42 protein-coding genes and 2 pseudogenes (1 of these 44 only partly in view) are annotated in these 56,456 nt (G+C 42.5%); 15 read left to right on the top strand and 29 right to left on the bottom strand.

Annotation, left to right across the window (positions count from 1 at the left end):
* Positions 1 to 1,121 (top strand): S-layer homology domain-containing protein (locus tag NLX73_RS18935; RefSeq protein ID WP_254326999.1); only part of this gene is annotated, 1,121 nt, incomplete at its 5' end.
* 234 nt (positions 1,122 to 1,355) lie between these two features.
* A complete protein-coding gene (locus NLX73_RS18930) occupies positions 1,356 to 2,741 on the top strand; it encodes an exosporium glycoprotein BclB-related protein (RefSeq protein WP_254326998.1) in 1,386 nt (461 codons plus the stop codon).
* Positions 2,742 to 2,813: 72 nt separating this feature from the next.
* Here NLX73_RS18930 and nirD read toward each other — a convergent pair whose 3' ends face one another.
* Both nirD and nirB read right to left on the bottom strand, forming a co-directional pair.
* On the bottom strand, positions 2,814 to 3,143 hold the full coding sequence (gene nirD / locus NLX73_RS18925) for a nitrite reductase small subunit NirD (RefSeq protein WP_250267393.1): 330 nt from the start codon (positions 3,141 to 3,143) through the stop codon (positions 2,814 to 2,816).
* Between the two features lie 39 nt (positions 3,144 to 3,182).
* The gene (gene nirB, locus NLX73_RS18920) at positions 3,183 to 5,612 is read right to left on the bottom strand and encodes a nitrite reductase large subunit NirB (protein WP_254326997.1); all 2,430 of its coding nucleotides are present in this window, start codon (positions 5,610 to 5,612) and stop codon (positions 3,183 to 3,185) included.
* Between the two features lie 343 nt (positions 5,613 to 5,955).
* On the opposite strand from nirB, the gene NLX73_RS18915 reads away from it, so the two are divergent.
* From NLX73_RS18915 to NLX73_RS18905, 3 genes are read left to right on the top strand one after another with little or no spacing between them, the layout of a single operon-like run.
* Positions 5,956 to 7,644, top strand: a complete 1,689-nt coding sequence (locus tag NLX73_RS18915; protein ID WP_254326996.1) for a spore germination protein — start codon at positions 5,956 to 5,958, stop codon at positions 7,642 to 7,644.
* Between the two features lie 24 nt (positions 7,645 to 7,668).
* Positions 7,669 to 8,772, top strand: a complete 1,104-nt coding sequence (locus NLX73_RS18910; protein ID WP_254327007.1) for a GerAB/ArcD/ProY family transporter — start codon at positions 7,669 to 7,671, stop codon at positions 8,770 to 8,772.
* Positions 8,765 to 9,961, top strand: coding sequence for a Ger(x)C family spore germination protein (locus tag NLX73_RS18905; protein WP_254326995.1), 1,197 nt, complete (start codon positions 8,765 to 8,767; stop codon positions 9,959 to 9,961). Before NLX73_RS18910 ends, NLX73_RS18905 begins: the two co-directional genes overlap by 8 nt.
* A gap of 112 nt (positions 9,962 to 10,073) precedes the next feature.
* Here NLX73_RS18905 and NLX73_RS18900 read toward each other — a convergent pair whose 3' ends face one another.
* From NLX73_RS18900 to NLX73_RS18870, 7 genes are all read right to left on the bottom strand, one after another.
* Positions 10,074 to 12,116, bottom strand: coding sequence for a serine hydrolase domain-containing protein (locus NLX73_RS18900; RefSeq protein WP_254326994.1), 2,043 nt, complete (start codon positions 12,114 to 12,116; stop codon positions 10,074 to 10,076).
* Positions 12,117 to 12,239: 123 nt separating this feature from the next.
* The gene (locus NLX73_RS18895) at positions 12,240 to 13,541 is read right to left on the bottom strand and encodes an ATP-binding protein (RefSeq protein WP_254326993.1); all 1,302 of its coding nucleotides are present in this window, start codon (positions 13,539 to 13,541) and stop codon (positions 12,240 to 12,242) included.
* 1 nt (position 13,542) lies between these two features.
* The gene (locus NLX73_RS18890) at positions 13,543 to 14,283 is read right to left on the bottom strand and encodes a LytR/AlgR family response regulator transcription factor (RefSeq protein ID WP_254326992.1); all 741 of its coding nucleotides are present in this window, start codon (positions 14,281 to 14,283) and stop codon (positions 13,543 to 13,545) included.
* 209 nt (positions 14,284 to 14,492) lie between these two features.
* Entirely contained in the window at positions 14,493 to 15,242 is a 750-nt protein-coding gene (treR, locus tag NLX73_RS18885; protein ID WP_165178918.1) for a trehalose operon repressor, read from the bottom strand.
* 76 nt (positions 15,243 to 15,318) lie between these two features.
* Entirely contained in the window at positions 15,319 to 17,277 is a 1,959-nt protein-coding gene (gene treP / locus NLX73_RS18880; protein ID WP_254326991.1) for a PTS system trehalose-specific EIIBC component, read from the bottom strand.
* Between the two features lie 90 nt (positions 17,278 to 17,367).
* Entirely contained in the window at positions 17,368 to 19,107 is a 1,740-nt protein-coding gene (gene treC / locus NLX73_RS18875) for an alpha,alpha-phosphotrehalase (RefSeq protein WP_254326990.1), read from the bottom strand.
* Between the two features lie 272 nt (positions 19,108 to 19,379).
* The gene (locus NLX73_RS18870; protein WP_254326989.1) at positions 19,380 to 19,961 is read right to left on the bottom strand and encodes a LysE family transporter; all 582 of its coding nucleotides are present in this window, start codon (positions 19,959 to 19,961) and stop codon (positions 19,380 to 19,382) included.
* A 113-nt stretch (positions 19,962 to 20,074) separates the two neighbouring features.
* Here NLX73_RS18870 and NLX73_RS18865 point away from each other — a divergent pair, with 113 nt between their 5' ends.
* Positions 20,075 to 20,626, top strand: coding sequence for a helix-turn-helix domain-containing protein (locus NLX73_RS18865; protein WP_061831117.1), 552 nt, complete (start codon positions 20,075 to 20,077; stop codon positions 20,624 to 20,626).
* Between the two features lie 116 nt (positions 20,627 to 20,742).
* Here NLX73_RS18865 and NLX73_RS18860 read toward each other — a convergent pair whose 3' ends face one another.
* The 5 genes from NLX73_RS18860 to NLX73_RS18840 all read right to left on the bottom strand — a co-directional run bounded on the left by NLX73_RS18860 (position 20,743) and on the right by NLX73_RS18840 (position 26,695).
* The gene (locus NLX73_RS18860; RefSeq protein WP_302055480.1) at positions 20,743 to 21,312 is read right to left on the bottom strand and encodes a sugar O-acetyltransferase; all 570 of its coding nucleotides are present in this window, start codon (positions 21,310 to 21,312) and stop codon (positions 20,743 to 20,745) included.
* A 20-nt stretch (positions 21,313 to 21,332) separates the two neighbouring features.
* Positions 21,333 to 22,541: an MFS transporter gene (locus tag NLX73_RS18855; protein WP_254326988.1), complete on the bottom strand. Its 1,209-nt coding sequence runs from the start codon at positions 22,539 to 22,541 to the stop codon at positions 21,333 to 21,335.
* 238 nt (positions 22,542 to 22,779) lie between these two features.
* Positions 22,780 to 25,134 (bottom strand): glycoside hydrolase family 2 TIM barrel-domain containing protein, encoded by a 2,355-nt coding sequence (locus NLX73_RS18850; RefSeq protein ID WP_367997116.1) that lies wholly within the window; start codon positions 25,132 to 25,134, stop codon positions 22,780 to 22,782.
* Between the two features lie 79 nt (positions 25,135 to 25,213).
* On the bottom strand, positions 25,214 to 26,008 hold the full coding sequence (locus NLX73_RS18845; RefSeq protein WP_250267382.1) for a Nif3-like dinuclear metal center hexameric protein: 795 nt from the start codon (positions 26,006 to 26,008) through the stop codon (positions 25,214 to 25,216).
* 120 nt (positions 26,009 to 26,128) lie between these two features.
* Positions 26,129 to 26,695, bottom strand: a complete 567-nt coding sequence (locus NLX73_RS18840) for a 5' nucleotidase, NT5C type (RefSeq protein ID WP_250267381.1) — start codon at positions 26,693 to 26,695, stop codon at positions 26,129 to 26,131.
* 495 nt (positions 26,696 to 27,190) lie between these two features.
* On the opposite strand from NLX73_RS18840, the gene NLX73_RS18835 reads away from it, so the two are divergent.
* The gene (locus NLX73_RS18835) at positions 27,191 to 28,174 is read left to right on the top strand and encodes a glycoside hydrolase family 5 protein (protein WP_250267380.1); all 984 of its coding nucleotides are present in this window, start codon (positions 27,191 to 27,193) and stop codon (positions 28,172 to 28,174) included.
* 95 nt (positions 28,175 to 28,269) lie between these two features.
* Here the strand turns inward: NLX73_RS18835 and NLX73_RS18830 are convergent, their stop codons facing one another.
* Genes NLX73_RS18830 through NLX73_RS18820 form a run of 3 tightly spaced genes read right to left on the bottom strand, consistent with a single transcriptional unit; the run spans position 28,270 to position 35,284 of the window.
* Positions 28,270 to 30,627, bottom strand: coding sequence for a beta-galactosidase (locus tag NLX73_RS18830; protein ID WP_250267379.1), 2,358 nt, complete (start codon positions 30,625 to 30,627; stop codon positions 28,270 to 28,272).
* Positions 30,628 to 30,648: 21 nt separating this feature from the next.
* Entirely contained in the window at positions 30,649 to 31,935 is a 1,287-nt protein-coding gene (locus tag NLX73_RS18825) for a cellulase-like family protein (protein WP_254326986.1), read from the bottom strand.
* Complete coding sequence (locus tag NLX73_RS18820) at positions 31,928 to 35,284, bottom strand: DUF5107 domain-containing protein (RefSeq protein WP_254326985.1); 3,357 nt, start codon at positions 35,282 to 35,284, stop codon at positions 31,928 to 31,930. Before NLX73_RS18820 ends, NLX73_RS18825 begins: the two co-directional genes overlap by 8 nt.
* Positions 35,285 to 35,420: 136 nt before the next feature.
* On the opposite strand from NLX73_RS18820, the gene NLX73_RS18815 reads away from it, so the two are divergent.
* Together NLX73_RS18815 and NLX73_RS18810 are read left to right on the top strand one after the other, a co-directional pair.
* Entirely contained in the window at positions 35,421 to 36,302 is an 882-nt protein-coding gene (locus NLX73_RS18815) for an AraC family transcriptional regulator (protein ID WP_250267376.1), read from the top strand.
* A gap of 115 nt (positions 36,303 to 36,417) precedes the next feature.
* A complete protein-coding gene (locus NLX73_RS18810; protein ID WP_250267375.1) occupies positions 36,418 to 37,392 on the top strand; it encodes a bile acid:sodium symporter family protein in 975 nt (324 codons plus the stop codon).
* A gap of 263 nt (positions 37,393 to 37,655) precedes the next feature.
* Here the strand turns inward: NLX73_RS18810 and NLX73_RS18805 are convergent, their stop codons facing one another.
* Together NLX73_RS18805 and NLX73_RS18800 are read right to left on the bottom strand one after the other, a co-directional pair.
* Positions 37,656 to 38,081 carry a MarR family winged helix-turn-helix transcriptional regulator gene (locus tag NLX73_RS18805; RefSeq protein ID WP_025719952.1) on the bottom strand — a complete coding sequence of 142 codons (426 nt, stop codon included), beginning with the start codon at positions 38,079 to 38,081 and terminating at the stop codon, positions 37,656 to 37,658.
* 1,432 nt (positions 38,082 to 39,513) lie between these two features.
* Positions 39,514 to 40,425, bottom strand: coding sequence for a DMT family transporter (locus NLX73_RS18800; RefSeq protein WP_250267374.1), 912 nt, complete (start codon positions 40,423 to 40,425; stop codon positions 39,514 to 39,516).
* Positions 40,426 to 40,564: 139 nt separating this feature from the next.
* On the opposite strand from NLX73_RS18800, the gene NLX73_RS18795 reads away from it, so the two are divergent.
* A complete protein-coding gene (locus NLX73_RS18795) occupies positions 40,565 to 41,473 on the top strand; it encodes a LysR family transcriptional regulator (RefSeq protein ID WP_254326984.1) in 909 nt (302 codons plus the stop codon).
* Positions 41,474 to 41,547: 74 nt separating this feature from the next.
* Here NLX73_RS18795 and NLX73_RS18790 read toward each other — a convergent pair whose 3' ends face one another.
* Both NLX73_RS18790 and NLX73_RS18785 read right to left on the bottom strand, forming a co-directional pair.
* Complete coding sequence (locus NLX73_RS18790) at positions 41,548 to 42,945, bottom strand: glycoside hydrolase family 1 protein (RefSeq protein WP_254326983.1); 1,398 nt, start codon at positions 42,943 to 42,945, stop codon at positions 41,548 to 41,550.
* A 36-nt stretch (positions 42,946 to 42,981) separates the two neighbouring features.
* Positions 42,982 to 44,847, bottom strand: a complete 1,866-nt coding sequence (locus NLX73_RS18785; RefSeq protein WP_254326982.1) for a beta-glucoside-specific PTS transporter subunit IIABC — start codon at positions 44,845 to 44,847, stop codon at positions 42,982 to 42,984.
* A gap of 61 nt (positions 44,848 to 44,908) precedes the next feature.
* On the opposite strand from NLX73_RS18785, the pseudogene NLX73_RS18780 reads away from it, so the two are divergent.
* Positions 44,909 to 45,533: pseudogene (locus tag NLX73_RS18780) on the top strand (transposase); the annotation flags it as partial.
* On the opposite strand, the pseudogene NLX73_RS18775 reads toward NLX73_RS18780, so the two are convergent.
* From NLX73_RS18775 to NLX73_RS18765, 3 genes and pseudogenes are all read right to left on the bottom strand, one after another.
* Positions 45,534 to 45,656 (bottom strand): annotated as a pseudogene (locus tag NLX73_RS18775) (family 1 glycosylhydrolase); the annotation flags it as partial.
* 22 nt (positions 45,657 to 45,678) lie between these two features.
* Complete coding sequence (locus tag NLX73_RS18770) at positions 45,679 to 46,527, bottom strand: MBL fold metallo-hydrolase (RefSeq protein WP_250267372.1); 849 nt, start codon at positions 46,525 to 46,527, stop codon at positions 45,679 to 45,681.
* 66 nt (positions 46,528 to 46,593) lie between these two features.
* The gene (locus tag NLX73_RS18765; protein WP_254326981.1) at positions 46,594 to 48,471 is read right to left on the bottom strand and encodes a beta-glucoside-specific PTS transporter subunit IIABC; all 1,878 of its coding nucleotides are present in this window, start codon (positions 48,469 to 48,471) and stop codon (positions 46,594 to 46,596) included.
* A gap of 384 nt (positions 48,472 to 48,855) precedes the next feature.
* Between NLX73_RS18765 and NLX73_RS18760 the strand changes: the two genes are divergently transcribed.
* Positions 48,856 to 49,914 (top strand): alkene reductase, encoded by a 1,059-nt coding sequence (locus NLX73_RS18760; protein ID WP_250267369.1) that lies wholly within the window; start codon positions 48,856 to 48,858, stop codon positions 49,912 to 49,914.
* A gap of 149 nt (positions 49,915 to 50,063) precedes the next feature.
* Positions 50,064 to 50,558 (top strand): MarR family winged helix-turn-helix transcriptional regulator, encoded by a 495-nt coding sequence (locus NLX73_RS18755; RefSeq protein ID WP_250259512.1) that lies wholly within the window; start codon positions 50,064 to 50,066, stop codon positions 50,556 to 50,558.
* A 572-nt stretch (positions 50,559 to 51,130) separates the two neighbouring features.
* On the opposite strand, the gene NLX73_RS18750 is transcribed toward NLX73_RS18755, so the two are convergent.
* Genes NLX73_RS18750 through NLX73_RS18730 form a run of 5 tightly spaced genes read right to left on the bottom strand, consistent with a single transcriptional unit; the run spans position 51,131 to position 55,487 of the window.
* Entirely contained in the window at positions 51,131 to 52,450 is a 1,320-nt protein-coding gene (locus tag NLX73_RS18750) for an ABC transporter permease (protein ID WP_254326980.1), read from the bottom strand.
* Positions 52,443 to 53,345, bottom strand: a complete 903-nt coding sequence (locus NLX73_RS18745) for an ABC transporter ATP-binding protein (RefSeq protein WP_254326979.1) — start codon at positions 53,343 to 53,345, stop codon at positions 52,443 to 52,445. Before NLX73_RS18745 ends, NLX73_RS18750 begins: the two co-directional genes overlap by 8 nt.
* A gap of 2 nt (positions 53,346 to 53,347) precedes the next feature.
* A complete protein-coding gene (locus NLX73_RS18740; RefSeq protein ID WP_254327005.1) occupies positions 53,348 to 54,283 on the bottom strand; it encodes an ATP-binding cassette domain-containing protein in 936 nt (311 codons plus the stop codon).
* A 41-nt stretch (positions 54,284 to 54,324) separates the two neighbouring features.
* Positions 54,325 to 54,726, bottom strand: coding sequence for a GntR family transcriptional regulator (locus NLX73_RS18735; RefSeq protein WP_039270421.1), 402 nt, complete (start codon positions 54,724 to 54,726; stop codon positions 54,325 to 54,327).
* Positions 54,727 to 54,767: 41 nt separating this feature from the next.
* Positions 54,768 to 55,487: a hypothetical protein gene (locus NLX73_RS18730; protein ID WP_254326978.1), complete on the bottom strand. Its 720-nt coding sequence runs from the start codon at positions 55,485 to 55,487 to the stop codon at positions 54,768 to 54,770.
* Positions 55,488 to 55,722: 235 nt separating this feature from the next.
* Here NLX73_RS18730 and NLX73_RS18725 point away from each other — a divergent pair, with 235 nt between their 5' ends.
* Together NLX73_RS18725 and NLX73_RS18720 are read left to right on the top strand one after the other, a co-directional pair.
* A complete protein-coding gene (locus NLX73_RS18725) occupies positions 55,723 to 55,950 on the top strand; it encodes a DUF1858 domain-containing protein (RefSeq protein ID WP_061831090.1) in 228 nt (75 codons plus the stop codon).
* A gap of 14 nt (positions 55,951 to 55,964) precedes the next feature.
* Positions 55,965 to 56,456 carry the 5' portion of a DUF438 domain-containing protein gene (locus tag NLX73_RS18720; RefSeq protein WP_061831089.1) on the top strand. Its footprint extends 768 nt past the window's final position, so the window shows 492 of its 1,260 coding nt (coding positions 1–492); its start codon is at positions 55,965 to 55,967; its stop codon lies off the right edge, out of view.

Here is a 56,456-nt window from a genome sequence, read left to right as displayed (position 1 = left end):
AGCAAGCACTTCGCGAAGGCAAAGCATACGCAGACATTCGTTTGGAGCAGGAGAAGCAACTGAGTCGTGTTATCCTTGCTCATTCTTTACTGAATAAATGGGATAAGATTGGTGCATCGGTAATATCCCGATATGGAACACTGTTGATATCCAGTGACACCTTAACCAGCATGGCCTCAGGCCAGCAGGACGTTACATTGTCATTCCAGCAGGCAGATGTACAACGTGCACAGCAGATCCGTGATTGGGCCGAGCAACAATCCAGCCTGACGCTGATGGGTCCGGTTACAGACATCAAAGCCAATGTGACTGGGACCTCGTCGATCATTCTACCGCTGGATAACGAATCCTTAAGTGAGTTACACAATACAGAGCCCCAGTTCTCCATTCTTGTTATTCACGAGAATGGTGAGCGTGAGATTTTAAAAGGGACTGCTGTAATGGATTCAAAAGGGATGTTGTCGGGTGTGAGTCTGAATACGACCGGGTTAGGTACCTTTGCCGTCGCCACAGACGCAAAGACTCAAACCAATAATGCCAGTGTGCAAAATGACCCAAGCAATTCGTCAGATCCACAAGTGCTAGCTCAGGTATGGCCGGATGTACAAGGCCATTGGGCAGCGAAGTCCCTGCAATCTCTTGCAGACAAAGGCTGGATACAAGGCTATAAAGACGGAAACATACGCCCTGATCGCGCTGTAAGCCGTGCAGAATTTGTAGCCATACTGACCAGAGCATTGGGAACTGCTGGAGATGAGAGCCCTTCTACCTCATTTACAGATATGCAGGGACACTGGGCTGGATCAGCCGTGGATTTTGCTCACCGCCAGGGATGGATTCAAGGGCTAACCGCTCAAACTTTCGGACCTAATGAGAGTCTTACTCGTGAACAGGCGATGGTGATCCTGTCACACGCGATGCAGAATCAGACATCCATTTCCAGCACTGCCGCACTGCAATCCTACAAGGATGAGCAGCAGATTGCAGCATGGGCCTCCGCAGCATTCCAGAATGCAGTATCCTCCGGTTGGATCAGCGGTTATCCAGATGGAACACTCAAGCCAAAAGCGGCTATCAGCAGAGGTGAGATGGCTGAACTGCTGGTACGTATTCTTAAATAAGACTTTTTAAGCTTCATAGATCAGATGAGTATACGCAAATACAACGCGGCCTCCATGCTTTTTGGGGGCCGTATTTTTTATGTATATTTTATGTACAAGCCTTTAACAATCATTTTTGCTTGTTTATTCACCCTTTTTGCTTCAGTAAATATATTATGAATATCTGCGAAGCGGGGCGATAAACCACCTGTCACCTCTACAGTAGTAAGAATGATGAGGAGGAGATATTTGAGCATGAAACATAAAAAACCGTTCAGGTTCAGTGGTGCTTCAAAAAAAGACGAAGACTGTAAACCAACAAGAGTAAATAGAAGTATCGAAGCTCTTCTCAGACTGATTAATGAATTGACCGCGATCATCCCCATCGTATTCGCAAACCCCTCTGCGGCTAATGTATCTTCCTTGCAACAGATTTTAAGACGTTTGTTGTCTCTGGCGAAAAGCTTAAGACTTAGAGGCGGGGTTAAGGCAGACCTACTGGCAGCGCTGGAGCTTGCTATTGTTGCGTTAGAAGCTACACCCTTCTCTCCGATCGGCGTAGGTACTGCACTGCAACAATTGCTGGATGCCCTATTGTCCATCGTTTTACAAGAATCCCTCGATCCTGCTCTTAAAGACAGCTTAATCAGCGCGATCAGAATCGCTGGAACGACGGTTAGCAACGTATTAGGTGAAACATACTTGTCAGGGGAGCCAGGTGCACAAGGACCTCCTGGACCTGTGGGACCCGGCGGTACGCCTGGACCCGCAGGTGGACCTGGCCCACAAGGTCCTCCCGGACCTCCCGGACCTATCGGTGCGGCTGGACCAGTTGGCCCTGCCGGACCTGCGGGGCCTGCCGGACCAGTGGGAGCAGCTGGACCTATTGGCGCCGCCGGGCCTATCGGGGCCGCTGGACCGGAAGGCCCTGCCGGACCCGTCGGCGCTACGGGTGCTGCGGGACCTGCCGGGGGTGTGACAGGCGCCACGGGCGCTACGGGCGCGGATGGATTGATCGGGCCAGCTGGGGTCACAGGGCCGACCGGAGCTGATGGGCTGCCGGGTGCGGCTGGTGCTACCGGAGCCACGGGCACGGCTGGTGTTACTGGAGCGACCGGTTCGGGAGCCATCATTCCGTTTGCTTCGGGCGGACCTGCTATCCTGACAACCGTTCTTGGCGGGGTGGTAGGAACCACCAGTTTGATCGGCTTTGGAAGCTCAGCAACAGGGATTAGCCTTGTAGGCGGGGCCATTGACCTGACAGGTACACTTGTAGGACCTCTGATCAACTTTGCTTTTTCCGTACCACGGGATGGCGTAATTACATCTATTGCTGGTTACTTCAGTACAACAGCTGCGTTAACTCTCGTGGGTTCAACTGCGACGATTACTGCCCAGTTGTTTAGTTCCCCAACACCCAATAATACCTTCACAGCAGTTCCCGGAGCTATCGTTACATTGGCCCCTTCACTGGCTGGCATTATTGCTCTGGGAACGATCTCTAGCGGTATTACTACCGGGTTGGCTATACCGGTAACCGCACAGACTCGTCTGCTCCTTGTCTTCTCTGCAACAGCTACGGGACTTTCCCTCGTAAACACTATCGTAGGTTATGCAAGCGCAGGCGTTACCATTACCTGATCCAAGACGAAAAAAGGGCCCAACAGGATTGTTCCTGTCAAGCCCTTTTTTATTTGTATTCCATCAGACGAACTAAACCGTTTCGAGTGATACTTTAACTTCTTCTCCCTCTTCACAAACGGCGAATGTTTTAACTTGTCCGTGATCAGGCTCTTGAACGATGCCTGTCTGCAGATCAATTTTCCAGTCATATAAAGGGTCATAGATATAATGACCAGATACTATCGCCTCTGTAAGAGGACCTCTTTTGGGATGAGGATTGATATTTTCAACGGCATAAAGCTCATTCTCCGAAGTGCGAAAAACAGCAATTTCAGCACCTTTGATATGGATGGTACGCCCTATTCTGATCGGAAAATCCTTACTGTGACCGACGACAAGCCATTCGGCATTTTTGATCATTTGCTTGATCGCTCCCTTCCTCAGGCATTTTAGATACAATTACACAATAGACGGAGTGACAACCTCAAATAGATTTTTGCGTGTATCCTCATCATTGATGATCTTTTTCCACGGGTCTTCCACCTGTTGTAGTGCAAATTCGATGCGTTCTACTAAAGCTTGTCGATTATCTGTATCCTGAACGACAGCCTTCTGAATCTCTTCCAGACCGATCCGTTCCACCCACTCCGACGTGCGCTCCAGGTATTGTCCTGTTTCACGGTAGAGTTGCATTACGCTACCTACAATATCAATCAACTCGGCGTCGGTTTTCACTTTACAGAGTGAATCAGCTAACCGTGCTTTAATACCGCCATTACCACCGATAAAGATCTCCCAGCCCCCATCATTACCTACGATTCCGATATCTTTGGTACATGATTCCGCACAGTTGCGTGGACATCCATTAACTGCTAATTTGAATTTTGCTGGGAAATCCAATCGTTCGAATTTTCGTTCCAACACTTCTCCCATTCCCATCGAGTCCTGTGTGCCAAACCGGCAAAATTGCGATCCAACACAGGTTTTAACCGTACGAAGTGACTTCGCGTAGGCATATCCCGACGGCATATCGAGTTCTTCCCATACTTTAGGCAGATCCTCTTTACGGACACCGATCAAATCCAGCCGCTGTCCTCCTGTTACTTTAACGACCTTAACGTTGTATTTAAGAGAAACATCTGCTATCTTCTTCAAATCTTCTGGGGTCGTTACACCGCCGTACATTCTAGGAACAACTGTAAACGTTCCATCCTTTTGAATGTTTGCGTGCAATCGCTCATTTACAAAACGGGAATCTCCCTCATTTTCATAGGTATCCGGGTTAATCATTCCCAAATAGTAATTCAGCGCCGGGCGGCATTTGGAGCATCCTTCATCATTATGCCAACCCAGTACATTCATAACTTCACGCGTTGTTGTCAACCCTTTGGTTTTGATCGCTTCCACAATCTCGTCCCGACTCAATGATGTGCAACCACATATTCCTTGCTTGGCTGACGTCTTGAAGCTGTCTCCAAGAACATACTGCAGAATTTGCTCAACGACCGGCTTGCACCCTCCACAGGAACGCGTAGCTCCGGTGCATGCCTTAATTTCATCGACTGTTGTCAGTCCATTATCATTAATTGCATCCACAATCGCCTTTTTAGTCACACCGTTACAGCCGCAGACTATTTCATCATCCGCCATCGTTTCAGCGGATAATGTTTTCGCCCCGTGATTGCCACATCCAGTACCCATGATCTGTCCATATATCTCATCTGTCATCTGCGTTTGCTGACGCACATATTTTTGAAGACTAGCAGATTCGCTCACATCACCAAACAGTACAGTTCCAACAATCTTATTTTCACGAAGCAGCACTTTTTTGTATGTGCGCTTCCACTCATCCTTTGCAACAATCACCGTATGTTCAGGCTGGGTTATGAATTCGCCAGCTGAGAAAACATCCACCCCTGAAATTTTGAGCTTGGTGGAAACCACCGATCCCATATAACCTTCAGTTTCCGCGCCTGCCAAATGTTTGGCAATGACACTTCCCTGCTCAAACAGCGGAGCTACCAGACCATAACAGATTCCGCGGTGTTCAACACATTCCCCTACGGCGTATACATCCGGTACGGAGGTTCTCATCAAATCATCGACTACGATACCACGGTTCGTTTCCATACCACTTTGCACAGCCACCTGAATATTAGGCTTGATCCCGACGGCCATAACGACCAAATCCGCTTCCAGCTCGCTTCCGTCTGAAAACCGCAGCCCTTGTACCCGATCTTGACCATACACTTCCGCAGTTTGCATTTGCATAGCAAACTTGATTCCCTGGCGTTCTAGTTCTGCTTTCAGCATCGCAGAGGCTTCCCGGTCCAGCTGGCGTTCCATCAAATCCTCCATTAAATGAACGACCGTAACATCCATTCCCAGGTTGACCAAGCCTTTAGCTGCTTCCAGCCCTAACAGACCTCCACCAATGACAGCTGCCTTTTTAAAGGTCTTCGCTGCCTCAAGCATTGCCGAGCAATCGGCGATATCTCGGAAACCGATGACACCCGGTAATTCCTTACCCGGAATAGGCAGAATAAATGATTGTGAGCCAGTAGCTACCAAAGCTACATCGTAATCAATTTCCAGTCCGTCTTCGGTGTGAATCTTCTTGTTCTCACCGTCGATGCTTTTCACCATTTTTCCTGTATACAAAGTAATCCCTTGATCCGCATACCATTGCAAATCGTTCAGTATGATATCATCAATCGTTTTACTGCCTTCCAGTACATAAGAGAGCATGATCCTGTTATAGTTCGGATGCGGCTCATTTCCCAGGACCGTAATTTCATACTTATCTGTTAATTTTAAAATTTGTTCGACCGTATTGATACCAGCCATCCCGTTCCCTATAACCACAAGTTTCTGTTTACTGTTTATCATATACCGGTTCCTCCATTCATTCGACGATACTCCCTATCCGACGACATCTCCTACGTTCCTATGAATATTGCTTATGCTTCTATTCTAGTACAGCAGACAGAGCTATATGTGATCACAGTCACAATGTAGTTCAAATTAAGAATATTTAGGGATTTCCCTATTCCGTTTCAAGGGATAAAGGTAAGGCCAGAAATCAAACTTCATAAATACTAAATACATCACTTGCTCAATTCATCGAACGAATCTTTCCATTTCATGTGTAAATACAACCTTTATAAGGAATACTTTAGGAACAACTTGTATCTTAAGGAAACATGAATTGAATCGTATGGAGGTGATCATCATGTGGTCTAAAATAATTTCTTATATTCCAAGCTGGATTACACTCTTTCAAGCATGCCTCGCGTTGGTTATTCCTTTAGGAATTTATTATATAAACACATCGATTTATTCGTTTGTCGGCAGTAAGGGGGCAAAATCCAAACATTCTTCTGATCGTCCGCTTTCCGACGAACATAACGAAGGCCAAGCTGATCAACAGCATGAACCAAGCTCCAAAATTACAGGGAATTATGATTCCGATTTAAAGTCGATCCGAGAGGCTATAGGCGAAAATAGTGATGTGCATTTTCGTGAGTTTGTAGTAAAGAAATATCATGCTCGGTCCGTGTTAATCTTCATAGAAGGTATGCAGGATGAAAAGCTTATGAGCAAGCAGGTATTGGAGGTCTTGATGTTCGAGGGCCAGCAGGACCCACAGCGCCCACAGGAACAGCAGGAAAGTATAAGTAACTCCTTTATAAAAGAAAACTTGATGCCACTTACGCAGATTAGTGAAGTTGCTGATATGGAGGACCTGCAGGAGTCTATACTTTTAGGCCATACTGCCTTATTAATTGAAGGAATGAAGGGAGCACTGCTGGTGGGCTCGCCCAATGGCGCCATTCGCTCCGTCAATGAACCAACCTCTGAAGCATTACTTCGGGGTCCCCGCATTGGTTTTACGGAGGTATTAAGTGAAAATACTTCGATGCTTCGACGCCAAGGCTTAAACAAAAGTCTGGAAATGAAGAAATTTCAAGTGGGAAGCCGAATCAAAAAAGATCTGGTTGTCGCGTATATAAAGGATATTGTGAATCCAGATCTCCTCGAAGAAGTAACCCGCAGAATTTCAAAGATAGACATGGATTTTTTGGCTGAATCCGGTTATGTGGAACAACTTATTGAAGACAATTATTTAAGTCCGTTCCAGCAGGCTCACAATACAGAGCGCCCCGACCGTGTCATTAATGCTTTGTTGGAAGGAAGAATAGCCATTTTACTGGATGGGACTCCCTTTGCACTTATTGTTCCGGTGACCTTCAGTATGCTGCTTCAATCACCTGAAGACTATTATGAACGCTGGATTCCAGGAACACTTTTGCGGCTGTTGCGTTTTAGCGGGGCTTTTATAGCGCTTATGGGGCCTGCTTTGTACATCTCTTTTATATCGTTTCATCCCGGTTTGATTCCGACCAAGCTGGTCATTAGCATCATCGAAACCCGTCAAGGCGTCCCTTTCCCATCCGTCATTGAGGTTATGATTTTAGAAATCTCTATCGAAATCCTACGGGAAGCCGGCATTCGCTTGCCCAAACCCATTGGTCCTGCGATGGGCATTGTGGGAGGCTTGGTCATCGGCGACGCTGCTGTAAATGCAGGCATCGTTAGTCCCTTCCTGGTAATTGTGGTTGCGGTTACTGCCATTTCTTCGTTTTCGATACCGACATACAGTGCGGGCATTACCTTGCGTCTTTTGCGTTTTGTCGGCATGCTCTTTGCAGCCATCCTGGGCATGTTAGGAACCATATTGTTCTTTCTGTTAATTTGTATCCATCTGACGAAATTAAAAAGCTTTGGCGTACCGTATGTAACGCCCTTATCCCCTATGCGCCTAAGTGATTGGAAGGATATGTATATTCGAGTTCCTATATCTATGATGAAAAGAAGACCTCTTATGATGAAAACTCAGCAAACCAAACGTAGGCCATGATGCCAAGACGAAGGAGGAGCTATGGTGTTTAGACGCTCTGATGATAAGATCACAACCAAGCAGGCGGCTGTGTTCCTGACCAATACCGTATTGGGCGCAGGGATTTTGACACTGCCGAGAGGTGTAACTGAAAAGGTACAGACTCCTGATGCATGGCTTTCTGTCCTTCTCGGTGGATGTATTGTCATATTGGTCGTCTGGCTTATGGTGAAATTAAGTCAACAGTTTCCTGAAAACACCGTGTATCAATATTCCAGAAGAATCGTGGGCACAATTCCGGGTGGATTTTTAAGTGTGTTATTGATTATATATTTTTTAATCATCGCCGGCTTTGAGATTCGGGTTTTAGCTGAAGTGACCATGTTTTTTCTGCTGGAAGGCACTCCGATCTGGGCGATTGTGATTCCATTCATCTGGGTAGGAAGCTATTTGGTTTTTGGCGGCATTAATCCCATCGCTCGGCTATACCAGATTGTACTTCCGATTAGTCTTTTTTTTCTGCTGCTCTGTTTTGTCTTTAGCTTAAGGATTTTTGAGATTGATCATCTTCGTCCTGTACTGAGTGAGGGGATTTTACCTGTCATCAAGGGTCTGAAATCGACTATTCTTGTTTTCTCTGGATGTGAAGTCATCATGACACTGGTCGCTTTTTTACAGTACCCTGAGAAAGCATTTAAGGCCATGGTAGTGGGGATCAGTATCCCCTTAATTTTGTACTTTTTGACCGTAGTTATGGTGATCGGCGGGTTATCGATGGACTCCACTGTGACAAGTACTTGGCCTACCATCAATTTGATGCGCAGTTTTGAAATCCCCGGTTTTCTTTTTGAGCGGCTTGAGTTTCCTCTGCTAGTGATCTGGATGATGCAAATGTTTTGTAATTTCTGCAGTTTCTTCTTCAATGCTTCCTTAGGGGTTTCACAGGTGTTCGGTCTTAAATATCGTTATGCGATTTTTGGCTTAATCCCAATTATTTTTATCTCTACAATGACTCCTGTTCGTATGATGGAAGTGTTTAGTCTAGGCGATGCGATCGGATACATGGGAATCGTTATATTTTTTCTGGTTCCGGTACTTCTCTCCATCGTGTTCATAATCAGGAAGAAGGGAATGAAGCAAAATGTGTAGACGCCCTATGCTATCCTTGCTGCTTGCTTTCATTCTACTTATAACTCAAGTCGGTTGCTGGAGCAGCAAAGAAGTAGAAGAGCTCAGCATATATACAGGACTGGCTCTGGATAAGGGCGAGCCAACTCCATTAGAGCAGAATCTGGAAAAGAAAGGTAGTCGTTACTTCAAGAAAAATAAAATTACCGCCAGCGTACAAATCGTCCCCAAAAAATCATCTGGAAGCACAGAGCAGCAAGGCGGTGGCGGACAAGGACCAAACTATGTCAATATAGCAGCCACCGGGGATTCTTTGCTTGAAATCTTCCGACAACTCTCTCTCCGTTTGGATCGCCCGGTTATTGGTCACCATCTAAAGGTCATGGTGGTTGCCACCGATTTGGCGAAAGAACAGACGATGCAGCAATTAATGGATTTTGTGCTACGTGATAATGATATTCGCCCGAGTTGTTTGGTCTTCTTAAGCAAAGAACGAGCAGCTAGCACTTTAGTTACCAAATATGAGGACGAGGTCCCATCCATTCATATTTTGTATATGCTGCGTAACCATTTCAGAACCAGCAAGGTAATGAGAGGAGTCAATTTGTCTGAATTGGATGGGTTGATGCACTCCAAAAAAAGCTATATATTACAGAACATCACTGAATCAGATGGAGAATTAGAATTTTCAGGTGCCGGGATTATTAAAGGAGATACCGGTCACTGGATAGGTACTTTGGGACAACAAGACGTGGAGAGTATTGGATGGATTACCGGTGATGTTAAAGGTGGGGCTGTCAAAACGTATGACAAGCGGAATGAAGCCATCACTTACGAAATCAAATCGGTAAAAAGCAAAATAACAACCAAGGTGACCGAGGGCAACGATATCTCGTTCCACGTAAAAATTGAATCTAAAGGACGTCTAATCGAAAACTGGGATGATAAAGCGGACCCGACTGAGACACGAAACATGAAAGAGGCAGAAAAAGAATTTGAAGAACAAGTGACTCGCAGGGTTAAGTCTGTTATGCACAAATTACAGTCAGAATATAAAGTCGATGTTGCCGGTTTTGGTGACCATTTGCATATTGAGAAACCGCAGGTGTGGAAAAAAGTAAAGGATGATTGGGATTACAAATTCAGCAAAATACCCGTAACCTTTGATGTAAAATTATCCATTACGGATTTAGGCTCATCTGCTGAATGAAAAAGTCGAATTGGCCTTATATAAAGGCCAATTCGACTTAAGATTCGCGGTTATCTACTTAACCTCCAACGCTGCAACGGTCGTTCCTGAATTTCCAGAAGCGGCTACACGCTTATTTCAAATTGATTTTAAATACATCCCCTGCATTGCCACCCAAAACAATCAAGCCACCTTTGGGCAGTACAACCGAATTGTTATTGCTAGCAGTTGAAAATTGTACAACCGCTCCGTTTTCATCATAGACAGCGAACCCTCCGCTTGTTGGAAAATCAACGGTCATCGTTTTATTGGCTGAGTTTTTATCTATTTTATACCACGTGGCTTGGCCATTAGATGGTATGGTATACACTGACTTTCCTCCCAAGATAGGTTTAACAGCATCTTCACTGATATAGGATTGTCCATCTATGGTTAAATACTCCGAACCATCCTTGGTATAAAAATTCAGATCAAATGCATCTCTTCCACTCATAACAGGAATCTCAACGGCATTTACTGCTTTATTCTCATCCACAATTTTAGTACCACTTGCGTATCCATCATGATCAAAGGATATTTTTTTCGTTATAAATGAGGGGGCCAGATAAAATATGGAAGATATCTTTTCATCCAAAGCATAATAATTTTTCCCGTTTCTGTTTTCCCATGCCTTTTTAACTATGGGATTTACAGGATTGGCATCTAGCTTTTGGTATTCATAAGTCACCATAACCATTTGACCTAATCCCGGAAAGTTTAAATATAGGTTAGCCTTAATATACGTTTTCCCGTTTTTTTGTTTGTCAAAGCTTATGGCTACACTGCCATCACTGCTTTTAAATTGTCCATTGCCTGTATACACATATTTTTGCGCCGGGACGAATCCATCCAAAAAAGCAGGTAAATCAAACTCACCGTTTTTAATCTCTACATTGATGGTTGTACCCACAGAACCGTATAATCCCGAATAAGAAAGTAAATCAGATGGCATTTCCACTTTTACAGGAGGCTCAAATGTTTTCTCCGGTATGATGTCTTTAATGATGCCCTTATCTTTTAAAACTTCCAATAAAATGTTAGAAGCAAAAATACTATCTAAGATGGAAGACCCTCCAGATGAAAGCACAGCCATAGAAATATGGTGCTCTGGTATGGTGATCAAAGTAGAGTGATACAAAACAGTATCCCCACCCTTGGATAACGCAGTTATTCCGTAATCACTAAACGGTGCCAACTGAACCGCATCCCAACCAAGTCCATAATTAAAGCTGTTTGTCTCTTCAGGTACCCATATTCCATTTCGATATTCATGACTTTTCATGGACTTCGCCGATTGTGCAGATAGAATATCGGGTCTGTTCCCCGTTAATACTTCTGAAAACATAGCCACCTCTTCTGCGGTGGAGTATAAGCCCCCTGTTCCGATGACATTGGCATTTTCAACCGGTAAAGCCCCCTCAACCGCAGGAAAATAAGTTTTGGACAGCTTTTGTCTATCAAATTGATCGAGAGGTGTTTTGGTAGATTTCAAACCTAAAGGTGTACTAATATGCTTTGCCAGGAAATCGGTGTAACTTAGACCGCTCACCCGCTCAACCAATATTTCAAGCAATTGAAATCCATCATTGGTATATACGGAATATTCGCCAGGGTTTGATTTTAAAGTTTCTGATTGCAACCTTAGCAAGAGCTCATCATGATTTTCTGTATCATTGTCATTAAATAACATACTATTTTTATAGTGAGCACCGTAAAGACCTGACGAATGATTTAACAGCATACGGGGTGTAATTTGTTTGTATCTTTCATCAGACATTTTAAAGTCCTTAATGTATGTTGTTAGCGGCTGATCAATATCTACCTTATGGGCATCGACCAGCATCATCGTTGCAGCAGATACATACATTTTGCTTGTAGAGCCTATACCGAACATCGTATCTTTGGTGATCGGCTCGTTGGTTGCTTTATTCTTTACACCCACGCTATCCGATAATACAATGTTTCCTTGGTCCATAATGGCATACTGCACACCGCTAGCACCGTATTTGGATACCAGCTCCGAGGCTAGACTGCGAGCCTTTTCCTTGATAGGTTCAGCAGGGCCTTGAGCAAAAGTATTCGTCATCGGCAGTACAAAAAGCATAGCAGAAACGAACACAGCTATTATTTTCTTCATTCCATATTTCCTCCTCTTATAGCTTCACCAGGCTTTATTACTGACCTGATCATACAATGAACGAGGATTCTATATAAAAAAACACCCTTAAATGTAAAAAACAATCCCTAAACAACATGATGTCTAAGGAATGTCCTTATAAAATGGCAATAAAACCATATTATTGAATACTTTATTTTTCGTTTCAATGGTCATATTCCCACCATATTTGTCACATATTCTAGATATATTGGTTAAGCCAATGCCATGAAAATCCGGATTTGATTTTTGACTATGCAAATGAGCCACTTCATTCTCCACATGATTAAGGATGTGAATGAAAAGCGCAGACTCATTGGAATGTATTTTAATAAGAATGTACCTGTCATCGGCAATCTTGATCTTTTTGGATGCTTCTATGGCATTATCCAGCATATTCCCTAGAACTACACATAAATCATAACGTTCAATATTTACTTTCTGTGAATATAAGTTAAGTTGGGTATCTATCTTTATGCCATTGGCTTGCCCAATATTAAGACTATTCGTGACAAGGGCATCTATAACCAGATTACCGGTATTAACCCTTTGATACGCTCCTTCGATTTTATTTAAGGTAACCTTAATATGTTCACTCGCCTCTGCCAATTCATTTCTCTTGATACATTCTTCAATATACAAAAACTGTTGGTGTGTATCATGAATGATTCTTTTTATATTTTTGAAGCTGTGAACCGTTTTTTCGTAGTTAGCATCTTGGTAGTCCATCTGATGTTGTAATTGAGCATTTTCATGCATTAATTGAAATTTTTCAATGACATTATCAAAAATATATATGATAAAAACATTTAAGGAAATAAAGCCAATAATAGAACCAAAATAATACATATTCTTTTCACTATAAACAGATAAAACATTGACCTGGTATAAACTTATGATGGGAACGATTAGAAATAAAATATAGTAACGATGCTGCAAAGGGAAGGTTCTGCGTTTGGCAAATAGCCGTATAATCTGAATGACAGCAAACATGATAATGCAGCTGAGTAACATAATCTTAGAGAATATCAAGTGATCTTGTCCACTCAAATGGCTAAAGTTGCTAATTTTAACGGAGCCTACAGCATATAAAATATAAAGAGATATAAAATTAACGATGGTTATCAATACAGCATAAAGGATAGAAAAAATGATCTTTGTCTTTATTTCCACTGTATACGATTGCGCTAAACTAAATATGACAAGTAATGCTAAAATCGAAGATATCGTAGGAGTCAAATAAACATTTAAATATAAGGAATCCAGCAACCCAAAAATAATGAAGTACACGAATCTGTTCGGCTTTCGATTGGACTTATCAAAAACCGAGTTAAAGTAAAAATTCACTTGGAAGCACATAACAAGGACAACGCAAAGATTAAGAAGCAGGGAGTTATATTCCATCATATTAATGCATCTTCATGATCATAAATTTGGTATATAGATCTTTAACTTCTTTTATTTTAGAACGCCCAATAGGTAACTTCACATCATTTGACATCAAAACATCACCGCCAGCAAATTTTTTCACATGAATTAAGTTTATAATAATCGAACGATGAATTTGTAGAAAATTATGTTCTTTTAATGCTGAAGCATAGTCCGAAAGAATCCCTTTGCTATCATAGGTTTGAGTAGAGGTTACAAAATGCAGTTTGTTTTTTATTGTTAAGCTTTTGACCACTTCAATACTAATGATATCATCATATTTTAAAAGCACTTCCTCATAAGCTGACTTGATGATAACGAATTTTTTATCGAGAGATTGAAAATATTGACACAGCTTTATCATTTTTTCCTCAAAGATATGAGGAGCAATCGGTTTTATTAAATACTGAAATGTGACTACGTCAAAACTTTCCACCATATATTCAGGGTAGCTCGTTAAAAAAACAATCTGTTCATCCAGGTGATTTAAACTCCTTATTTTTTGGGCGGTTTGAATTCCGTTCATGCCATTCATTTCAACATCCAATATTAAGATATGGAATGGAGACTCATAGTTTTGATAATGAGATACCAGCTGTTCTCCGGAGTCGAATAATTCAACTTTAAATTCTATACTGGTCTTTATCGACAAAGTAATCAGCATATTTTTAACAAGTTCTCTCTGCTTGTGCTCATCATCGCAGATAGCCACTCTATACATAAATAACATACACCTCGTTCCCATTGCATTGATCATGGAATTGTATTCTAAACAGTATATAACCTTTTAATATTCAATAAACAGCTTTTGGATAAAACGCAAATTCAAATCCCTCAAATGCCAGTATACAAGCTGCTCAGCAGTTGCATCCAAGTAAAAAAGAAACCCTCGTCTTAAAAGACGGGGTTTCTTAACTATTTTATTGATCGTTATTTTAAAAAATCTGCTCTCTTGTCTTCACCGTGGGAACGTCTGGCAAAGTCGATAAATTGGAATTTGTCTAGCCGATGCCTTGACTCGGTATACTGGAACAACGTGGTGTCCTCCAGATAAACATAGTTACGTACTACGACCACATGAGTGTAGTTCTGAAGGTCCATCAGCCTATGATCTTCTTCGTCTGCATTTTCTACAGAAACCACTTTTTTGGCATAACTAATTTGAAGATGGAGCTCTCCCTCCAAATATTCGTAGATGGACCCACGACTAATTTCCTCGGTAAGCACAGGTACAATGTCTGATCGAAAGTAATCTTTATCCAGTATGACGCATTCACCTTCAATCTCACGCGCACGAATAACTTTCCAGACCAAATACTTGTCTTTGTCAATCTCAAGATGATTGGCTATGTCATCTGGAACTGGAATTAGCTGATTTTCATGTACAATGGTTCGTGATGTACGCCCAATTCGTTCAGACATTTCCTTGAAACTGACCAGTCCTCCTATAGGAAAATCCATCCGTCCAATATCCAGAACAAAAGATCCTTTAGCTTTTATTTTATGGATATACCCATTTTGTGCAAGCAAGTGAAGTGCTTTACGTACGGTTTCACGAGAAGTGTTATACTCTCTGGCCAGTTCATTTTCAGATGGCATTTTCGTGCCTGGAGCCAATTCGCCTGTCTGGATCTGTCCCGAATAATCCTGATAAATTTGCAAAAATATATTCTTTGTCAATTTTCATCACCACGTTCATTGTAGCACTCTTTCACTTCCCTGTTCACTATAATAGACTGTGCGAATTGAATCTGAATTAATTCCTATGACCTGATGAAGAATTCAAATGAATTCTAATTAACGTATACTGCAAATCGTCTGCCTCACCTGGCAGTTCCTCAACCGATTCAATCATACTCTGACCATCCGGGACAATGACTGGTGTAATGACGGGATATCCGGATTTCTGAATCAGATCACGGTCAAATTCCATCAGTAGTTGTCCTTGCTCCACGGTTTGATTGGTCTCCACATGCATGGTGAATCCCTCACCCTTCAGTGACACCGTATTGATCCCCACATGTACCAGAATCTGTACACCTGTCGAATGCTCCAAAATCAAGGCATGCTTGCTTTTCATCATGATATGAATAACTTTTCCCCTGAATGGGGCAAGAATCTTGCCATCCTTCGGTTCCACTGCAATACCTTGCCCCATCTGCCGTTCGGCAAAAGCCGGGTCAGGAACTTGTTCCAGCGGTACAACACGTCCTCGTACGGGAGTCCTCACTTCAAGCACATCTATTGCGGTATTTTGCGGAAGCGAGTCTTTTTGTACGGAATCATTGGCTGGTGCAGCCTGACGGCGCTTAGTTAACAACTTGCCATACATTAAAGTTAAAGCAAATGGCACAATTAACACGATCGCCATCCCGATGAAGAATACACCCCAGTTGTTTGGGAAAATAGACAAGAAGCCTGGAATCCCGCCCACACCAATGGAAGAAGCCATCACATGATTTACGGTGAGCAGTATACCTGCAATACCGGAACCGATCATTGCGAATACAAACGGATATTTATATCGGATATTCACCCCGAATATGGCAGGCTCGGTTACACCCAGAAATGCAGACACTGAAGAGGTAAGAGCCAATCCTTTTCCCTTTTGCTCCTTCAATACCAGCATCATTGCCAGTGCTCCGGCACCCTGAGCGATATTGGACAGCGCCAGCATCGGCCAAAGGAATGTTCCACCCTGCGTACCAATTAATTGCACGTCCACCGCCAGGAAAGTATGGTGCATTCCCGTAATCACGAGCAAGGAGTACAAGCCTCCATAAATCAGGCCTCCCAGCGCAGGAGCCAAATCGAAAACGTATACAAGACCAGACGTAATAGCATTACCAATCATAAAAGTAACCGGACCGATCACTGTAAATGCCAGAAATCCCGTTATTAATAATGTAATCGGTGCTACAAGTAACAGTTTAAATGAATCTGCTATCTTCTTATTTAGGAATTTCTCAATGTGCGCGAGCACGTAAGCGGATACTAAAACGGGTAAAACCTGTCCTTGATAACCAATCTTGTTCACTTCCCACCCAAACAAATTCCAAACTGGAACGGTTCCTTTGGTAACAGCATCTGCATAACCGTATGCACTTAGCAGATCCGGATGAACCAGAATCAAACCCAGTACGATCCCGAGTAAAGGACTGCCGCCAAACCGGACAACAGCCGACCATCCAATTAAGGCAGGTAGAAATGTAAATGCGGTGCTGGCAATGGTGTTAATGATAGCAGCAAAGTCGGTCCATTGAGGATAGACTTGAACCAGAGCCATACCTTCGAAGAAAATTCCCTTGCCAGTCAAAATATTATTTATTCCAAGCAATAAGCCTGCAGTCACGATTGCCGGCAAGATGGGGATAAAAATATCTGCCAGCGTCTTGATGGCACGCTGAATTGGATTTTGTTTTTTGCTTGCCGCATTTTTGACATCATCTTTAGAAGCCCGACTACCTCCTGTAATGGAGATCATTTCGTCATATACTTTATCCACCAGACCTGGGCCAATCACGACCTGATATTGTCCTTGTGAAGAAAATTGGCCTTTGACCAGATCATTTTGTTCAAGTGCATCTTTATCAACCAGCTTATCATCATAAAGGGCAAATCGCAGACGAGTTACGCAATGCGTAGAGGCCTCTATGTTGTCTTTGCCACCAACGGCTTTTATAATGTCTTCTACCTGTGATCTTTCAATCGCCATTTAGCCCACTCCCTTAACGTTTGCTCATTTTAAAGTAGCAACCCCGGTTATCAAAATAACGTGCCCGGGGTGCTACTAGATGTCTCCATACTATTCACTAAGTCTACGAACAATCCACATATATGAAGCATATGGGGTTAAAGAGATCACTTGTTTTAGCTCTGGGGCGTGCTGGGTATTACCAATTAAGAGCTCAGCCGCATCCAACGCTTGATTTATTAATCGTGAATAAAATGAATCCGGTATACGGAATTGCGCATCCTGTCCGCTAAAATTAGAGATGACGATCAAAGTCTCCTCTTCATTGCTGCGTTGATAGGCGTAGACCTGAGGATGAGCTTCGTCCAAGCGTTGATAATTCCCATCGGTAATGACTTGCACCGTCTTACGCAGATGAATTAGCTTACGATAATGGTGATAGATAGAGTTCGGGTCCTCTAACTGAGCCTGAACATTAATCTGTGGATATCGTTCATCTACTTTAATCCAAGGAGTGCCTGTAGTGAAGCCCGCATTGCGAGTGCCATCCCACTGCATCGGTGTTCTCGAATTATCACGAGACCGCTCTCGAATGATATTCAATGCTTCTTCTGCACTTTTGCCTTGCTCCTGTAAAATACGGTACATATTCAGAGATTCAACATCCCGAAACTCTTCAATGTCTGCCCACTGCGGGTTGGCCATCCCAATTTCTTCACCTTGAAATATATAAGGTGTACCTTGAAGACCATGTAGCGTGGTTGCCAGCAGCTTGGCGCTTTCCGCATGGTATTGGCCATCATCCAAAAAGCGAGAGATTGCTCTTGGCTGATCATGATTATTAAAAAACAATGCACTCCAGCCGCCACCCTGTTGCATGCCCGTTTGCCAATCCGAGAATAGCTTTTTCAGCATTTCAAAATCATATGGCATGAGTTCCCACTTCTGTCCATTTGGGTAATCCACCTTCAAATGATGAAAATTAAAGGTCATGGACAATTCTTTTCTCTCTGGATTGGAATAACGGATGCAGTGCTCTAGGGAGGTAGAGGACATCTCACCCACAGTGACGCTATTCTGTTTGGCAAATACTTTCTCATGTAACTCATGAATGTATTCATGCACATGTGGACCGTCCGTATAATATTTACGTCCGTCGCCAGGAACCGTGCTCCCATCATCATTCGAGAATTGTTGATCTTTGGAGATCAAGTTAATGACATCGAGCCGGAAACCACTGACTCCCTTCTCAGCCCAAAATTCCAGCAGATTGACAACTTCCTGACGGACATTGGGATTTTCCCAGTTTAGATCCGCCTGAGTCTTATCAAATAGTGTCAGGAAATATTGGCCTGTTGCCTCGTCATATTGCCAAGCAGGTCCACCAAATTTGGAAACCCAATTGTTTGGTGGTCCACCATCGGGTGCTGGATCACGCCAGATATAGTAGTCCCTATACTCACTATCCTTAGAAAGCCGTGCCTCCTGAAACCAGGCATGTTCTGTGGAAGAATGGTTAACCACGATGTCGATCATTAAGTACATCCCTCGTGCCCGGATTCCCTCGCTCAATTCTTCAAAATCCTGCATTGTTCCATAATCAGGATTAATCTGGCAATAATCGGCTACATCATACCCGTTATCACGTTGTGGTGAGACATATACAGGCTGCAACCAGACAATATCAACACCCAGTTTTTTTAAATAATCCAGCTTTTGCGTCAGTCCTCTTATATCACCGGTTCCTTTGCCCGTCGTATCGTTAAAACTTTTGGGATAAACCTGATAGACTACTGATTTACGCCACCAATCTTTATCTTGAGGAATTAAAGTCTTGTTCATTGCTTCCATTCATGCTCATTCCTTTCTTGCGAAATGAAGTAGCGTAAAAATAATATAACGCTTTCAACATCTTGTATATACAAGATTAAGTCATGTATATACAAGTTGTCAACAGCTTTATCTATTAAGGTAATACCCGTTTTGCAGCTAAATGATCAGGAGACTCATCCATTCTGTTCGATTGTATGTTATGACTCGTAGAATAAGCTCAATTCACACGAAAAAAAGGCTCCTGCCTGTAGTCAGGAACCCTTCTTTTCTATGATGAATAAGGTGCTCATTTACATCCATATCGATAGTGCACTATAAAGGAGCAATAAGGACATTATGATATTGAAGGAACGCTCATGCTTATTCAAGAAACGTTGAAACACAGCGCCAAAAATCGCCCAGCATACTACAGCTACAAATCCAATACAGGTCAGGAGTAATGAAATCGTAATAAGCTCTATATACGATACATCATAAGGCATTACAAACGTTGAAATGACCGTAATACCATACAAAATGATTTTTAAATTGATAAATTGCAGCAGCAGTCCTGATTTGAAGGAATATCCCTCATTGTGATCATTATCGTCCGTAGAGGATTTGCTCTTTGCAATTTTCACCGCCAGATAGAGCATGTACAGACTGCCGAGGACATTCATCCAGATCTTAACTCGTGGCAAAAAATGATACAGAGCAAGATTAAAATAGCAGGCTAACAGCATAATAGCGAAACAGCCTGCTGTTACTCCCAGCAAGAATGGGAATGCTTTTTTCAAACCCAACCGTCTGGCACTGTCTAAAGACATAATATTGTTGGGACCTGGCGTAAAGCTGGTCACAAGTACATAAGAAAGGAACGGAATAAACGGCATGCAACAATCAACTCCCGTATGTTATAATTGAATGAAATGTACGTTCAAGCGCACATTTGTACTTTATGATTGTACAATATGTTCTTTATAAAGCACAATAGGAGCGAAGAATTATGGAGAATATTAATCTGATTTTAAGTAAAAATTTGAAGTATCTAAGAAATGAAAGAAAATTAAGTCTAGATAAATTAGCTGATCTGACGGGGATCAGTAAAACGATGCTCGGTCAGATTGAGCGGGGAGAATCTAATCCCTCGATTACAACCGTATGGAAAATTGCGAACGGCTTAAAAATCTCTTTCACTGCTCTGATTAATGAACCACCTGCAGATGCAGTAGTCGTTCCTAAAAGCAAAGTACAAGTGCTTGAAGAAAATAATCACTATCGGTTGTATCCGTTTTTCCCCTATGAAGGAAGTAGAAATTTTGAGGTTTACACCGTAGAGATTGAAGCAGGCGGGGAACTGAGTTCAGCGCCGCACCGTGAAGGTACAGAAGAATTTATTACGGTATTTGAGGGTGAGATGGTGGTAAAAATCAGCGAAGAAATGTACACGGTTAAAGCTGGAGATTCGATCCGCTTTAAAGCAGACCGCCCACACATTTACTATAATCTAGGAGAAACACTGGTTCGGATGAATATGATTATTTATTACTCTGTATAATTCAATATTGAAGACCATAAGTGTACAAGTCTTTAAATTAAATGATCCTATTAAAATTAGGAGCTCTTTTAATAGGATCATCGGTACAAATATTAAATGATTAGCCTGTATGCTGTTTAGGAGATTTCAATGGATTTAATCACTCGTGCTGGATTTCCAGCTACAACCGTATTGTCTGGAACATCCTTGGTTACTACTGCTCCTGATGCCACGACGACATTATTACCTATCGTAACACCGGGATTAATAACTGCTCTACCGCCAATCCATACATTGTTGCCAATCGTTACAGGTTTCCCATACTCAGGGCCAGCGATTCGTTCAAACGGATCTATGGGATGAGTCGCTGTGTAAATATGAACTCCTGGAGCCAGGAAACAATTATCTCCAATACGCACTTCGCAAACATCCAAAATGGTACAGTCAAAGTTGGCGTAGAAATTTTCCCCAACATGGATATTGTATCCGTAGTCACAGCGTATGTTGGGTTCCATACCTATATTTTCACCAGTTGATCCGAAAAGCTCCTTAAGTAACTTTTCACGGTACTCATGATCCGTCTCTGCCGTCTGATTAAAGAGACGTACACATCTTCTCGCATACTCTCTTTCTTGCGTTAATTGAGGATCAGCAGCTACATACAGTTCCCCATCCATCATCTTTTGTTTTTCCGTTTTCATAGTCATGCGACAATCCCCTTTATATTTTAATCTGATTTCTTTTCTTTCACCCCAATAGGTTGGGCTGCACCGGATATCCAACCAGCAACAATAACGCCAACAAGCACTACGATCAAGGCATGCAGAAGTCCAACATGTTCACCTAAAAACCCTAAGCCTGGGGGGCCTACTAAAAAGGCAATGTAACCGATCGTGGCTACGGCTCCAACCCGGATAGCTGCACCACGAGGGTCATCTCCGGCAGCAGATAAGCCCACAGGAAAACCAAGTGAGGCTCCAAGCCCCCATAATACGACGCCCACTCCGGCTATGAGGTAATGCTGTCCCCAGATCACTAGAATGATACCGATAGCAGCCAGGACAGCACTTCCTTTCAATACAGGGACACGGCCGTATTTATCCAGTATGAATCCTCCGGTAAAACGTCCAATGGTCATCGCTGCCACAAATAGTCCATACATATAGGAACCTGTTAAAGAATTCACGCCATAACCATCCACCATCGTTAGCGGTAGCCAGTCATTCGCAGACCCTTCTGCAAACGCCATACCTAACACGATGATACCGATCAATAAAATTCGTCTTTCTTTCCATACAGCAAGCTGCGCCTTGAGATTAGATCCAACCTTTTGAGTAGGAACTTCTTTCTCTATACCTGTATCGTGAGGCAGAAAACGATAAAAATAGAAAGTTACCACTGCAATCATGGCAGCCATCGCTCCAAAATGGACCACAACAGGTATGTGTAGTGCCGCTGCTCCAGAGCCAATGACCGCACCTACAAGTGTACCCATACTAAATGAACCGTGAAAAGCCGGCAAAAGCGTTTTTTGCAATTGATTTTCTACCGCAGAACCTTCGACATTCAGAGCTACTTCTGCTGTCCCATAACCACCTCCAAAGATGACTAAACCAGCAAACACGATGCTCGTGAGCGAAAATGCAGTTCCCAACCCTACAATGACAAAACCGCTTACAATCAAAATCGCACTTCCCAGAATGACCGCCCGTCCACCTACACGAGAAATCATATTGCCTGCACTGAGTAGTCCCACTAAAGAACCTGCAGCTAATCCAAAAATAATGATTCCCATTTCGGCAGTCGAGACACGCAAAATATCCCGTATAATAGGCGTTCGAGACACCCAGGAAGCAAAAGCTACACCTGGTAAAGCGAATAATAAGAACAAAATATTACGAATTACCCGAGGATTCATGGATGGTTCTACTGGCATTTACTTATCTCCTTATCACCACTTTTTATTAATCTTTTAATAAGTTAAATTATAATTAGTCATTCTATTCGCATCCAAACTATTTGTCAAAAAGAGAATTATAGTCATAGACCGTTATTGACCGTCAGTTGTAAACATATTAAAAAAGGCCTGAGCAGGTAGGGCATGCGCACCCACCACCTATTCAGACCTTTTTAATTAAACCATACAAGCCCTAGACTGAATCAGCCTTGAATTATCATTTGCGTTCTTGTTCTATTTTCAATCTGATTCCCCCCTGCAACGCACCATCTGCTGACGCTTGAAGCAACAACTCACCAGCCACATAACCGGATTGTACAACAACGAGACACCTTCCTCTGTGTGTTCGTCTCTCATTCCCCTTGAAGGATTCATCGCTGGTGAGATCACCATTGTCTATTCCAAGGATACGACCATCACCCTGTAGTTTAAAGGCTACATCAAAATCCTGGTTAGGTACAATGATCCCATTTTGGTCTATGACGGTTACTTCCACATGAGATATCTCATGCCCATCAGCAGGTAGAATTACCCGATCAGCCTCCAACTTTAGAGCATAAGGAAGTCCGGCAGTGGTTAATTCATGCTCACAAACCTTATTGTTTCCATTACGACCCACAGCCCGGATTTTGCCCGGTGTATAGGGAAGCTCCCATAGGATTAAATGATTAGGATAGTCCACTAACTTCCTCTCACCGTATGATTCATCATTCATGATCAATTCCACGCTCTCACAATTGGTGAAGGTAACCAACCGTATCAATTTTCCACCGTATTCAGGAAATGTCCAGTGATCATCCATAGCCGGAGATTTCCAGTGCATCGTCCATGTCGGATTAAATTCCGATTTGATATGTTCGTTAAATGCGGCTATGTGCACAACAGGCTGATTAGACCATAAACTTTGTTGGAGATAAGATACTGGTTTGCGGAATCCGCAAGTATCAATCAGGCCCGAAGACCACCCTTTAGAGGGATAGCTCGTTTCTCCCAAATAGTCAATTCCACTCCAAACAAATTGACCGATCACATAATCATGATTAGCGACATCAAACCAGGGATTCATAGGCAAATAACCTTTAACCCGGTTATCCTTACCCCGATAGTATGGGAATGTTTCTGTTCCAAGGATAAGCGTATCCGGCATGGCCTCCCTATAGTGCTCATACCACTGCTCCTGATAGTTTAACCCTAGAACATCCACTCGTTGTGCCAGCTGTTTGGTATGCTCCACTTTGGCCTCAATCGAACCCTCACGCAAGCTGATCGGTGTATTATGCGGCTCAAGCGCACATGTAACTGGTCGGGTTGGGTCTTTTTCATGGCAGAAACCCACGAGCTGCTCCAACATTTTGAGCATGGATGGTTGACCTTGATTCTCCACTTCATTCCCAACGCTCCACATGAAAACACTGGGATGGTTCCTGTCCCTGAGCAACATTGCTTCCAGATCTTTTTCCCACCACTCATCATATAAATGCTCATAGAAAAGAGATTTCCATTTGTCAAAAGCCTCATCAACCACCAAGAACCCCATCTGATCACATAAATCTAATAATTCGGGCGCCATCGGGTTATGAGCAAAACGGATCGAGTTACAGCCCATTTCCTTCAGCTTTTGAAGCCTTCTTTTCATGGCTGTATCATGGTAAGCAGCCCCCAGACAGCCTAAATCATGGTGAATGCACACTCCCTTTAGCTTTAAGATGTGCCCATTCAGAAATAAACCTTTTTGAGTGTCCAGCTTCACTTCTCTTATACCAAAAGGAGTACAATAACGATCCACCTCTGTATTGTCACAATAGATCGTCGTCTGGGCTTCGTAGAGCACTGGGTTGTCCGGTGACCATAGTTCTGGCTCTAAAACTCGCGTTTTTTGCTCTATTTCCCCCGTTTCACAGCTCGAAAGAGTGACTCGGTTTTCAACTTTTCCTTTGATCTGTCCCTGTGGGTCCAGCATTTCAGTCATAATCGTACACTCTACGGCATGCGCGTGATGATTAGTGACCTGGATTCTGGCAGTTACCTTGGCTTCATCTGGCGAAATTTCAGGTGTGGTAATGTAAGTCCCCCATTCGGTTATATGAATATAATTCGTACAAATCAGCCAAACATTACGATAAATACCGGCCCCGGAATACCATCTGTCAGGTGAAAGAATCGTATTGTCCACTTTGACGGCAATCACATTCTCCTCATCCCACCGAATATATGGAGTCAAATCATATTGAAAGCTAACATATCCATAGGGCCGCTTGCCCACAAAATGTTCATTGATCCAAACCTCACTGTTACTGTGAATGCCATCAAATTGTATGTATACGCGCTGTTTTGGAGAGGAAGGCTTCACATTAAAATGCTTTCTGTACCATCCGACAGACCATCTCGGCAAATAAGCTTGATTGCCACCATACAGCATATGTGGATCAAAGGACTTCTCAATGCTCCAATCATGAGGGACTTGAAGGAGTCGCCAATGCTCATCGTTGTAGTCCATTTTCTCAGCACCTGCGTAATTACCTTCTATAAACTTCCAGCCCGTTTTGAACGGCATATTCACTCTGCTTCCCATCATCTTGCCTCCATTTCATAAAGTGGATGAACGGATATAACAGCAGTGCTGGATGACCATCACAAAAGACGTGTTCTCATTACAATATTTGAAACACCGGGCGATCTTCAATAAAGTGTACGGGGAGCATTGGAAATTGAGCGGAAAGTACATCTGCGAGATACTTCATCCCAGGTGCTTCACTTTCAGCATGTCCCAGCATGATAAGTGCTTTACTTTGACCTTGGTAGACAGCATCTTTAACATATTCTGGTGTTTCCCATTCTGGGCCTTCACCGGCAATGACTAAATCTACATTTTCATTTAGAAATAATGGAATGGCTAGTTCACCACCTCCCCTGTATCCTACTGAGATTCCCACTCGTTCACACGGCATGGAAACCTCGCCAGCCACCCGTACATAACGAATATGTAGTTTGGCTTTGATATATTCAGCGATCTCCTGAACTTCCATAACCGGAATAGTCAAAATGGCGGCCGTCGGCTGCTGCTTCACAATGTAGTTGTGCCAGCCAAGCGCCTGAAGAAGCCCAACCATCACTCCATCCGGTTGATAACGATGTATGGTGTCATGAAACCGATAAATGCCTATACCTGCATCGGCAATGAGGCGAGATTTTTGCAAAAAAACAGGATCATGTAGTAAACATTCATGCATCCTCTGATGACTATAAAAGATGCCTTCATGCGTAATGATAAAATTTGCACCTAGAGAAATAGCTTGTTCTATCACATACTGCGAAGCAGAGAAAGCGGTTACAATTCCGTGTACCTCAATATCTATAAATCCTGGTTCCAGCAGATCTACGCTGGTGTTGGGTATGCTTATTCCCTTGGTCAGATGATTCACAACCTGCCCCATAGTCATGGTCATACACGTTCCCTCCTCATGGATTTGCATATCAATTGTACCATTTCATTTCAATCATTAGTGCTATTCTTTCTAGCAAAACAGCCAGTTCCAAAGGAGCCAGCTGTTTTACGAATGGTTCTATTATTTATACAGAACCCCTAAAATGGAGTCGATTCGTTCTTTTGCCCCTTGCCAGGATGTCATGACGGGGAACTCATATTGCTCTCTTGCTCTCAGATTCCATGGATGAGGAATGCAAAGCACCTTTCTCCCCGCCTCTAGCGCAGGCACTAAATTATGAGGACCATCATCAATCAGGAGATCATAGTTAATCAGGTTTTTTCGTTTACATGGGAAAAAGTTCTCAATCGGAATGAATGGCATATGTCTTTGAAGCCAGTTCCATTTCTCTACGACGGTCTTGGGTTCTGCCGCTGTCACAATAATGACATCAAAAGCATTGCAAAGATTTTCCATTTCTTCTACAACATACTCGTCAAATAGTTCAAGTTCCTCAAACAAACCCGGTCGTCCATAAAATACATCAAGCGTGCTCTTCGGATGACGTAGATGATCAGTGTTCCAATCTAACATTTCTTCATACCGAAGCGGATGAGTGGGAAATTCACTATTGTTATGGTATATGGCTCGTTTGACGAGATGACAGATGGTATCGTCCATATCGACTGCAATGATTGGTTTTCTCATCAGCTTGCCCCTATTCACTCTGGTAAAATTTTTCATAAGAATATCATACTATAATTTAATATCGTGGTGAAGCTTAAGTATTGCTTCCGATAGATCTCACCTTTGTTCAAGATAATCAGCCAAGCAGAACGTTAGGTTTATCTACATAATCTAGGCACACTAAAGAAAAACTAGTTAGGTTATTTTTATCTTAAAAAACTAAATTACAAATAAATATCGAAGGAATACACCTTAATAGAAGCAACGAGCACAATAAAATCATAGAAAAATCACACATAAATAAGTAATCTATGTATCTGCATTTCAAAAGCAAAAAAATAGCTAAAAAAATCAATTGCATAACAAAAATACAAATGATAGAATAACAAAAAATAACTATCACCAAAAATGAAAGCGTTTTATGTTGTGTTTAGCTTACTGCTGTATACATACTTACATACCTACTTCATCTCTATATAGCAGGAAGTTGAATAATATATTTAGGGAGGTAAAAAAATGAAGGTATTGTTAAGAAAAGCATTATTGTCTGGACTCGTCGGTGTGCTTATCATGATTGGTTTGGGGGGATTCTTCTCCAAGGCACAAGCTGCTTCAGGATTTTATGTAAGCGGTACCAAATTGTATGATTCTACAGACAAGCCGTTTGTTATGAGAGGCGTCAATCATGCTCACACTTGGTACAAAAACGATCTTTATACAGCTATCCCGGCAATTGCCCAGACAGGTGCTAATACCGTCCGAATTGTCCTTTCTAACGGAAACCAGTACACCAAGGATGACATTAATTCCGTGAAAAATATGATCTCTCTCGTCACGAGTTACAAAATGATTGCTGTGCTTGAAGTTCATGACGCTACGGGCAAAGACGACTACGCGTCTTTGGATGCAGCTGTGAACTACTGGATTAGCATAAAAGATGCTCTGATCGGCAAGGAAGATCGGGTTATCGTAAACATTGCGAACGAATGGTATGGTTCTTGGAATGGGAGTGGTTGGGCTGATGGATACAAGCAAGCGATTCCCAAGTTGAGAAACGCAGGTATCAAAAATACGCTCATCGTCGATTGTGCCGGATGGGGACAATATCCTCAGTCTATCAATGACTTTGGTAAATCTGTATTTGCAGCTGATTCTTTGAAAAATACGGTATTCTCCATCCATATGTATGAGTTCGCGGGTAAAGATGCTCAAACTGTTCGAACCAATATTGATAACGTTCTGAATCAAGGACTTCCGCTGATTATTGGTGAATTTGGCGGTTACCATCAAGGAGCAGATGTCGACGAGACAGAAATCATGAGATACGGACAATCCAAAGGGATAGGCTGGTTAGCCTGGTCCTGGTATGGTAATAGTTCCAACCTTTCCTACCTTGATCTTGTAACAGGACCTAATGGCAATCTGACGGATTGGGGAAAAACTGTAGTTAACGGAAGCAACGGGATCAAACAAACATCGAAAAAAGCCGGTATCTACTAAAAACACATTAAGAAAATAAAAAAGACTCATGTATTCACTGGCTGATTACTTTATGTAGATTATTCTGGAAAAGAATCACCATATAACCTTCTGGGTTATATGGTGATTTTGATTTCATATACAGGCACAAGGTTAACCGAACCGATATCTACGATACGTTCCTTTGTCGCCTCGTTCCAGCCCGCCATAGTCGTATTGCTGTTGAGAACCTTACCCTTTCGAATGGGGGAAATATACACGTACAACCCTTGCTCGATGAGCCGATGTTCAAATGCTTTCAAACCTATTTCCCAGGTCGTATGGTTGCAGAAATTATCGTTGATCAGTTCGCCATCGATAAAAGCATAACCGATATCTCCAGTATAATCGATACGCAGCAGAGCCTCCTTGATTCCATGAAACGCATCTGTTTCGAAATCAATAGTAAATTTATCGTTATTTACCCTTTTCAAATTGAACTGGATTTCTTTCTTAGGAGCCTTTAAACGATACGTTTTGAATACATTGTTTTCTGATATTTCAAGCAGTTCTCCACCGGAAATAGATGTGAATGAGGCGTCAAAATCCGGGAATACACTCAGGGTTACCCTTTCTTGGCCCGTTGATTCCAGCCTTAAATCGCCCTCAGATACTAGTAGATTGGCATTTGTCAAAATGACTCTATTTCGGCCTTGCATATTTACCTTCCAAAATGTAAGACTTTGCTCATCAGTCATCGTGTAGATGGCAACTTTTTTGCCACTTTCAGATACCAGATGGATGAGACTATCCTCCTCTTCAGCAACCTTAATGATCGTTTTCCCATCGAATTGCTCTATCGAACCTTTGTCGATTGTGGCACTGATGATATCTTGTGACTCCATTGCATACGTTCCTTTCATGCCCGCTGGTACAAAGAAAAAATAATATACTTCTCCATCTTCTTCTATCCTTGTTATCAGCTGTGCCGTAGCATATTTGAGCTTCATTCCATCTAAATTGAAGTTAAATGGCAATATGGCAAAACTATCACGTCCTAACGTCAGTTCACCTTGACTAGGGATTACAATCGTTTCCTCGGGCAGCTCAATGCTCACATTAAAATCGCACAGGTCGTCATTTTCGACATGGTCTTGGAAATTATTTAGAAATAGGTACCCCGATCTGGCACTGGATCGCACTGCATATCGTAACGTTTCCACATCATAAGGGTCCATCTGGGACGTATCCCCTGGCAGAATAGTCTTTGTTAGAGAGAATTGCTTTTGGAACGTTGAAAAAAAGTAATGTTGCAGCTTTGTTCTTTGGTATGACTCCCTTACTTGACCGAATTCGCCGATCATGGCGTTGAAATCATAGGATATTTTGGGTGTAGCTAGATCATTTGTATATGGGTTAACCTGACCTCGAGGATTGGAACCCCCATGATACATGTAGTATCCGATCAGGTTACAGCCTTCTGCAACCTTCATGACAGTCATCGCTGGAACACTACGGTAGGGAAAGGCGAACCGATATTTATAAAATTGAACCATGCCGCCACCCATTTCACAGCAAGCGTACGGATAGTCTTCAGGAGCATATTGAGGCTCGAAATTGTAGCTCTTTGGAATCTCGTTATTATGCTTGTCTCGGAAAATATATTCCGGTGTCGCAGGATGCTCGTCCATCCCCTCCAAACGTCCCTCTTCGTAGTAGATCCATGGCCAATAGGCATACCCGCCCCATAACGGCAGCATATCAGGGACAGGAGTTGTGGCTCCTCCCCATCCTGTGCACGTATAGATCGGAGTATCAATCCCCGCTTCCAGAGCTATTTCTTTAAGTTTTAACAAATGCGAGTTACCGTCACTTCCGCTGTTTAACCACATATCATTAATTCCTACAGTCAATGCCCACTGGGCAGATGAATGATGATGTTCGTTTTCGATTTGGATGCCGATAATCGGCCCCCCTTCCTTATATAGCAGCCCTTTAACCTGGGTACCGATTTCGTTATACAATCTTCTCGTGTAGAACAGATACCCCTCATCATTAGAGCGAACCTCAAATGGTCGACCAAATAACCAATCCGGCATACCGCCGTTTCGAATTTCCCCGTGATTGAAGGGTCCGATCCGAATAATGGAGTATACCTGATGTTTGCCGCACAACTCGATGAAACGACGAAGATTCTTGTTCCCACTCCAATTAAAAATACCTTCAACTTCTTCATGTAGGTTCCAAAAAATATAAGTGGCAATGATGTTTACGCCGCCCATTTTTATTTTAATGATTTCGTCTTCCCAATAGCGTTCATCATAACGGGCATAATGGAATTCACCACAAATACCGAAAAAGGGCTCTCCGTCCTTCTCCATAAAATAGTTGGTGAATCCGATTTCCTCTCCTTTTGGATTGGTGCCGCCAAGTTTGATATGTCCTTTAACAATTCGTTTTTGATCGTCTTTGACTGTAACCCGATAGTTTCTCATGGAGTTCACTCCCCTCACTCGTTAATCTGAATTCAGGATAAATTGATTCCACTTGCGCTGCCAAGCGATATCATTCCAGAATGGATGATGGGGAGCACAGTTAGAGCAGAGGGTCATTCCCCAGAACCCAAGTGCCATTCCTTTTCGCAACACATATTCAGCGATAAATTTACCGACTGGGCCTTCTTCAAATTGGGCATACAGCGGCGTGTAGCCTACATAACCTTCTCCTATGACAATTGGAATGCCGGAATGACGATTCCATTCATGAATCTCTTCCAATCGGGTGTCGGCCTTCTGCAACATGGCAATTTTATGGTCTCCATACCGATCGTACAAAAATAAATCCCATTGGTCGGGATCTACCCAATCGTGCAAATAAATAAGCCTCATGCCGACTGGATTACCTTCCATCCGCCAATTCTGCTCCGGAGGCAGGGTCCACTCTGCACATGGAGGAGCGTCTTCTCTTAATAGGGATTGTACGAATGGATTGGGGAACGGCTCCAACTCATCATCAAGCCCTGCCTCTTCCATAAGCTCATTGAGTACCCCTTTAATATAAAGGTGAAAATGGGCAACCTGCATATTGCGCGCGACGTAAGCTTTAGGGTAGGCTTCATTTAACGTATAACTGGCGGTCATCATGATATCAGGATGACATCGGCGGAGATATCCAACTGCTTCTTCTACGTAGGGCTGCATGGCTTCAATAAGCGCTGGTACATTCGTTTCGGCTATGCCTTTAGACGTTCCGACGGCGTTTAACTGCCCAAATTCCACTTCGTTATGCAGCTCTGTATAGATAATCTGGTTTCTATAGCCTTCTGCTGTAACGAAACGGATCAACTGATCCATTGATTTTGCAATGGCCATGAATCTCTCCTTAGGAGGAATTGCAGCTAATTCATCTCTAAGCCCAGCATGAGCCAGAAAGCTGGGACTCTGCTGATATTCCCAAGAGGATAACATAATGTAACAGTTATGAGCCTTAGCTTGTTTAAACAGTTCAAGTAAATGAGCATGCCCGTCCAGCACTGCGCCGCCACGACAGTTATACCAACGCGTACGCTGGCCTACTTCCCCAAGGTTAGCAAACTCCAAGGGACCGGGACGTTTGCCATCCGCAGTAAACAACATGTATGGCATAGCACATATTCGGATCGTATTGTACCCTCTTTCGACCGCTTCTTTAAAACGGGCTTCAAGATCGCTGTAGGGCTCACCTTCCTGTGTCATTGTATACCAGGAGAAGTCCCACATGGTGATCGTCAATTTGCGCGGTAACTTTCTCATGCGATTATTCATTTGATTTCCCCTCCCAGTCCCAGTCCATATGGTTCAATGCTCCTTGATGGTTAGCTTCTAGCTTAAGCACCGATTCAAAATGCAAGATAGCTTCGTCCTGTCGCCCTAATCCAAGCAAACCAAGTGCCTTCATATAAGTACAATGAACCTGATTACGAATATTCAGGTCATCTTCAAAGATGAGAAAGTCGGGTAACGAGACCGCGAAATAATCCATTTTCACGGGTTCAAATAAGTGTCTTTCGGCGTAATCAATGAGCTTGTTGAATCGACGCACGCCTTCCTTCGCATAGCCAAGTTTCTGCCAGGCCAATCCTTGGTAAAATATCATATCCGGCTGCTGATCGTTATAATACATAGCGTTAATAGGTTCCCCCAGTCCTTGAGAGGCCGTGGAAAAGGCCTGCCTTGCCTCATCTGTTAATTTCAATAGCTCATACGCGCAGCCCAAATAATAGTAAATATCGTTATCTTGGGAACCCTCTAGCTTACCTTCGCCAAGATTCTCTGGATACACTAAAGCCTCCCGCAGCCCTTTTACAGCCTGTTCAATCCGTCCAGACCTCAGGTCGGACTTGGCAAGCTCTACCTTGGCAAGCCTATACTGTCCAGTTACCTTCCCCTCTCCGCCTTCCCATGGATGAAATATTCTCCCTGTCAGCAAGGACAAAGCTACCTTATGCTGCTTCATCGTATTGTGAACGGTTACATATTCCAAAAACAGATCATCGCGAAGCTTTATGATTCCCGGATAACTCTCCATTAGGTTCAATCTGTCGTTGGGCCTGATGTTCAGCTTCTTATACAGCTGGTCAAGCTCATAAAGAACACGCGCGTCTGAAGTATTGCACGCAAAGGCCTGCTCTAACGAATGGCGAGCCTTCTCTACTTGGCCTTGTTTGTTAAAATATCCAAGAGCAAGATTACGGTGAACAACGGGGTAAGTATCGTCAATGGAACGAGACGTTTCCCAGCCGGAAATGGCATCCAGATACCGTTTCTTATCATAGAGTAAATTACCTAAGTAATAATGCGCCTTTCCGTCCCCCGGTCTCGTTCGAATTGCAAATTGTAACACATCCAACTCAAACAGACTGTTAGGAAAGCAGTAGTCGGGTACTGCATCTGCGGCCTGAGCGAGAGCATTGTTCACCTGCTCATGCTTGCCGATTTTAGCATAGCAGAAGGCCTGAACGTAATACAGCATAGGGTATGTTTTCGCCTGCTCTGGAGCTTCTTCCAGCACACATGCTGCATCCTCATAGAGTCCCGCCGCCGCGTAGTCCGATGCTACCGCTATATAATTATGCACATCTCCCCGCATCCATTTTCCCAACTCTTCGAGGACCGTTTTAGCATCATCTCGTAACCCGAGAGCCTCTAAAGATAATGCTTGCTCACGGTAAGCTCCAAAATCGGCGATATCGAGCTTCATCGTTTCCTTGGAGAAGGCTATTGCCGCTTCGTAGCTGCCGAGCTTACGAAGAATAGCCGACTTCAGGTTGCGTGCTTTGTAATTGTGAGCATTGCGGATGATTGAACGCTCCACGAGCTCCAATGCTTCTTCATAGTTCCCTTGTTCTGTCGCAATCTGTGCCAGTGAGAAATACCCGCTGTCTTGCCATGCCGCACTCCATACTGATTTATAAAATGCAGCAAACGCCTCATCCATCCGCTCTTGGTGTTTTAGCGACAAACCAAGCTGGTAGTAGGCCTCACCATCATAGGGATTAGAGTTACGCCAGGTTACCCGCGAGATAGCTTTACGAAAGCACTCTTCACTTTCTGAATACAATCCTCTACGAAGAAGCAACGTACCATATGCCACATTTATGCGGCTGTCATTTTTATCTCTTTTCAGGCCCTCAAGATAATACGCCTCGGGTTCAAAGGTAGCATGACGGTATTGCTCCAAGTGTTGTCCTGCTAAATACAATTCTTCGTTCGTTCTTAATTCCTCCGGTTCTGGCAGGGGGGCGGCAGCAGCCGGGATCTGTTCAACTTCCTTTTTCTTCGGCTGGTAGCTAATCAGCTCCCTTCCGGTCGCGTCTTTGACGGTTAAGCATAGTTCATAATCCCCATCCTCAGCCAAAATAACTGTCTTCTGTATAACGGCCTTATTAGGTGTCAGATCTAAGGTTTCTTTAATATAAACTTTCCGCTGACTGCGTAATTCCACAACAGCCTCACGAAATGACGAAGTTACATAGACTCCAATCTGTGCTGTCCCTTCGCTGCGATTTAATTCCAGATTAACGGCTGCGTCAATTGAAGCGTTTTTGACCATACCAATATGTTTGTAAGGCATAAAATACTGCGAGAACGATTTTTCTTCATACGGCTGAAGCCAAGTGAAATCTGGTTGGTTATCGGTATATACCCCCGTCATCAACTCGATGTAGGGACCATCTTCGTCTGTTAGATTCCGGTCCCATGCTTGGCCGAATTCGCCATTTCCCCATGTCCATTGCTTTTTTCCAGGAGAGATGTGATGGTTGGCCACATGCAAAAGCCCGGCTTGTTTTATATGATCGTAACCACCTATGAAATTGTAATCCGATTTATAGGTCATATATGAAGTGGGGACAGGAATATTTTTGTATCGGGAGATATCTACACCTTCAGAATAATCCATTTTATAATAGGTGCCTGTAGCGATCGGGAAACGGGATACATCTCGCTTTCCATGGTCGAACACGGCTGATACGTCTGGAGGAAAAACAGATTGTGTGTGCTCATGTACCGCTACGGCTGGATTGGCCCACCATAGAAACGTTTGAGGCTCGGCAGTCCGGTTGTATAGCTGGGCCTCAACTTTAAGGTATGCTTTATCCGGTTGTAGTGTAAAACCAGCTGTTACTTTCGTGCCGAACATACGATCAATTTCGCTCACCCATACCGTTGCGCTTCCGTCGTCATGTTCTTCCAACTTGTATTCAACGGGTCCATAAGTGTTGGGACGGTGATGCTGCGGCCAGTTGAACTCAATCCCTCCAGATATCCACGGCCCCAATAAGCCCACAAGCGCTGGTTTGATGACCCTGTTATAATATACAAAATCGTAACCGTTGGTCTTGTCGACCGCACGATAAATGCGGCCTCCCAGCTCTGGCATGATCTCAATGCGCAAATATTTATTTTCCAGAAAAACCATTTGGTAATTTTCAAGTTTCTTCTCATCCTCAATTTTATCAATTACCGGATGCGGATACACTCGACCGGAGCTTCCCTGGTAGACACGTTTCTCCAGAAACATTGGATTTTTGTCGGGTTTACCAATTCCATACGTTGGGATCTGCACGGTTTCCTCCCACACGCGTGCCTTAGCATCGAAAGTGCTCAATTCCATCACTCCCTCATAGTCGCCCTTATATTCAGAGCTTACAAGTAAGCGACATTACAGACAATTGACAATCCACTGTTTATGATGGATTATATACGTATTTCATCATTAGAGCCGCTTACGGCTGGGAGATGGATAGATTATGAATAAGAAAGCTGATGGATTTGAGGGTGAAAAGTTATATGTCCTTCCACCCTATATGCTGGATAAATTAAATTCGAATCCGCTTACAAAAAATCTATATATTACGGATATAGGCTGCTTCAGCCATGCCCGCCATCATTTTCGTGAAAGAATGCACGGATGTGACTCTCATATATTCATCTACTGTGCCAGCGGAAAAGGTTGGATACGAACAAAGGATGGCCTAATGATTGACATGACGGAGCGAAGCTTTGCGTACATTCCCAGGGACATGCCGCATGCTTATGGGGCTGACGATGGAGATCCTTGGACGATTTACTGGTTTCATCTCAAAGGGGACCAAGTGGATGACTTTATGGCATTATTTGAGCCTTTTAAAACGTATATTTCCATGGCCGCCAGTGATGAAGTCAAACTACTGGAGCTATTTCATCAGTGTTACGACCTTTTACTGAATAAATCATACTCCATCATACATTTAGTTCAAGTATCGCAAACTGTCCGTTATCTGCTGAGTTTTGTTGTATCCGTTGCATTTCGCAAGGAAGACAGTACGTACCAGAGTCATGTGGATAAAGCAACACGCTATATGAGTGAACAATTGGAATCCACCGTTTCGCTTGAGGAACTTAGTCGGCATGTTCAGGTATCCAAGCAGCATCTGAACTTGATATTCAAGCAATCCACCGGCTACTCTCCTGTCGATTACTATTTAAGAATGAAGATACAGAGGGCCAGTCAGCTTTTGGATTTGACGAATGCTTCTATTAAAGAAATTAGCATACAACTCGGTTTTAGGGACCCTTACTACTTCTCCAGACTATTCAAAAAAATAATGGGCTGCTCTCCTTTGGAATACCGAAATAATTTGAAGGGTTGATCTATGTTCATCAGGAGCGTTCAAATTTGCTTCTATCGGGCTGCAGCAAGGTCACAGATCATTTACGAATCGGGGGTGCAAGGTCTATACTTAAGGTTAAAAAAGGAAGTTTTGTATGCTCCTCACGTTGAATCGTAGACTAAATGCAGCTATGCCGCTAATTACACCAATCAGCATTCTAATTGGCGTCCTAATCGGTACGCCGTTGTCACAATATACAGAACTCTCTCCCTGGCTGTTTGCATTCATGACCTTCGCGGGCAGCATCAGTATGGGGTTTAAGGATTTTGTCCATGTGATAAAACATCCTGGTCCACTGATCGCCTGTCTGTTTATTCTTCACCTGGCCATGCCGCTTCTTGCCATGATGCTGGGGCATCTGGCCTTCAATGATGATCCTTATACGATCACTGGACTTATTCTTGGTGCGGCTATCCCTACGGGCATTTCCAGCTTCGTGTGGGTCAACATCTATAAAGGCAATACGGCGCTGACATTGGCGATCATTTTAATTGATACGATTTTGGCCCCATTTGCAGTTCCGGGCATCATGTCCCTACTGATCGGAGCGGATGTGCAGCTCGATACCTGGGCGATGATGCAGAGCCTGTTCTGGATGATTGTCGTTCCTTCGCTAATCGGCATGGTGTTGAACGAATGGACTAAAGGGAAGATCAAGCAGGTATGGGGACCTCGACTGGGCCCATTCTCCAAGCTGGCTATGGCTCTTGTCGTAATGATTAACGGATCTGTCATCGCGCCTTATCTGGTCGATTTTAATCTCAAGCTTGTCGGAGTATGCCTATCCATAATCGTCCTTGCTTCCACTGGATATGCAATCGGCTATCTGATATCAGGACTGATGCGGTGGAATAATGCAGACCGTACGGCGCTTGTCTTTAACGGCGGCATGCGCAATATTAGCGCAGGAGCCGTGCTTGCCATCACCTATTTCCCGGCCCCGGTAGCACTACCTGTTGTACTCGGGATGATTTTCCAGCAATCCACGGCATCTCTGGTCGGATTTCTGCTGAGTCGTCGCGACCGCGGCAATGCCAAGGAAAAACGCAATACGGCCTCTGTTTCTTAATCAAAGGAGTAGCGACGGTTCCAGATGATAAAACTCCTCCTATGAGGAGGAGTTTTGGAAGGGCGTTTCTATACATACATGGTTGGAAGCCTGATAAAAACATGCATGCGCAATCATGTAAATATTCACTTTCCAATCATAACATCTCTATTGAATCGTGTAGGGTAATAAACTAAGCCCCTGTAAAGAGCCTTTCGTGGCACAACGTTCAAGCCACATATTACCCTAGGGATACTAAGAACGATATACACAGGTTGCAAAGTCTAAAACAGCTTTTGCGTAAGATTTTGAAATTGTGACTTCACTCCATCTTTCTGAAGTTCTGATTGTAACACCTGATTAAAGGTTTGAAGTGCACGCTGGAATTTATTTTCACCTAATTCCGTAATCCGAGTATACACACCTCGCCGATCATCCTCGCATGTATGTCTTTGTAAAGCCCCGCAGTTTTTGGCTTCCATTCTCACTACGAGTCTCGATGTCGCACTTTGACTTAATCCCACCAATTCTTGAAGTTGCTGCAGTCGTAATTTTTTTTCCTCGGAATTGGATATAAAACCCAAAACATAAAACTCCTTCAAAGATAAATCATAATTTTGTAGTAAAGCTTGTTCTAACTTATCATTTAAAGTGGAATGGATGTGAGACAAAGACAACCATACATCCAAAAGTTCGTTTTCATGTTGCAAGTTTAGACCACACCATTCTATATTGAAGTATCTCCACTTAGTTTAACCTATTGTATCAAGCTTAAATGGAATGGTCAAAATCCATACAATATTTTAAATATTACAATCCGTCACCACCGAACCAGTATGCAAATGTACTATGGATGACGGTCCAGAGGAAGCCACTTCGGAACGAATCGAAGCTATTTTTTGACTTGCTGCTTTCGGTAGGGCACCCAATACAGGAATAGACGCAGCTACATCGCATACTTTCTGAGCTAATCCCAATACGCCATCTCATTTTTAAAATGTCGAAAAACCTCTTCACGATTCACGCTCTACCTCCTTTCTAGTCGTCACATTACATAGGCTGCACGTCTCAAGTAGTTGATATGTGAAATCATAATTTTCAAGGGTATATTTAACAGTAAATCATCCTTATGTATGTATCGGACAAATTAGTGATTTTGTTTACAGAAAGAACCATAACTGTGTTCAATGGAAAATGGGTAGGTTCACAATCGAACCCACCCATTCGGAGAAAATAAATATTATTTAATGTATAAAAATGCATAACTATTCATAGCTTCATACACTTTGTGTGGCGTCAGAATTAGTGAGAATGCTTATACCCTTACTTTACTGAAAATGACTGATTTTCAGAATTGATGAGAATATCCGCAAAAGACGAAATGTATAAATATACATACTCAAATTAAATACCTCTGTTGGTTTAAACCACTCAAAAAATGCTTACCATTGGAAATCCAAAGGTAAGCATTTGTATTATAAGTTCACATTATATACGACCAGAAAAACTGGGTTGTATAAGATCCCATTGATTAAATCTAGAAGAATGAGAAAATCTATAATTCATTAAAACTCGAACTATTTTGAGCCCAAATCCAAGGATGTCGATTACAACGACCATAACTCTCAGCCAACTGGGTAAAGAATCGAAGAATTGAGCAGATCTCAAATTACTAGAACTACTAAAGTTATCGATAGGATAACTAGCCATAGAACTGAATCTCTACCCAACCAGTCTTTTCCTGTGTCCTAACTTTTGTCTGTAGCCGAAGTTATTTTACGAAATGATAGTTTCTCCTCCTACTCATATATAATCCCTCTAGTAATAGAATCTGAGCGCAATCTTTGGAAAATCTTTTTTTGTATAAAGCAGATTTAATCCCTAACCTCCTGATTAAATTATAATGATGTAGAATATTTACTTTACTAAAAAAGGAAGTACATTTCTAAGATCATTAGGACTCTCAAGATGAGATTAGCGCACACTAAGGTACATTCATTATATGGAAAGTTATCTTCATCAAAAATTTGTATTGGAAACTTACCCTGGGCTTGTTGTATCACAAAACTCAAGCAGTATAATTCTTTTTAGAAATGTCCTTTACATAGGGTACAGGTTTTATGGAAACATCTAAATTTACTATTATGATGCTCGTCTTACGTTCGACTTTTCTGAGTTGATTTTTGGTTTATAATTAACTAACAATATACTTATTACAATTAACAGTAGTCCCACTAATATATTTATAGTTATATTTTCATGTAAAAATAGCGTACTTGTCACTATAGAGACAACTGGTATTAAGAATGTATAAGAACCTACCTTACTTACTTCTCCAGAACCAACAAGTGTGAAATAAATTAACCAACCAATTGCAATCACAAATATCGCTATAATAAGTAAATAGGAAATGAAAGGTGCATTCCATACAACATCCGTCCAATTCTCAGATACTGATCCTGCCCCCGTTAAAATCACCCCACCAATGAGTAGTTGGAGTGCTATTGCCCAAGTTGCATCTACTCTTTCATTTGTTTTTTTCATATACACAACCCCAAAACTCCAGAAAAGAGCGGTCCCTAGCGCTAAAATTACACCTGCGACTGATGATTCGTTGCCGTTAAAACCAGTTGCACTCAATGTAAACACACCAATAGAACCTAAGATTAAACCTATAATCTTTAGGCCATACATCGCCTCACCCAACCAAATCCATGAAAATAGTCCTAAAAGGACAGGTTGAAGAAATACAATAGCTGAAAATAATCCAGCAGGCATATAATTTAAACCAACCGTCTGAAGACCATAATATAAAATAATATTAAACAAAGATGAAATTACATAAATATACCAGTTTTCTTTGAATCGCAATGACTTGTATTTAGGTAGAGCAAAAATCACTAAAATGGCCCCACCTATCAGTGTTCTCATCCCTGCAAACAAGATTGGTGGCGCGTATGCTAGTGCTAATTTAGTTAATGGCCAATTGGCTCCCCACATAATAACCAGAACAATAAGATAAATTATTGTTTGGTTTTTAGTTAGCTTTTTCAAGGTACTCGTCTCCTTTAAAATTTGGATATTAATTTCATACCCTTCTCACATTTAACTTTACAAAACCAAAAATAAAACGTCTAATATATATATAACGTAGAAATAATACATAATAAGTATTACTAAAAGGAGAAAACAGATGGAATTACGACATTTAAAATACTTCAAAACAGTTGCTGAAGAATTACATTTTGGTAAAGCTGCTAACCGTTTGAATATGGCACAACCACCTTTAAGTCTACAGATTCGCCAATTGGAAGAGGAAATCGGAGTACAACTTTTTCATCGTACAAAAAGAAATGTTGATTTAACTGAAGAAGGCAAAGTTTTTTTAGAAAAGGTTTATCACCTTTTTGATCATTTAGAAGAAGCAATCCATACTGTTAGATTAATGAAAAGTGGGGAGATTGGTGAAATCATAATTGGTTTTATCGCTTCTACAGCCTATGATATTCTTCCAGCAATCATTAAGCATTATAGAGCTCAATACCCCGCTATTCGTGTGGTTTTGAAACAATTGACATCGTCCGAACAAATTAATGCATTAAAAGATGGAACCATTCACGTAGGGATCATTAGTGAACCTATTGAAAGCGAAGAAATAAATCTTCAAATCATAAGACAAGAGCCTTTGATAATCGCCTTACCGAGAGAACATCCATTAGTTGTAAATTCAACAACTGCATCTCCAATTCAACTCATTGATTTAGAAAATGAAGACTTTATTGTTACAGGAAGACGGGCTAACCAAGTCCACTACGACGGAGTAATTAATTCTTGCTACCAAGCAGGATTTAGTCCAAGGATTGTACAAGAAACTGAAGAAATGTCCACGGTCATTTCGTTGGTTTCTACGGGGATCGGTGTAGCCTTAGTACCAGCATCCATGCACCTATTATTGCAAAATGAAGTGATCTATCGAGAAATCAAAGACAATGAGTTTCATACTGTTACAGCTCTTGTCTGGGATAGTAAAAATCAATCCCCTGTCATACAAACATTCATTGAACTCGTAAATGAATCCATCGTTCCTTTGTTCAATCCATAAGATTAATTGAATGTTCTAAAAGCAGAAACCCGTGGAAGGCACAAGAAATATCGTGCTTCCACGGGTTTCTGCTTTTATTCGAAGAGACTAAGTCCGTTACTACGGATCACTTCCTTGTACCAATAAAAACTTTTCTTTTTATAACGTTTCAGGCTACCATTCCCTTCATTATCCTTGTCCACGTAAATGTAGCCATATCGCTTTTTCATTTCACCGGTACTGGCACTAATGATATCAATTGGCCCCCAGCTGGTATATCCAATGACTTCAGCGCCATCTTTAATCGCTTCAGCTAATTGTATGAGATGCTGTTTCAAATAATTGATCCTATAATCATCTTCAACAGTATCATTATTAAGTACATCCACTGCCCCCAGTCCGTTTTCTACAACAAATAGGGGAATCCGATATCTGTCATACAAACGGTTAACTGCAATTCTCAAACCTACAGGATCGATTTCCCAACCCCAGTCAGAAATCTCTAGAAATTCATTTTTAATGCCTTTGGCCATGTTTCCGCCGACTTCCTTTTTCCCTTCCGGTTGTGCCGAAACCGTACGACTCATGTAATAACTGAATCCAACGTAATCTACTACATAATTCTTTAAAATATCTAGATCATCTTTGGTTACTTCGATATGAATATTTTTTTCTTTAAATAAGCGCTTAGTAAATGCAGGATATTCACCGCGAACCTGGACATCGGAGAACAAATAGTACTCCCTTTCCTTTGTCACGGATGTCATTACATCATCTGGCGCACAAGTAAATGGGTATGTCGGGCTGTAGAAAATCATACAGCCGATTTTGCCGTCTGGAATGATTTCATGACAGGCTTTTACTGCTAATGCACTGGCTACAAATTGATTATGAGCTGCTTGATAGATCGCACTGGTATCTTCTTTATCTCTTATTCCTCCGCTAGTAAAAGAATGAACCAATATGCTATTAATTTCATTAAATGTCATCCAATATTTCACTTTGCCTTTGTAGCGTTCAAATAATACTTTAGAATACTTTTCAAAAAGTGAAATCAATCTTCTGTTTGCCCACCCATTATATTTATCCGCAAGACCCAGTGGTAACTCATAGTGTGAAATAGTTACAACAGGTTCAATTCCGTTCTTTATTAACTCGTCAAATAGATCATCATAAAATTGCAATCCTTTTTCATTTGGGGTTTCTTCATCCCCATTCGGGAAAATACGTGACCAAGCAATGGAGGTACGGAAACATTTAAAACCCATTTCTGCAAAAAGCGCGATATCCTCCTTATAGCGATGATAAAAATCAATCGCTTCGTGAGAAGGCAATTTACCAACAGGTTCCGATAATTTTGAACCGTACAATCCGCCTGTCAGTACATCACTGACAGCGACGCCTTTCCCATCTTCTAAATAAGCCCCTTCCGCTTGATTGGCAGAAATAGCTCCTCCCCATAAAAAATTATCTGGAAATGTTAGATTCTTCATGTGTATTCTCCTCTCAATTCATGATATTTTATAAACTCAACTAACAAATTTAGCTTTAATTAACGTTAATACTTCTTGAGTATTATCGAGAGTATGCGGAATAACATCGAGATACCGATCTGTATTGGTAATAATAATCGGTGTTGTTAATTCAAAACCTGCTTCTCTAATTTTCTCGATGTTAAATTCAACTAATTTATCCCTGATTTGGACAGAATCACCTACTTTTACAATCGTATTGAAGTATTTCCCTTTAAGTTTCACTGTGTTTAAACCTATATGAATTAATATTTCAGCACCACTCGCAGATGTAACGCTAATAGCATGTCCTGTCCGAAAAACTGTTGTAACAACACCATTCACTGGAGAAGTGATCACCCCTTCTACCGGTTCAATGGCAACCCCTTTTCCCATGGCACCAGAAGAAAAAACTTCATCATTGACATTCGTTAAAGAAAGTCTTTTACCTTGAACAGGCGAGTAAATTATTTCTTCCGAATCATCGTTGTTCGCATTTTTCAGATCAGCAGCATTTCCTGTTTTTTGATTTTTATTTACAGCACCTTTACTTTCATACCCAAAGAAATAAGTAAGGGCAAGTGCAATAAAGAAACTGATTGAAACGCTCATTACATGCAAGCCAATGGGTGCAAATGCCGGTATACTTAACACGCTATAGAATGAATACGATTTCAATTCAACACCTAAAGATGCACCTAAAGCACCGCCAACGGCACCCGCAATTACAACATAAGGAATTGTTCTTCTATATTTCAAAACTACACCATATAGAATTGGTTCGGTAACACCAGCCATCATACCTGTGATTGCTGCAGGACCGGCAATTGCCTTCAATTTTTTGTCTTTTGTTTTTAGAAAGACCCCTGCTGCAACACCCATTTGAGCAAATGTAGATCCTGCTTTCATTGGTCCGAGCGGATCGCCTCCATTTTGTAAATTTTGCAATGTAATCGGTACAATCCCCCAGTGGAGTCCAAATATTACCAAAAACATATACCCACTACCAAGAACAGCACCTGTTAATAGGGGACTGAAACTTAATAAAACTTGTATTCCATTGGCAATACCTGCACCCACATAAGTTCCAAATGGACCAAATGCTAGAAAGCTTAAAGGTACCATAACTGCTAATGAAACTAATGGAACTAAAAAAAATTGCAAATCTTTCAGTATAATTTTCTTTAATAACTTTTCTAAAAATGAGAAAGCAATGACTGCAATAAAAATAGGGAATATAGAATTTGCATAGCTGACAGGAATAATTGGAATGCCAAAAATATCAACTGCTGCAGCTCCTTTGACTAAAAGGTTTGTATAGTTCGGCTCAAGAAGGGCAGCGCCAATTACAGCACCAATATATCCATTTGCATTTAATTTATTAGCAAGCGTGAATCCTGCAAAAACCGGCAAGAAATAGAATATAGCATTACCAGCTGCGGAAAGTGAGATATAAATACCACTTTCCTTGACCATCCAGCCAAATGTAACACATAATGTTAATAAAGCTTTAAGTAACCCGCCACCCGCTAATAATGGAATCAGCGGGGAGAATGTTCCGGAGATAACATCAAAGACTTTGGGTATTATCCCAACCTTTTCTTGGCTTTTATCCGCTGATGTAGCTGCCGCTTGTGATAAGTTCGTCTGTTTCACGATTTCAAGGTATACTTCAGCCACTCGCCCGCCAATAACCACCTGAAACTGTCCTCCGCTTTCTACAACGGCTAACACATCATCGCTGCTTTTCAGTGCTTCTTTATTTGCTTTGGATCGGTCTTTTAAAATAAATCTTAAGCGGGTAGCACAATGAGTAACTTCATTTACATTTTCTTCTTGACCAACACTTTCAATGATAAATGCTGCTAATTCTGTTGTATTCATTTTTTGCGCTCCTTTTCTTATATTAAAAATAAAAACCTGATAAATTCCGTATGAAGAAGGACTGGCAGAGCGCCTGTTTGAGGATCTTGTCGCACAATGCAAGAAGGAAGGAATCATCGACGGAAGTCATGTGGCGGTCGACAGTGCAGCGATTCCTGCCTATGAGAAGAAGCAGCCGAAACGGAAAAGCGAGTTGACCGGAAATGCCAACTGGGGTGCGAAGTTTGACTCTTTTGGCAACAAAGTCAAGTGGTTTGGTTACAAGCTTCATCTTGCCGTCGATACCGCAAGCGAGCTACCCATGGTGCTCTCGGTTACACCGGCTCCTGTCAATGACGGCGGTATGGCTCCTGCTCTTATGGAACGGGTGGCTGTGGATACAAAAGTGAAGTTCTTTATGCTTGTGCACGCTCGGTATGGCTGCTTGTTCATCCTCCAACTATGGAATGGTCGTCAAATTCGATACGAAAAGCGGCTTTCTCCGCTATTCCGGTCAACATCGAGACACGAAGCGCTGGAAGGAACTTTACAACGAAAGAACGAGCGTAGAACGGTGCGACTCTCGGATGAAAGCCTATTTGTCCGCAGACTCCTTGCACATCTGGGACATTTAGAAGGTGACCACTCACCAATATCTGAACGCCATTGTATTGTTGGCTTCTGCGCTGACGATTAACGTTTTATAGTCCACCTGTTAGAACATCACTGACTGACACGCCTTTACCATCTTCTAGATAAGCCCCTTCTGCTTGATTAGCAGAGATTGCACCTCCCCATAAAAAATCTTTTGGAAACGATTGAATGTTCATATGAATTCTCCTATTTTAGAAATTATAATTGTTCAGGTTTGTAACCAATAGCTACCGTATCTATTTCCCCAAGAACTTTTCCTGGTTCTACAAATAAAAGCCCTTTTCCATCCACCTCAATTTTTTCAACACTCTGATTGATATCAATAGCGGAAGCACAGTCAAGCAATTTTTTGATGTAGAAAGTCTCCAGTGGCCTAAACCCTAATTTGGGGTCCCGATGACCATGTGAGGCAATCGTCCAATCAAATTCGTCCCTGCGATTCCATAGTTTATTAAGGCTTTCGATGTAAGTCTGCACATTCATACCGTTTCGATGAATTAAAGACGAGTTTCGCATCACAACATCACCATTGAAGAGCAATCTGTTCGTCCTATCGAGGAGAGCGACAGAACCTGGAGTATGTCCCGGAACATGAATGACCTCAATTTCAATATCCCCTAAATTAAATATTTGTCCATCGTATAGCTCATTTATCTTTTCAGGAGGCCCGGCTTTCAAAAAATCATCCTTATATTTTGGATCAAAATATTGAATTCCGTAATCACCGAAAAGATTGAAAAATTCTTGTTGATAAGAAGAATCTGTGTATAACTCCAACATTAATTGCAAATCTGCAGGATGAATAAACACTTCTCCAAATTGATAGTCTCCACCAACATGATCGTTATGACCATGTGTATTCACAACAATGTAAGGTTTGTCCGTAATACCCTCTACTACTTTACGAATGCTCCCAACGCCACATCCGGTATCGATCAACATGGCAGCCTCAGATCCGACCACCAAGTAACTGTAGATTGCCGGACAATCACTTATACTGTATACATTTTCATATCTTTGTTTTACTTCGTATTCATCCATTACCATTTCAATGCCTCCTCTACAGGTGGTTAGCTCAATCTCAAACAGTCCGATTGCATTCGAAATGCTGAATCAAGGCAATAAAGTCAGAAGCCTTTCTCCGTTGGTAATTGTCTTTTTATCGACGCTGATTTGAATAGCTGAATAATTTGAAGTGTTCGTTACAATAAGTGGAGTAAATAGTTCAAAACCTTCTTCCTTTATCTTAACGCCATCAAATTCAAGTAAGAGATCCCCTACCTCGACATAATCTCCTTCTTTTGCTTTTGCAATGAAATACTTTCCTTTTAGTTTCACTGTGTCAATCCCAACATGAATCAAAAGTTCAGCTCCGTTGTCCGAAGTAATCCCTATAGCGTGCTTTGACGAAAGAAAATTAGTAATGCGCCCTTGAATAGGTGCATATACTTTGTATTCTGAAGGAATAATGGCAATACCATCTCCCATATCTTTACTTGAAAAAACACCATCATTCATGTCTTCCAACTTTACGACCTCACCACTAAGTGGACTGTATACATCATCCGAAGTGTATTTTTTTTCTTTATATTCCTTTATTTTCACGCCTTCATTAGATGGTTCATTCGGAGTCTTTTTTGTTTTTTCTTTGTCTTCAAAGCCAAAGAAAATGACAATTAATGCAGAAATCATGATAGATACTAGGACCCCCAATACATACCACCAAAAGGTTGTTCCAAAAAATGTCGGGAATGCAAGGACTCCTGCGAACGCAAATGCATATTGTTTGACTTGAAGCGCCCCAATCAATGCTCCACTGATGGCTCCGCCAATAATGATTGGAAGAAAGGTTCTTTTATACTTCGTAACAATCCCGTATAAAATGGGTTCTGTAACACCTGCAACGATCCCAGTGAAAAATGTTGACAAGGCAAAACTTTTTTGATTTCTTTCTTTTGCCTTAATAAATATGCCTAGAGCCACTCCCATTTGTGCATAAGTGCCCATTACCCACATTGGGTTGAACGTATCAAACCCATATGTCGAGTGATTAAGAAGTAGAATAGGAATAATCCCCCATTGTAATCCAAACAGAGGCAGAAAGCTGAGGAGTCCCCCGGCAATAATTCCGGTAATAATACCATTCTTCTCCCCGAGAAACGTCATTGCTGCACCTAATGCATCTGTAAGATATCCGCTTATTGGACCAAATATCATAATGGTGAGCGGAACTGTAATAACCAAGGCTACAAGCGGTGTCAAAATCATTCGAATATCTTTATGAAGAATACGATTCAAGAATCCTTCAAGATAAGAATATAGCCACACTGCTAAAATAACTGGAATAACCGAAGAAGCATAATTCATAAGAACCGTAGGTATTCCTATAAAACTTGTTTCTGTCGCATCGTTGGACATGAGAGCAATAAAATTAGGCTCTAGTAGCGCACCACCGATTACTGCTGCTACATAAGGATTGGCTCCAAATTGTTTTGCTGCAGTAAAGGCAAGAAAAATAGGGAAAAAGTAAAAGAGCGCATTACTGATCGCTGCCAAAACGGTATATGTTCCACTTTCAGGAGTTAACCAACCCACCGAAGTAAAAAGTGCAAGCAAGCCTTTAAGAATACCCGACGCCGCAATGGCAGGGAGGTACGGAGCAAATATTCCAGAAATAATACCGAAAATACGATTACTTAACTTCCCTTTAGACTCCTGTTTATTTTCCTCATTAGTCTCTAGGCCGTTCTTGTTAACTATCGCTTTGTATACTTCAGCTACATCACTACCAATAACTACTTGATATTGACCTGCGCTTTGTACCACTTTTAACACACCATCAAGGTTTTCAAGGATTTCTGTCTTTGCTTTGTTATTATCTTTTAGCTGAAAGCGCAATCTGGTGGCGCAATTGTATAGGCTTTCAATGTTCTCATCGCCGCCAACATGTTCCACAATATTAAGCGCCAATTCATCGTAATTTTTTTTCATTAAAAACTCCCCTTCAGAGATACTCTGGATGTATCTTACTTTGATAAAACAAGTACATTGTTGCAACCAAGCGTTTTTTATAGGTGGAATCTTCTTTTACACTGTACGAAATGTAAGCGATTACGTCTAATACTATTTATATTCGCAGTAATATATATCAAGTATGAATGATGAAAAAATGTAGGTCTTCTATAAGATATGAATGATACGCATTTTAAATAGAAGAGCCTTATACTTTGAAATACTCTGCTACTTTGCTAGTTAGTTCTTGTTGGTATAGGCAGAGATTGTTCAAAAATATAAATGTGTTGACAATCAAATATTTATTTGCTAAATTTACGTTGCCGGAAACATATTTTTCGAAAAAACGAGAGGGGTTTTCATATGAATACAATTTGGACACCATTAACAGTAGGAAATTTGAACTTGTCACATCGCTTGGCTCTTGCCCCAATGACTAGATCACGCGCCCTTTATGATGGTACTCCCGGAACACTTAGTGCGGAGTATTACGAACAACGTGCTTCAATGGGTCTACTAATCAGTGAAGGAACCCAGCCATCCGAAGATGGACAAGGTTATTTATCTTCACCTGGTATTTATACTGATGAGCACATTAAAGGTTGGAAACAGATTACAGATCGTGTTCATAATGCAGGAGGATATTTGTTCATTCAGCTAATGCATGCAGGTCGGATGTCACATCCAGAGAATACACCTCATCACCGTCAACCCGTTGCACCTTCAGCTGTAGCTCCAAAGGCACAAATGTATACTGCAAAAGGAATGCAAGATGTTCCTGTCCCACGTGAATTAAGTCTGGAAGAAATTCAGGAAACGATTCAGGACTTCCGCAAAGCTGCAGCAGCTGCGATAGAGGCTGGCGCTGATGGTGTAGAGATTCATGGAGCAAACGGTTATCTTGTACATCAATTTATTTCTGAAAATGCGAATGTACGCACCGACTCTTATGGAGGTTCGATTGAAAATCGCGCTAGATTTGCCATCGAGGTAGCGAAAGCTGTAGCTGAGGAAATTGGAGCAAGTCGTACTGCAATCCGACTCTCTCCTGGGGTTCCTTTAGGTGATCTTAGTGAAGGTAAAGACGGTCCTAAAGTATATGAATACTTGATTTCTGAACTTGCTAAACTTAACCTAGCCTATCTTCATATTCTGCATGGTGGCGATGAAGTGATTCTTAAAAATATACGTTTGGCTTGGCCCCATGTACTTATTGTTAATCGACCAGGACGTCCTTTAGAAGAACTGGATAGAGACTTGAAAGATAACTTGGCAGATATGGTGTCGGTAGGAACCTTGGCACTGGCCAATCCTGATTTAGTGGAACGTTTGAAATCAGGGGCATCATTGAATGAAGCCGACCCTAAAACTTTTTATGGCGGCGACAGCCACGGCTATACCGATTATCCAACGATGAAATAAAAGTTACTTCTAACCTTTTTGTTCGGCACCCTACTACAGCGAAATAAAAGCTATAGTAGGGTATTTTTCCATTCACAACTCCGCTACTTTACAAGTATTGAATTATTCTCTACGCTTAATAAAAAGTAAAAGCGGAAAGGTGAAAAGTAATGAATAACTTTGAAGAAGAGAACCAGTCTATATCTAATACGTCTAATTTTGAGAAAGAAATGCAAGTCATCCAGCAATTCCCCATTAACTTTGCAGTGTTTTCCATGGCGAGATCACATCGTAGTTTAGCCGCACACTTGTTGCGTGAAGTTGGTCTATTTACAGGTCAAGAAATTATGTTGATGCAGTTAGGAGAGCAAGACGGACAATCGCAGCAGAGTCTCGGGCGGACTATGCGACTAGATCATTCAACGATTGCCAAATCAGTTCGGCGGTTAGAAGAATCAGGACTGGTCACTCGCTCCAGATCGCCCAAGGACGGACGCGTCACCCTAGTTACATTGACTGAAACTGGCCGAAAACTCGTGGATGAAGCTGTTACCGTTTGGACAAAAATGGAGGAAGTTGCTTCACAAGATCTCTCGGAACAAGAACGTGAGCTTTTAATCTCGGTATCTCATAAAATCTCATCCAACTTAGAGGGTTTCCTATAAGCCTTCATATACGGCTGAAGACTGGCAAGTAACATCAATTTTCCTTACAGAACTTTGGTTTTGAAACAAAAAAGCCGCTAGCATTGGTATTATCCCCTTTTAGTAGACAAGTGAAAAAAGACATCTGTTAAGATGGACTTAATCTTGCCTAACAAAGGGGATTTTTTCATGGCTAAAAAAAGACAAACCTTCGGGCGTACTCCTTGGAATTAAAATTGGAGGCCGCTCGGTTGGTCAATGAAGAATATATGAGTATACGTGAAGTTGCGAAACGTTTGAATATTCAAAATAAATCTCAAATACAAGTCTGGACGGCGAAAACTAAAAATGGAATCAGCTACCCGACGACTATTCTCAATAAAATTGAAGATAATCTCTATTCAGTAGTAACTTCTCCTCTCAAAACATACCAATTATTAATCATTACCATATAAAGTAGAAAAGCCTTGATCCATCGGTACTTCTGATGAATCAAGGCCCCCACTCTATCTCAAGCATGTATTGCAAAAAATCTCATTTATTAATTACTTTTGTCTCAACTATAATGATTACTCACACCGCAATTAAAAAATTTAAATCTTGTAAGCCTTCATAGCTTTTCTTAACTCTTTGAATGAAGGACGTTTGCCATACATTAAGACGCCCGTACGGTAGATCTTGGCGGCCAGCCAACCGAACAACAAAATGGAGGCGACCAGAATACCAAGTGACAGCCAAATTTCCAGCAGGCTCGCCCGCTCCAGACCAATCCGCAGCAGCATGACAGTCGGCGAGAAAAATGGGATATACCCGGCCACCTTTACGAAAATCGTATCAGGTGCGGCGATATTGAAGATACCGATATAAAAGGCTGCCAGTGACAACACGGTAATCGGCATGATCGCCTGTCCCAACTCCTCGGTACGGCTAACAATAGAACCCACCGCAGCGAACAATACTGCGTACAGAAAGTAGCCGAGGATGTAGAATACCAAACCATAGCCCAATACCGCGATATTCAGTTGCGACAGATCCAGCCCAGCTGAGCTAAGAATGACATTATTATGCGGCAGCATAAGGTTGGCACATACAACGGCTGCAAAGACAGCAATTTGCAGCAGGCCGACCAGGAAAATGCCGATAATTTTTCCGAACATCTGGGTCAACGGTGAGACGCTTGTGATGAGAATCTCCATGATACGTGAGCTTTTTTCCGATGTCACCTCTGCAGCAATCATATTCCCCGTCATCATGGAGGAGGTGAAGAATAAAATCATCAGTACATAGACCAAACCATAGTTAATCATAGAGGTCTCTTTTTTCTCTGTCCCCACGGCTCCCCCTGCCTCAGACGGACCGTCTACTTCCCTGCTATCCACCAATACAGGTGTGCTAATTTCACGAATTTGATCGCTGGTCAATGCATTGCCGCCCATAATGGCTTTGACTTTAGCTTCCTGAAGTCCCGTCTGCAACAATGTAATTACAGCAGGAGATGGCTCTTTTTCTACAGAGACGTACTCCACTTTAGGAAACGCGTCTCCCTTGGCGGCAGGCTCCGTGAACTGCACGTAACCTTGCAGCTCCCCGTTTTTCAAGGCTTGCTGCATGGCCGGCGTTTGTACGTTGTCATAACGCACCCAGATGGCTGCCGGGTTGGATTGCTCCTTGGTGAATTGCTCCAGCTGATTCGCCACTTCTATCCGGCTCCCAGCAATCAGTCCCAAGCGATGATGCTCGGCTGCCGTTGTGCCCGAACCTCCTGCCCCATCTCCTTTAAACAAAGAAATCAAATACGGCAGATTCATACCAATCGTAATGAGCAAGGCCAGTACCAGCGTTGTAATGATAAAAGATTTGGTTCTCGCCTTCTGACGAAACGTAAAACCGATCACCGTACCCAGTCTATTCATGGGAATCCCCCACCTCTCTTATGAAAATCTCATTCAGCGTAGGTTCCTTGATCTCAAAATGCTCTACATCCGTTTGCTCCAACGCCGTTTGTAAAATCAACTTCGCCGCATCCGGTTGCTCAATATGCAGCATCCAGCCGCGATCCATAGGCTCTGCACGGCGCACGCCGGGCAGCTGCTCCAGTCCATTCACTTCACCTGTAGTAATGAGACGAACTTTTTCACGTGGGTAACGGCCCTTAATCTCCTGCACACTTCCCTGCACAACTGTATTTGAGCGATGCAAGATCGTAATATGGCGGCACAGTTCCTCCACATGCTCCATGCGGTGGGTCGAGAATAAAATCGCAGCCCCATCGTCCCGCAGTTCTTTCACCGTATCCTTAAGCAATTCAACGTTCACCGGATCAAGCCCACTGAAGGCCTCATCCAAAATAAGCAGCGTGGGGCGATGCACAACAGCGGCAATAAAGCCCATTTTCTGCTGATTCCCCTTGGATAGCTCCTCAATCCGCTTGTCGTAGTATTCCGGCACTCCAAAGCGTTCCAGCCAGTAGCGTAGACTTTTGTCCGCCTCCTTGGTCGACATGCCGCGCAGCCTGCCCAAATAGTTAATTTGCTCGCTCACCTTCACCTTGGGGTATAGTCCACGCTCCTCAGGCAAATAGCCCATCGTCCGCTGAAGCTCCTTGCTGTAGGGCTTTCCCTCATATTGAATGCTTCCTCCATCAGGGTAAATCAGGCCGAGCACCATGCGCATCGTTGTCGTTTTGCCTGCTCCATTGCCTCCCAGTAATCCGTAAATCTCCCCGCCATTCACATTCAGCGAAATTCCGTTCACCGCCGTGTGGTTCCCATATTGCTTCACGACCTCTTTCAATTGCAGCATGCTCATGATTACTCCGCTCCTTTTTTCTGCGTGTATATCTCCGCATCTTCTGATAGTTGTCCAGCAGACCAATGTATTAAAATATCATCCAGCTCCAAACGCCTCACACGGATAGGGCGAATGCCCGCTTGTTCCAATATGGCGCTGGTCTCTCCGGCTGCCAACGTTACAATTCGCTGCAATCCGCCTTCGCTCTCCGTCTCTACCACTCCCGGAAGCTCCGATGCCTCCTCTGGCGTGCCTTCAAACCACATTTCTTTGCTATTTTCGAGCAAATGGTCTTTTTCCAGCTTGCCGAGCAGCTTGCCATCATGCATCAGGACAATATAATCCGCCAAACGCTTGATCTCGTCTATAATATGAGTAGCAATAATAACCGTCGTTTTGCCGTTCTCCATACAATCCCGCAGTTCCTCCAGCATGATCTTCCAGGCAAAAGGGTCTAAACCTGACGAAGGCTCATCCAGCAGCAACAAACGGGGATGAGGCGCCAAGGCTGCAGCCAGTTCAAACTTGCGGCGCTCTCCCTTAGACATGCGCGATAATTTCGTATGCTGAGGAACCTGAAATCGTTCCATCAGACGCTGAAAACGTGTTTCATCCCAGCCGGGATACCACAAGGCTCGAAAAGCCGCTGCTGCTTCTGCCGTGAGTTGATCTTCCTCACGGCTTGGCTGCTCTGACATATACCCAACCCATTGTCGTGTATCTGCCGGCATGCCGTCTGGATACGCTTGACCGAACCAACGGATTTCACCGGAATCCGGGTGGATAAGCTGAGTCAGCAGATGAATCAATGTACTTTTGCCCGATCCGTTATGTCCAGCCAAAGCGACTACATATCCCGGTTCAATGGTTAGATTAATCGGTCCAATTTCCCGGTTACCTCGGGTTTTATAGACTTGGCTCATCTCAATAATGGGTGTTTTTATCTGTATCCCCATAGGAACTTCCACATGATGATTTACATCGTTCTTCACGGGCGTCACTCCTTCACTTGGACTTCATACCTTCTCTTCACCATTTCTGCGAAAAGTTCCAACAATTCCTGTTCTGTCATCTGCACAGCAATGCCTGTGTCAATCGCCGTTTCCAACGCCTCGGTCACTGCTTTAAGGCGGTAACCTGAGCGCTTATCGTCCTCGACCAGAGCTACGAAGGTGCCCGTCCCCTGCCGGGTACGAAGCAAGCCTTCATTCTCCAAATCCTGATAGACCCGCCGGACGGTGATGACGCTGCAGCGGAGCGTCCCTGCAAACTCCCGAATGGAGGGAAGCAGCGTTCCCGCTGCAATCTGTCCGGTTACGATGAGTGAACGAAGTTGCTTTTCAATTTGTGCATACAGCGGTTCCGCGCTATTCTCATCAATTTGCACTGGTATATTCACCTGCTTCTCCCCCCCTTTTATCTATCTTTGTACACATACCGCTAAGTTAAGTCCCGTTTCATAAGCCTACGCTGTGTCACCTTATAGGACACCCACATACCCAGAACTCCTGCCAGCAGCGCTCCCCACATCACCGGAGACAACAGCTGCCATTCCTTGCTATAAAATGCCGTTAACGATACCAGATTGGCTCCACATACTCGAACTATAATCGTAACTATCCCACAAATGAGCATGATGACAATGGATAGCCAAAAGTAGGATTTTCCTCTTTTAAGAAATTCCAAATGAATATAAATGGCTTGAATCAACATGCCGTAACCTATCCAGGTAAGTGCAAACGATACAAAGAAACCTGTACTGGCATATACCCGAAACGTAGCTGACAACGTAAACAATAGCGTGAAAAATATTACACTGTTCACAACAAACGCCAAAAGCGCCTGTTGAATTCGACTCATAATCACCGCATTCATCGGTATAGGCAAAGTGCGGAAAAAGGCTAGCATATGCGTATAGGAATCTTCCTGAAGATATTTAAATGCACGGCGGTTATAAATGAATCCGAGAAACGGAATCAACACCAGCATGATAAAATCGGCTACTGGACTCAAGTTTCCAAGTTCACCCCATTGCACACTTACAGCAAAACTCATAGTAAATCCCAAATACGCAATAAACAGCAATGTCCACAGCATGACATATGGATTGTTGCGAAAATCGTGCTGGTTAATCTTCCATGCCTGCTTGATGATTGTCATTTTCTTATCCTGATCCCTTCTGCACTGCCTGTAATGACGACCTCGTTCTCTCTTCATACGAAGTTATTATTACAGTAATCAGTGTTATTACTGTATATATCTTTATACACAGTATATAAACCATGAATTACAACTGTCAACACCTGAATGTAAATTGTGCGTACAATCACAAAAGCTCGTCAGAACCTATGCTACTCTGTAAATGATAAACGTTCTCAATCAAGGGGATGAATAAATGGATAAGATACTGCACTGGGATGAGCCCATATTTAACCTTGTTAATCGTTATCCCGAAGTGAAGGACATTATGGTAGAGCTGGGTTTTCACGATATCGCCAAGCCTGGCATGTTACAGACCGCAGGTCGTTTTATGACACTGTCCAAAGGTATTGCAATGAAAAAAGTAGCTATGGAAACCGTGGAACGCACGTTTTTGCAACATGGTTTTACCATTCAAAAATAAAGGAGCTAACAATCATGAGCGAGCTAATTAACAACCGTGAACATACAGCACAGGAATTAACGGAACGCCAACAAACGCTAAAGGAAATTATAAAAGAATTACATGCCGGGAAAAGCGTGGAGGAAGTCAAAGCACGTTTCGCAGAGGCTGTTGGCGGAGTAAGCGTAGCGGAAATTTCAGCTATGGAGCATGCATTGATGACCGAGGAGGGGATTCCCGTATCGGAAGTGCAGCGTCTTTGTTCCGTGCATACATCGATATTCAAGGGTTCCATTGAGGATATTCACCGTCCTTCAGGACCAGAGGAACAACCAGGACATCCCGTTCATACCTTCAAGCTGGAAAATCGGGAGATCGAACGATTGGTCAACTTCAAGTTGTCATTGCACGCGGACCAATTTCAAAAGGACGACAGCCCCAAAATCATCTACAAGTTACTGGAAGATTTAAGTCTGCTGCTCGATCTCGACAAGCACTATAGCCGCAAAGAAAATCTGGTCTTTCCT

It is taken from the genome of Paenibacillus sp. CH40 (assembly GCF_024213605.1).
GTDB lineage: Bacteria > Bacillota > Bacilli > Paenibacillales > Paenibacillaceae > Paenibacillus > Paenibacillus polymyxa_B.
This window is presented reverse-complemented; position numbering and strand designations above follow the sequence as displayed.

What these genes read in the sequence shown, in the direction of transcription:
- NLX73_RS18895 (WP_254326993.1), bottom strand. Translation starts at nt 13,541, where the DNA reads ATGATGGAATATAACTCCCTGCTTCTTAATCTTTGCGTTGTCCTTGTT.
- NLX73_RS18855 (WP_254326988.1), bottom strand. Translation starts at nt 22,541, where the DNA reads ATGCCAGTAGAACCATCCATGAATCCTCGGGTAATTCGTAATATTTTG.
- NLX73_RS18930 (WP_254326998.1), top strand. Translation starts at nt 1,356, where the DNA reads ATGAAACATAAAAAACCGTTCAGGTTCAGTGGTGCTTCAAAAAAAGAC.
- NLX73_RS18740 (WP_254327005.1), bottom strand. Translation starts at nt 54,283, where the DNA reads ATGGGGATACAGATAAAAACACCCATTATTGAGATGAGCCAAGTCTAT.
- nirD (WP_250267393.1), bottom strand. Translation starts at nt 3,143, where the DNA reads ATGATCAAAAATGCCGAATGGCTTGTCGTCGGTCACAGTAAGGATTTT.
- NLX73_RS18760 (WP_250267369.1), top strand. Translation starts at nt 48,856, where the DNA reads ATGAATACAATTTGGACACCATTAACAGTAGGAAATTTGAACTTGTCA.
- NLX73_RS18790 (WP_254326983.1), bottom strand. Translation starts at nt 42,945, where the DNA reads ATGAAGAATCTAACATTTCCAGATAATTTTTTATGGGGAGGAGCTATT.
- NLX73_RS18870 (WP_254326989.1), bottom strand. Translation starts at nt 19,961, where the DNA reads ATGCCGTTTATTCCGTTCCTTTCTTATGTACTTGTGACCAGCTTTACG.
- NLX73_RS18755 (WP_250259512.1), top strand. Translation starts at nt 50,064, where the DNA reads ATGAATAACTTTGAAGAAGAGAACCAGTCTATATCTAATACGTCTAAT.
- NLX73_RS18890 (WP_254326992.1), bottom strand. Translation starts at nt 14,283, where the DNA reads ATGTATAGAGTGGCTATCTGCGATGATGAGCACAAGCAGAGAGAACTT.
- treC (WP_254326990.1), bottom strand. Translation starts at nt 19,107, where the DNA reads ATGGAAGCAATGAACAAGACTTTAATTCCTCAAGATAAAGATTGGTGG.
- NLX73_RS18865 (WP_061831117.1), top strand. Translation starts at nt 20,075, where the DNA reads ATGGAGAATATTAATCTGATTTTAAGTAAAAATTTGAAGTATCTAAGA.
- NLX73_RS18810 (WP_250267375.1), top strand. Translation starts at nt 36,418, where the DNA reads ATGCTCCTCACGTTGAATCGTAGACTAAATGCAGCTATGCCGCTAATT.
- NLX73_RS18835 (WP_250267380.1), top strand. Translation starts at nt 27,191, where the DNA reads ATGAAGGTATTGTTAAGAAAAGCATTATTGTCTGGACTCGTCGGTGTG.
- NLX73_RS18825 (WP_254326986.1), bottom strand. Translation starts at nt 31,935, where the DNA reads ATGAATAATCGCATGAGAAAGTTACCGCGCAAATTGACGATCACCATG.
- nirB (WP_254326997.1), bottom strand. Translation starts at nt 5,612, where the DNA reads ATGATAAACAGTAAACAGAAACTTGTGGTTATAGGGAACGGGATGGCT.
- NLX73_RS18765 (WP_254326981.1), bottom strand. Translation starts at nt 48,471, where the DNA reads ATGAAAAAAAATTACGATGAATTGGCGCTTAATATTGTGGAACATGTT.
- NLX73_RS18745 (WP_254326979.1), bottom strand. Translation starts at nt 53,345, where the DNA reads ATGAGCATGCTGCAATTGAAAGAGGTCGTGAAGCAATATGGGAACCAC.
- NLX73_RS18840 (WP_250267381.1), bottom strand. Translation starts at nt 26,695, where the DNA reads ATGAGAAAACCAATCATTGCAGTCGATATGGACGATACCATCTGTCAT.
- NLX73_RS18915 (WP_254326996.1), top strand. Translation starts at nt 5,956, where the DNA reads ATGTGGTCTAAAATAATTTCTTATATTCCAAGCTGGATTACACTCTTT.
- NLX73_RS18845 (WP_250267382.1), bottom strand. Translation starts at nt 26,008, where the DNA reads ATGACCATGACTATGGGGCAGGTTGTGAATCATCTGACCAAGGGAATA.
- NLX73_RS18820 (WP_254326985.1), bottom strand. Translation starts at nt 35,284, where the DNA reads ATGGAATTGAGCACTTTCGATGCTAAGGCACGCGTGTGGGAGGAAACC.
- NLX73_RS18795 (WP_254326984.1), top strand. Translation starts at nt 40,565, where the DNA reads ATGGAATTACGACATTTAAAATACTTCAAAACAGTTGCTGAAGAATTA.
- NLX73_RS18750 (WP_254326980.1), bottom strand. Translation starts at nt 52,450, where the DNA reads ATGAATAGACTGGGTACGGTGATCGGTTTTACGTTTCGTCAGAAGGCG.
- NLX73_RS18830 (WP_250267379.1), bottom strand. Translation starts at nt 30,627, where the DNA reads ATGAGAAACTATCGGGTTACAGTCAAAGACGATCAAAAACGAATTGTT.
- NLX73_RS18730 (WP_254326978.1), bottom strand. Translation starts at nt 55,487, where the DNA reads ATGACAATCATCAAGCAGGCATGGAAGATTAACCAGCACGATTTTCGC.
- NLX73_RS18815 (WP_250267376.1), top strand. Translation starts at nt 35,421, where the DNA reads ATGAATAAGAAAGCTGATGGATTTGAGGGTGAAAAGTTATATGTCCTT.
- NLX73_RS18770 (WP_250267372.1), bottom strand. Translation starts at nt 46,527, where the DNA reads ATGGTAATGGATGAATACGAAGTAAAACAAAGATATGAAAATGTATAC.
- NLX73_RS18725 (WP_061831090.1), top strand. Translation starts at nt 55,723, where the DNA reads ATGGATAAGATACTGCACTGGGATGAGCCCATATTTAACCTTGTTAAT.
- treP (WP_254326991.1), bottom strand. Translation starts at nt 17,277, where the DNA reads ATGGCGATTGAAAGATCACAGGTAGAAGACATTATAAAAGCCGTTGGT.
- NLX73_RS18905 (WP_254326995.1), top strand. Translation starts at nt 8,765, where the DNA reads ATGTGTAGACGCCCTATGCTATCCTTGCTGCTTGCTTTCATTCTACTT.
- NLX73_RS18900 (WP_254326994.1), bottom strand. Translation starts at nt 12,116, where the DNA reads ATGAAGAAAATAATAGCTGTGTTCGTTTCTGCTATGCTTTTTGTACTG.
- NLX73_RS18850 (WP_367997116.1), bottom strand. Translation starts at nt 25,134, where the DNA reads ATGGGAAGCAGAGTGAATATGCCGTTCAAAACGGGCTGGAAGTTTATA.
- NLX73_RS18860 (WP_302055480.1), bottom strand. Translation starts at nt 21,312, where the DNA reads ATGACTATGAAAACGGAAAAACAAAAGATGATGGATGGGGAACTGTAT.
- NLX73_RS18785 (WP_254326982.1), bottom strand. Translation starts at nt 44,847, where the DNA reads ATGAATACAACAGAATTAGCAGCATTTATCATTGAAAGTGTTGGTCAA.